The following is a 55,198-nucleotide window of genomic DNA, read 5'->3' on the forward strand; positions in this document are numbered from 1 at the left end:
CCACTATGTCTATTTCAACGTCGCGCGTATTTTCTATCTGCAGGCGGATGGTATTTTCCCGCTGCTGATCCTTATTCCCTCGATTGTCGCGGGCAAGCTGACGCTGGGTCTGATGAGCCAGATTTCCAACGTTTTCGAGCAGGTGCGGACCTCGTTCCAATATCTCGTCAATTCATGGACGACGATTATCGAGTTGCTCTCAATCTATAAGCGCTTGCGGGGCTTTGAGGCCGCTATTGATGGGCCGTTAGTGCCTGTACTGGATCAGGAAAATCTCGGGCTGTCGGCATAAGTCAGATCGCCAGCTACAGTCCTATGATCGGTTCTGAGCGGCATGGCCGCTCGAACCATCGGAGTGGGCGTCGGTGCTGTTAAGATAATCATTATAAGTCGTGCATTTGACATCGGGCTTGTTGCAGACTTCCGAGACCAGTCGTTCCATGGCGCGCCAATAGGCTCCGTCATTCATCAGAACGAAGTGAAAGCCGAGCTGCAGCGGAATGCGCTCGCCGTCATATTGCTTGTCGAATGCAGCGCGAAAAGCCTTGTAGGCACGGTCCTCGAACTCCGCTGATTGGGCAGGTAATTCCTTGCCCTTTGAATGACGAACATAGAGGTTGTAATCCATGCCGATGATAGCGCGTTGTGAAGGGCCCTCGGGAATAAGCGGCAGGCCAAATGATGCAAATGGCCCATTGAGCTGCTGCAATTCCGGTCCACGGGTGACAGACGACGCCTGATAGCGGAAGCCATTGGCTTTCAACGCATCCTGCACGGGCTTGGAGGCTGCGAGGTAAGGTGCGCGAAAACCGTTGATGCCATTGCGGGCCAGTTCCTGCCAGCCTTCCGGCTCCCCGTCGATGCCGTTGTTCTTGTAGGCGCCTGCGGTGATGCGACGGAATTCCTTGATTTCCTTGTCCCAGTCTGCGGTTGACCAATTGGTGCCATCAAAATGGCCGCAGCCGTGGCTGGCAATCTCGTTGCCTTCCAGATGTGCCTGCCAGACATTGTCGAGGCGGGTCACAACCTCGTCATGACTTAATGCAAAGCCGACATTGGATGCACCAGCACGCTTATGCGGCGGCTGGTAATCGCGCCGGTCTTTCTTGGTCATGAGAAAGACGCAAGACAAGAAATAGGTGAAATGTGCGTTGTTGTTTTTGGCCAGTTCCCGCGAACGCGTCCAGAGCTTGTTATCATGCGCACCATCGAACGAAATCAGCACATATTGCGGCTTCGTGGTCTGGGCGACGACGGGGCTTGCAGCGAGTGCGGAAGCGATGATGACAGCAGGTGTGATAAGACGCATGTGGGAATGAACGCTATCTGGCCGGAAAAGTTGCCTGTTAGTCACAAAATATGGCGAAGCTCGGACACAAATGCACAATGTTTCTTGCGCTTACAGCTTATTTCGTCGACAGGTCTTACATATGGCGCGAATTCCGACTAAAAGCGCCAGAATAGATAAATTAAGATCAACGGTTTTTAGAGCGTGGCTCCACCAGCGCCGCACTCCACTAAAGATGGCAGGTCCATGGCAGACGACAGTTTCATTCGCGAGGTAAACGAGGAACTCCGTTCGGAACGGGCAAAGCAGGTTTGGAAAAACTTTGGCCCCGTTGTGATCGGTGGTGCGGTTGCGGTTGTCATTGGTACAGCCGCCTGGGTTGGCTATCAGCATTGGACTGACAGCAAGGCCTCTGCTTCCGGCGACAAGTTTCTGGCGGCTCTTGATCTGGCCTCTTCCGGCAAGAACGATGAAGCTATCGCAGCGCTCGATGATCTGGAAAAGACCGGCTATGGCTCTTATCCGGTACTGGCACGTTTGCGTGCAGCATCGGTTCGGGCAGAAAAGGGCGATGTGACAGCGGCGGTTACAGCCTTTGATGCTGTTTCAGCCGACAATGCTGTTCCTGCGCCAATGCGTGACGTGGCGCGTCTGCGTGCCGCTTATCTGCTCGTTGATTCTGGTTCTTATGATGATGTCGCAAAGCGTGTTGAAACGCTTTCGGCAGATGGTAATCCAATGCGCTCCAGTGCGCGCGAGGCTCTTGGTCTTGCAGCATGGAAGGCAGAGCGTTTCGACGATGCTGCCAAGCTTTATCAGCAGATTGCCAATGACACTCTGGCTCCGGCGAATATCCGCCAGCGGGCCAATACAATGCTAGATCTCATGCGCGGCGCCGGTATCAACTTGCCGGAAGCCCAAGGCTAACCCGCGCTTACCTCCGGAGTAATACGAACCCATGGGTTTCACTCTCGCCATCGTCGGGCGTCCCAATGTCGGCAAGTCCACACTGTTCAATCGCCTCGTCGGCCGCAAGCTGGCGCTGGTCGATGACTTGCCGGGCGTTACGCGCGACCGGCGCATCCATGATGCCAGGCTTTACGATCTGAAGTTTCAGGTCATCGATACTGCTGGTCTTGAAGATGCAGCCAATGACAGTCTGGAAGCACGTATGCGCGCCCAGACTGAGGCTGCTATCTCTGAAGCTGATGCAATTTTGTTTGTGGTTGATGCCAAAGCGGGCCTGACGCCTGCCGACAGCACTTTTGCTGAACTCGTGCGTCGTTCGGGTCGTCCCGTTGTGCTGGTCGCCAACAAGGCTGAAGCCCGTGGCGCGCAAGCCGGCATGTACGATGCATTCCAGCTTGGATTGGGCGAGCCATGCGCGGTTTCGGCTGAACACGGTCAGGGTATGCCTGATCTGCGGGATGCTATCGTTGAGCTTTTGGGTGAAGATGTTGTCTTCGCTGATGAGCGTGCAGAAGAAGCTGCGGAAGAGTCTTTCACACCAACGGCGGTGGGTGAGCTGATCGGCGACGATATCGAAGACCCGGATGAAGAAATCATTCCGGAATACGATACGACCAAGCCATTGCGCATTGCGATTGTTGGACGCCCGAATGCAGGCAAGTCCACAATGATCAATACGATGCTCGGCGAAGACCGTCTGCTGACGGGCCCTGAAGCCGGTATCACGCGCGATTCGATTTCCGTTGACTGGGAATGGCGTGGCCGCAACATCAAGCTTTTTGACACCGCTGGTCTGCGCCGCAAATCGCGCGTACAGGAAAAGCTTGAAAAGCTTTCCGTGGCAGATGGTCTGCGTGCGATCCGCTTCGCTGAAGTGGTTATCATTGTTCTTGATGCGACGATTCCGTTTGAAAAACAGGATTTGCAGATTGCCGATCTGATTATTCGTGAGGGTCGTGCACCGGTTATCGCGTTTAACAAATGGGATCTGATCGAAGACCGCCAGATGGTTCTGGAAGATCTTTACGAAAAGACTGCGCGGCTTCTGCCGCAGGTGCGCGGCCTCCGCGCAGTACCGATTTCCGGCGAGCGTGGCCAGGGGCTGGACAAGCTCATGGAGAACGTAATCAAGACGCATGAAATCTGGAACCGTCGTATCTCGACAGGTCGTCTCAATCGTTGGCTGGAAGGTGTTATTGCGCATCAGCCGCCACCGGCAGTTTCCGGACGTCGTCTCAAAGTCAAGTATATGACGCAGATCAAGACCCGCCCACCGGGCTTCGTGGTCTCCTGCTCACGTCCTGATGCAATGCCGCAATCCTATGTGCGTTATCTTATCAACGGCCTGCGCGAGACCTTCGAGATGCCGGGCGTGCCGATCCGTCTGTCGCTCAAAACATCGGAAAACCCGTTCGCGGGTCGCGCAAAGAAAAAAAGATAAAGCATTACTGGCGAGAGCGGTTGCCGGTTTCGCGGGTTAAAAATGCTGTTGGATCAAGAAAAACCCGGGGTTGTATCCCGGGTTTTTCTATTGAGCTTTAGTCGCCACGCAACGCTTTTGCGCCGGCAGGCGCTCCGGTCATGCCGCCATCCACGGTGATTTCAATGCCGGTTACATTGGTGGATTCATCGGATGCGAGGTAGAGCGCTGCCCTGGCGATCTCATCCGCTTCGCTCATGCGGCCTGTAACGCTCCTGCCGCCAAGCTGAGCTTCCAGAACTGTCATCGCATCGGTAGTCGGTGCAGAAGAATGCCAGATAGGTGTTCTGGTTGCGCCGGGCGTCACTTGATTGACGCGAATGCCCTTTGGCGCAAGTTCAGCGGCGAAATTGCGCGTGAGAGCGCGTACGGCACTTTTAGATGCCGCATAAGCGCCCCAACCCGGAACACCAAGCACGGCATGGACCGATCCGTTGAGTATGACGGATGCATTGTTATTGAGATGGGGCAGGGCGGACTGCACAGTAAAGAAGACCGCCGTCAGATTGGTGCTGATGATCTGATTGAACTGCTCGAAGCTCGTCTGGCCGAGAGGTGTCGTCCCGCCAATACCGGCATTGGCAAAAACCACATCAAAGCGACCGAACTTTTGCGCGACTTCCGCAAAAGCGGCTTCGGTCGCCGCAACGTCGGTGACATCGAGCTTCAGCGTGAGAACGTTGTCACCCAGCTCCTTTTGGGCTGCGGCAAGTGTTTCTGGATTTCTGCCGGTGATGATGACCTTCGCACCCTCATCGAGAAACACCTTGGCAGTGGCAAATCCAATACCGCTATTGCCGCCGGTGATTACGGCAACCTTTTTGTTCAGACGCATTTCAGTCTCCTGGGCCTTATCCAATGTGGATTATAATTGACATCCACAAAGATTATGTATGTAATCCTCAACGTCAAATCACGAAATCGGGAGATTTTCCATGGGCCATTCCCAGCTCGACAAACAGAAGACCCATGACCGTATCGTGGAGGTTGCTTCGCGGCGGCTGCGCGAAAAAGGGCTGGAAGGCATTGGCGTGGCTGACCTTATGAAAGAGGCCGGGCTGACGGTTGGCGGCTTCTACAAGCACTTTGCCTCTCGCGAGGATATGGTTGTTGAAGCTATGGAGCTGGCATTCGATGCATGGGAAGCAAGTGCGAGGGCCAAAGGAAAAGATCCCGCGACAGTGCCCCTCAATGAATATGTGGAAGCCTATCTCAGCTCGGAGCATCGAGATGATGTAGCAGGCGGTTGCCCATTCGCAGCACTGACCGCAGATATGGCGCGCAGTGGCGATAAGTGCCGCGCGGCGGCAACGGATCGGATAAAAGCCAACCTTGATGTTATGATCGCCAGGCTTGATGATAAGCGCGACGCTGAGGCGCGCCGCAAAGCGATTATTCTTTCATGTCTGATGACAGGCGCGGTTGGGACCGCTCGTATCGTGGATGACGCAGAGCTTTCAGATGAAATCCTCAAGACGGTACGCGAATTCGTCGGGGAGTTTGTGCAAGACTGAATATCGGTCCGACTTTAGAAGAGGACCGATATTCACTGTTAAGCAAATACGCCACCTTCATCGGCATCGACCGTGATCGACAGCGATACGTGACGCGGACGCGTCAGAGCAAACAAAACGGATTCAACAATGTCGCGACTGGTGGCAGCTTCGCCCTTCTGGCGTTTGGACGAGGCGTCCCAGCTTTCATCAAAAGGCGAAGCATCTTCGAGATAGGGTGGGTGCACGACGATTGAGCGAACGGGCGTGCCGACAAGTTTTTGCCGCAGGCCATCTGCCAGCGCTGCCTGCGCGCGCTTTGCTGCATAGAATGGCACGGAGACTGTTTGAAGCGGTGCATTCGACAGGCCGCTAATCGATCCAATCGTCACGATATCCGGACCAGATGATTGATTGAGCAGGGGGAGTAGTCCCTGTGTGAACAGAAATGTTCCGGTCACGGCCGCATTGATAACGCCAGCAACTTCCGCAGCCGAATAGTCTTCTTGCCGGTCTGCGAGCCACATGGCCCCATTATTGATGAGGATGTCGATAGCTGCATGGTCCGCTTTGATGGTTTCGATTGCGGCTGCGACGCTTGTCATGTCGGCAAGGTCGACTTGAACCGTTTTCACCGGCCGCCCGCTTTTTTCTGCGATGCCTGTGGCTGTCACCTCAAGCGCTTGCAGGTTGCGTCCGCAAAGCACGACATTGCATCCGGCCTCAGCGAGAGAAAATGCCATTGCTGCACCAAGACCGCGGGCTGCGCCTGTGACAATAGCTGTTGTTCCTTCAAAGCGGGACATCGTTTTTCCTTTGCGGCATAGTTGCGTTCGTGTCTTATTCGTCTTTCTTGGCTTGAGAAACTCATATTCGTCTGCTAATCCGCCGCCTCCTGAAATTTCCCGCATATCAGAGGCAGATCATGACGAAAGCTGACCAGAGCCAATTTAACGGCGTGACCTTGGGCATCGACTTCGGCACCACAAATACGGTTCTGTCTCTGGCGTCACCTGATGGTACGACTGCGGTGATGAGTGTACCGAAAGATGGTGTCGACATCACCGGTTATCGTTCGATCCTGTGTTTGTGGCAGGACCGAGAAACCGGCGCGCGCGTATCGGAAAGTGGTCCATGGGCAATGGACGCATTCGTTAATGCGCCGCATTCGACACGGATGCTTCAATCCTTCAAAACCTTTGCGGCGGCGAAGTCCTTCACGGATACACCAGTTTTCGGCAAGCGCTTTAAGTTTGAGGACATTCTCGAAACATTCCTTGAATCGGTCGCGATCCGCCTTGGCGACAAGCTTCCACCCAAAGGCAATCGTGTCGTTGTTGGCCGCCCGGTGATCTTTGCCGGAGCGTCTCCTGATGAAGAACTGGCCATGCAGCGCTATGAAAAAGCGTTCCGCGCTTTTGGGTTCACGGACATCCATTATGTTTATGAGCCAGTTGCAGCAGCGTATTTTTATGCGCAGGAACTCAAGGCCGAATCGACGGTTCTTGTGGCCGATTTTGGCGGCGGTACGAGCGACTTTTCCATCGTGCGCTTTGAAGTAGGAGCGCAGGGCCTGAGCTTCACACCACTGAGCCAGACCGGTCTTGGCGTTGCTGGTGATACATTTGATTATCGCATCATCGACAATGCGGTTTCACCGCTGCTCGGAAAAAATGGTGAGTACAAATCTTTCGGCAAGCGTCTCCCGATACCCCGCCATTATTATGCGAACTTCGCGCGGTGGAACACGCTGTTCCTGATGAACTCGCCTTCAACCATTCGCGCACTGACCGATCTTGCCAAGAATGCTGTCGACCCTGAACCGCTCGAACATTTCATCAACCTGATCGAGAATGACTACGGCTATGAGATTTATCGTGCGGTCTCAAACCTCAAAGTGCGCCTGTCATCGGAAAGAATATCCGAACTTCACTTCAAAGCAGACGATTTCGAGATCAGATCCGATATCACCCGCAATGATTTTGATAACTGGATTGCCGATGATGTGGCGAATATCGAGCAATCGGTAGAGCAGGCTGTTGAAAAGGCTGGGCTTACCTTCGATGGCATTGATCGCGTTTTTCTCACAGGAGGCACATCCTTTGTGCCTGCCATCCGCGAAGCTTTTGAAAAGCGCTTCCCCGACGCGATGGTTACAAGCTCGAACCAGTTTGATTCGATTGCCAATGGTCTGGCACTCATTGGGCAGAGCGCAGATATTGAACGTTGGGCAGTTAAGCGACCGGTTTGATCTGGTCGCGCCTCAACTCAGGAACCGGCGACAGTTCTTGCAAAACATCTTGCGATCTTTTCGTTAGCGCCAATGCCCCTGGCCCATTTCACGATCTCAGGAATTTCACTTTCGTCAGCCATGCCGCCCCAAACATCTTTGAATTTTGGGACATTCGATGAAATATCGAAGAAGAAGTAACCGGGATCGGCAACTGGCACGTCTGCATAAACAATCGACCACTTGTCATATTGCATGAACGAATTGATTTTAACCGAGGCTGGCTTGACCTTCTTACCAAGGCTTTTGGCAATCAGCGCTGCATAATCCACTTTCTGCTGTGTGCTGATTGTTGTCGTCACGCCGTCGCAAGCCGATTTCGCTGATGCGGCATGGGCTGACGCAAGCATTGCACACAACATGAGTCCCAAAATGGGTGCCGTCTTAATCATCCCAGTCACCAATCCCCTCCATGACTATGTGTGGCTGTGAGCCTAACACATATTTCTTAGGGTAAGATATTGATTGGCGTACCATTCGGCACCTTCGACCAGATTTCCCGCATTTCCGCATTGGTCACGCCTATACAGCCGTCAGTCCAGTCCCAGAGATGGTGCACGGAAGCAAGCAAGCCCCAGCCATTTGGCAGGCCATGAATCATGATATTGCCGCCAGGCGAATAGCCAGCCACATCGGCAGCACTCTGGTCAGCCGCATTTGGATAGGAAACGTGGAGACTGAGATGCGCCATTGAGCGTGGATTACGCCAGTCGATCTTGTAGGTGCCTTCAGGCGTTTTCTGATCACCTTCGCGGGCTTTGTGCCCGCCGTCGCCATTGCCGCCTAACGCAATGCGATATGAGCCAATCTCCATACCATCGCGCAGCAGCGTCAAGCGCCGTTCGCCTTTATAGACCTTGATGGCGTCTGCCTGTTGTTCTGCGGGCAGAGGTTGTGGTGGCTCGCCTGATCCGATGCGTGCCATTACTTTGGTATAACCAAACAATGCAACAGCGATGAGCACTACAGCGAAAAGGATTCTCTTGATCATATTGGTCGCCTATTTTTGGTCTGTGGCACGTTCAAGGCAGTCTTTGATATTCGTCTCACAGACGGGCGTTTGTGCACGGCTTTCGGGATTGTCGCGCCAGATTTGATACGTGACCCAGAACTCGACATCCTTATACGCATATGTTCCAGCGCGTTTCTTGTTGCGGCTTTTGTCTAAAGCTTCGCTGGTGATCACCATATGATGAGCGAGCCGCCTGAACACCCAGGGCTTGGCGCCTTTCTTATGCTCGAACGCCTCCAAATGAAAATAGGGGTCGTTGTGGGCGGGATCCGGCGCCTGATGAATAACAGCCCAACGGGTCATTTTGGGTGTATCGGCAACGATTACCACGCGATCATTAGGGTCAGCTTGGGTCTCTGCTCGTAGAGATGAAGCCAGAATGGGGAGGGCGATCAGAGCCACTGCCAGCGCTTTCATCATCTTTTTGCCGTTCATTTTAAATTCCTTTTGCAGTCCAGATAACCCGGTCGCGCTTTAGCCTGCATGCATTTGTTATTGGCATTGCTAAAAAAGCAAATAAAAACAAACCTCCGCGAATAGTGTTAATTCAAAATTAATCAATCTTTTCAAAGGGTAAACAAAATACCGTTAACCATCCATCAAGGTTAATACTCCATTATTCGCTATAGTTAAGTAATCGTTGCGAGTGGAGTTTGCGGTGCGTTTTGGTTCCATACGAGCGCTGTTTGGCCGGTCAAAGGCCGTTGCCGAACCGGTATGGCATTATCCCGTGACGGGTTACTGCCCCGAGGATGGCCGCTATTACGCTGTTCGGGCAAAGCCACGTCAGCATGTGCGCAAGCCGCAACGCCTTGTGCCGCTTCTGCTGGCTGCAATGGCCTATTTGTTCAACTCCAATGCAATCGCCTTTCAGGATATGGCAAGCCTTGTACCGACAGCAGATGTCGGTGGCCATCGCTGGACAGCTTTTGTCGCCAAAGCTCCGGTTGGTTCATTGCATCAGGCAGAAATGCCTTTTGTCGATGCAACGACTGTCACCGGCAGCATCGCCACGACCGGCATTCAGGTTCCAGGCATTGGCCGCGTGGCTCTTTCCGGCGGGCAGAAAACTGCGAAACTCGGCGTCGATGATCCCAATCCGGACGAAAATCGTATCAATCGTTCAGACAAGACCGACCGCATCGTTTCGGTGAAGCCAAAGGCTCCGGCGCGGGCTTTTAATGCAGGTAGCATGTTTGAGAAAATCAGCATGATTACTACCCCCCGCGAAAAGATCGATGCACGGATGGCATTCTCCAAGTCTAGTATTGAGGGCAAGGAGGTCGAGATCGCGATGGCGTTCCATGCGGTCAAACCGCCCAGGCCCAGACAGGACATGCCAGTGCAGCTGGCAAAGCTAATCAACAACAATGAGCCCGACGTTCTCGCGTTGGGCTATGCGCCTTCTAAGCCTGACTATGGCAAGACTTCGCCCTTTGAAAGCATTCTGACGCCGGAAGCTGATGCAGGGCGGTTTGTGCCGCCGATCAGTGACCAGGATCATGCCTGGGCGGCAACGCCTTTGCCTGCAGAATCGTTTGGCTCCAAAGAGCAGAAGTGTCTGGCAGAAGCCGTCTATTACGAAGCACGTGGTGAAACTGTCAAAGGGCAGGTGGCCGTGGCGCAGGTCGTGCTTAACCGCGTTCGCAATCCGGCTTATCCGGGAACCATTTGCGATGTCGTTTATCAGAATCGCAACTGGCTCAATGCCTGCCAGTTCTCTTTTGCCTGCGACGGTCAAAAACACCGCGTAACAGAGATGCCACAATGGCGGATGGCGCAACAGGTTGCAAAGACCGTCACCGCAGGCCAGATTTGGCTACCTGAAGTCGGTTCTTCGACACATTATCATGCGACCTATGTCAGCCCGTTCTGGGCGCCGACCATGAAGAAGATGTCCAAGATCGGGCTTCATGTGTTTTACCGCACGTATGGCGGCGGCTGGAGCTGATAGTCGCAATCTGCGTAGATGACGGGCGATGAAATCACTTCGAGACACATTTATTTGTCTCGAAGGTCGCTTGAAACGGGAGCACAATGATGAATCTATGTGCTGAGCTTCGCCCAATTCGATTCCAATTTTGAAGCCGAATTGCTGCACGAACTCCGACTTTAAGCGGAAAATGAGTCGCACCATCAGCTAAATCATTGCATTTCCTAGATAAAAAACCTTTTGAAGCAACCGCTTGACTGCCTTGACTAGCGCGCGGTGTGTCAATATGTTGCGCGCAACTTGGAAATGGGCTTTTACGGCCTGCATTTCTTGCAAAAAGGAGCTGCCAATGACGAGCGGCACTGAGCCCGGAAAATCATCCGGTCTAGGCAAGGATGTGGAACGCAAAACTGTTTCTGGGGGGCTGGATCAGCGTTTGAACCGTCTCGAGGCCGAGTTGGCTAAAAAGGGTGTTTTCAAACAACCGGCTTCCGAGGATGAGCGATCGGAAACATCCGCTTCTGTCGCACAAGCCATGAAACTGTCCAGTGAGTTTATCGCTGGTATCGTGGTAGGTGCGGTGATCGGTTGGGCTCTTGATCGCTACGCAGGCACGTCGCCATGGGGGTTGATAATATTTCTCCTTCTGGGCTTCGGCGCTGGCACCCTCAACGTGCTCCGTTCTGCAGGTTATGTCGCCGATCAAGGCAACATTAAGTCTAGCGTGGAAAAGAGCGATAAGGAATAAGTCTTCGCGGACATCACGAAAATGTTCGCGTATAGACACATGAGACATGCGGGTTATTCGCCCGAGACTGAAACGCCCCAAGCGAACCTCTGGTTCGTGACTGAAACGCCCTAGGGCAGGAACGACAGACGAGGTTAAGTTGGCCAACGATCCGATCCATCAGTTCCAGGTTTCCCGGTTGATTCCGATCGACGTCGGTGGTTTGGACCTGTCGTTCACCAATGTTTCGGCCTTCATGGTCGCAACCGTGGTGCTTGCGTCAGGCTTTCTTTACTTCACGTCGTCAAGCCGTGGTCTGATTCCAAGCCGCCTTCAGTCGGTTTCGGAAATGGCTTATGAATTTGTGGCGTCCAGCCTGAGAGATTCGGCCGGGTCGAAGGGCATGAAGTTCTTCCCCTTCGTCTTCTCGCTGTTCATGTTCATTCTGGTCGCAAACTTTATCGGTCTGTTTCCGTATTTTTATACGATTACGAGCCAGATCATCGTAACGTTTGCGCTGTCGCTGCTCGTCATCGGCACTGTAATTATCTATGGTTTCTACAAGCATGGCATTGGCTTCCTCAAGCTGTTCGTGCCAAGCGGCGTTCCGGGCATCATCATCCCGCTGGTCGTTGCCATTGAAATCATTTCGTTCCTCTCGCGCCCAATCAGCCTCTCGGTTCGTCTTTTTGCGAACATGCTGGCCGGTCACATCACGCTCAAGGTTTTCGCAGGCTTCGTTGTCTCGCTGAGCTCGCTTGGTGCGCTGGGTGTTGGTGGCGCTATCCTGCCTCTCATCATGACGGTCGCGATCACCGCGCTTGAGTTCCTGGTTGCATTCCTCCAGGCCTACGTCTTCACCGTCCTTACCTGCATGTACATCAACGACGCAGTACATCCGGGTCACTAAGGTTCTAGCCGGCGGGTTTCCGCCAGAACAGAAATCCGCACTAATTTACAATCCAGAAGGAGCTTTAACATGGAAGCGGAAGCAGCAAAGTACATCGGCGCCGGTCTCGCGTGTTTCGGTATGGCCGGTACGGCTCTCGGCCTCGGCAACATTTTCGGTAGCTATCTCTCGGGCGCTCTGCGTAACCCATCCGCTGCAGACAGCCAGTTTGGCCGTCTGGTGTTCGGTTTCGCTGTGACGGAAGCTCTGGGCATCTTCTCGCTGCTCATCGCGCTTCTGCTCCTCTTCGCTGTTTAATAAACAGTCGCAAGAAACTGGCCTGCCGCGATCTGTATCTTGAAATGCAGCGCGGCTGGCCTTTGCATATGACGTCTAAGTGAGCATGTTTCTATAATCCGGAACTTTTTCCGGGAAAGAACGTGCTGGATTGAAGGGGAAATCTGGATGTTCGTGTCCACGGCGTTTGCCCAAACCGCCACCGAATCGCAACCGGCACCAGCTGCTGGTGAGCACGGCGCAGCCGATGCTGTGCACACCGAAACCGGGGTCGCGCACGATGCCGGACACGGCAGCGGCGTATTCCCGCCGTTCGATTCCACCCATTACGCATCACAGCTTCTGTGGCTGGCGATCACTTTCGGTCTTTTCTATCTGTTCCTGTCGCGCGTGGTTCTGCCGCGTATCGGCGGCGTGATTGAAAACCGTCGTGACCGTATTGCACAGGATCTGGAGCAGGCTGCCCGCCTCAAGCAGGATGCAGACAACGCCATTGCTGCTTACGAGCAGGAATTGGCCTCTGCCCGCACCAAGGCCGCTTCGATTGCCGAAGCTGCTCGCGAAAAGGGCAAGGGCGAAGCAGAGGCCGAACGCGCCACTGCGGAAGCTGCTCTTGAAAGCAAGCTTGCTGAAGCGGAAGAACGTATCGCCGCAATCAAGGCCAAGGCCATGAGCGATGTCGGTACTATCGCCGAAGAAACCACGTCTGCGATTGTTGAACAGCTTCTGGGAACCAAGACCGATAAGGCCGACGTGACCGCAGCAGTCAAATCCGCAAACGCCTGAGGAGACGAAAATGGATTCAACATTTTGGGCATTTATTGCTCTTCTTCTCTTCATTGCACTGATTGTTTACCTGAAGGTTCCGGGCATGATCGGACGCTCGCTCGATGAGCGCGCCGAGAATATCAAGAAGGAACTGGAAGAAGCCCGCACTCTGCGCGAAGAAGCCCAGCAGCTTCTTGCTGAATATCATCGCAAGCGCAAGGAAGCTGAGAAGGAAGCGGGCGACATCGTTGCTGCAGCTGAACGCGAAGCAAAGGCGCTGCTTGAAGACGCAAAGCGCTCGACCGAGGAATATGTTGTTCGTCGCAACAAGCTCGCAGAGCAGAAGATTGCAACCGCTGAAACCGATGCAATCAATGCAGTACGCGCTTCGGCCGTTGATTTGGCAGTCGCTGCTGCTGGAAAGATCGTCGCCGACAAGGTTGATGCCAAAGTTGCAGGCACCTTGTTCAAGGACGCTATCGGTCAGGTCAAAACGAACCTGAACTAAGTTCGGCGATTATAGAATTTAAGAACGCCGCCTCGAAAGGGCGGCGTTTTTTGTTTGTGGTGTTGGTAACTGCGCGTGTGCTCTAATGCCCCACTGATCTTGTTATACGTGTGCAAATCGTCATTTATCTTTCGCAGGCAACGTCATCGAGATGACGCCCAAGACCACGAACGCCAAGCCCAACCATGCGGTAGATGTGAGCCGTTCTCCGAGGAAGATCACACCGATGCCAACACCAATGGGAACGCGCAGATAGGCCTGTGCAGTTGTGCCGACCGAACCCAGTGTCTGGATAAGACGGAAATAGATTGTGAAAGCAGCTGCTGTTGAAAACACCGCAAGGCCAAGCAATGCGAATATTGAATTCGTGCTGGGTGTCAGGGTCCATGGCTGGTCGACGATGAGGCTCAGCGGGATAAGAATGATCGCGCCGCAGATGAGAGAGCCAGCCGCGGGAAGCATAGGATCAAGACCTTTGAAGTTTCGGCCAAAGATTGCAGCACCTGCGTAGCAGACAGTGGCAGCGACGATAGCAAGCTGCGCCCATAATTCACTTCCCAATCCGGAAAGCGCTTGCACACCGATAATGAGGCAAGTGCCGGCAAGTCCCGCTGCGACGCCAAACAGCCGGCGGCTGGTTACAGCTTCGTGGCGTGTGATCAAAAGCGTGATGAGGAACGTAAAAATGGGTGTTGTTGAGTTCAGGATCGCGGCGAGGCCTGCTTCGGTAGTCTGCTCTGCCCAGGCAATTGCGGTGAAGGGCACAACGCTGTTGAGGCAGGCCTGGAACAGGAAACGTTTCCAAGTGGCCACATCGGAAGGCAGCTTCAAACCGCGCAACCTGATGATGACGAGTAATATCAAACCAGCAATCAGCGTTCTTGCGGCGATCAGCGTGATCGGCGGGATCGTAGCCACACCGATCTTAATGAAACTGTAGGATGCGCCCCAAAGCGTTGCTAATAGCAACAGCAATCCGAGTTCGACAATTATATTGGTTTTGTTACTCATATTTTCCTGCATGTTTGAGCGGCACTGCTGCTCTTTAGCAGTTTGCCACACAAACACGTTTCGGTTCAGGCCGAAGTATTAGCAGGAAAAGTGTCCTTTGATCGGTGCGAAGGTATAGCGGTGAATGCCCGGCACAGGACCGTTTGTCTCAATGGCCATTCGATGCCTGGCTGTTCCGTAACCGGCATGCACTTCGAGGCCATAGGCGGGATGCGCGATGCCTGCCCTTATCATCATGCGATCGCGCGTGACCTTCGCCACGATGGAAGCGGCAGCAATGGAAATGGAGCGTTGATCACCTTTCACCAAAGCAGAGCCCGGGCAGGTCAAGCCGGGTGGTACATCGCGTCCATCAATCAAAGCATGGCAAGGGCTAAGGGTAAGGCCGAGGAAAGAGCGGCGCATTGCCTCGAGAGCAGCCTTTCGGATGTCGCTGGTGTCAATGTTGCGTGCGCTCAGACTTGCAACTGAAACCGTCAACGCCTTGGCCAGAATAATCTCGTAAAGGGTATCGCGCTTTGCAGCCTTAAGCCGTTTGGAGTCATCCAACCCTTCAGGCAAATCATTCGGATCAAGCACAACCGCAGCGGCGACAACAGGTCCGGCCAATGGCCCGCGCCCAGCCTCATCAATGCCCGCAATATGGAAAAGACCACGCGCCAGATGTTTCTTCTCTTCTGAGAAGTCTGGTGCGAGCGGGATGTCGAAAAGGAGCGGAGAATCAGAAGACAAGCGTTTCATGTGGCGGCGATGCTCGCATTGCTTCTGGTTCTCCGCAAGGTCCCTGCCGAGGATGGTGGCGTAAAAGCAGGAACCTTCCGTCTGAAATGGACATCAGACGGGGATTAAACGCAAAACTCGTAACTCATGCACACTCAAAACACGCTTTGGTGGATCGGACTTAATGTTTGAAGTCTGATCGGCACAAACGCTTTTTCAAACGTCGAATTCAGACCACTAGAAAAGCGAAAGTTGCTTGCCACCCTTTTCAACGGGCTCGAATAAATCCGTCCGAAGCTGAAGTCGCTTGGAGTTAAAGCCAAGCTTACGTGCAGCAATTTCAAACCGCCGACCTATCTGCCAGGCATAAGGTCCGGTGCCGCGCATGCGCTTGCCCCATTCAGCATCATAATCCTTGCCATCACGCATGGAACGCACGAGCGACATCACATGACGATAACGATCGGGGTAATTGCGCAAGAGCCAGTCTTTGAACAAAGGTGCTACTTCCAATGGCAGACGCAAGAGGACATATCCTGCTTCGCGAGCGCCTTGCGCATAGGCGGCATCCAAAATGCGCTCAATCTCGTGATCGTTGATACCGGGAATGACCGGCCCCATCATCACATTGGTCGGAATGCCTGCATCAGTGAGCTTGCGAATAGCCTGCAAGCGCAGCGTCGGCGTCGATGCGCGCGGCTCCATCGTGCGTGCAAGATTAGCGTCAATCGTCGTGACTGAAAGTGCGACCTTCACCAGACCTTTTTCCGCCATACGGCTCAATATATCGATGTCACGTACGACCAATGCCGATTTGGTGACGATGCCGACGGGATGATTGGCGGCTTCCAGTACTTCAAGAACCTCGCGCATGACGCGCCATTTTCTCTCGATGGGCTGATAAGGGTCGGTGTTGGTGCCGATGGCAATGGTTTTTGGTTGATAACCGGGCTTTGCCAACTCACGCTCAAGCAAACCCGGTGCATCGGGCTTGGCGAATAACCGTGCTTCGAAATCAAGCCCCGCCGACAGCCCCATATAGCTATGCGTTGGCCGCGCAAAACAATAGATGCAGCCATGTTCACAACCGCGATAGGGGTTGATGGAGCGATCGAAGCTGATATCCGGTGAATCATTACGGGTGATGATGGTGCGTGGCTTTTCAACCTGAACATCTGTCTTGAAGGGCGGAAGATCTTCAAGCGTTTCCCAACCATCGTCAAACTCATGTCTCGTGGTAGGTTCAAATCGTCCTGTGGGATTGATGCCTGCACCACGTCCGCGACGTCGTGAATGGTCAATGCGCAGGCCTGCCTCACTCACAAGCGCATTGGCATGTTCCGTGCGCCCGATTCCGAATGCTGCTTTATCTGCCTGCTGGATGATTTCCATAACCGACTCTCTTGTTGATGAATCTATTCCTATCTTAAAGAAAGGAACAAATCAAGAACATATAACGAGACAGCTTTTCGATCACAGGGTCTTGATATAGAACGGATCATGTTTTCCATTCTGGTTGTCACTCGAAATTCTGAAAAGCTTTTAGCGAACACGTTGTCGGCATTGGTGCCCGCAGTGATCGATGGGCTTTTGCGTCGCGTCGTTGTTGTGGATCAAGATTCGGACGATGAGACAAAGCTGGTGGCGGAAGGGGCAGGCTGCGCTCTTTGTAGCGAGGATCAGCTGACCGAGGCGCTTGCTGGATTGCGAACGGACTGGCTGTTGATGTTGCTGCCCGGTGCAATACTGGCAGATGGTTGGGAAGACGCCGTACGTCGTCATATGGATGAAAGTCGGGTTCCAGCCCGGTTTACTTTACCGCAAGAGGAGCGGTGGGGATTTATCGGCAAACTCTTTTCCAGCAAGCCATCTTTGGGCTCTGGTTTGCTCGTCAGGCTTGATGTCCTCAAACCTTTCCCATCGAGTGTGCGCGAGATGGAAGACTTACCGCACCGATTGAAGCCTGTACGGTTGCCACAAATTATTATACCCCCACAAACAACAAAAGGCGGAGCCTGAAGAGGCTTCGCCTTTTTGTATTCTACCAGCTTGCGCCGATGTTAGTTCTGGAAGCTCGAAGGTGATGCATCACCAAAGCGATGAGCAGAGCCGTCCTGATAAGTGGTCGTCTGACCGATGGAAGCGGTTGCAGTGTTATCAACCTGCTGGGTTGCAACTGGCGTACGGTCATTTGCATAAAGATCAGCTGGTTCGCCAACATGTGGGTTTTCAGCGAAAGCAGCACTGGCGCTAAGGGCAACGGCTACGGCAGCAAGAGCAAACTTCTTCATTTTTCTATTCCTTCTGATCGCCCCTTTGGATGGCATCAGCGCTTCCGGGGACACCGGGGTGACACCAATGCCATCCACCGGGGAGATAACTGGGATGCCGTTCGGATTATTCCGTCAGGCAGGATTGTTTAAGAATTGAGCTTAGTTTTGAAAGCTCGAAGGTGACGCATCACCGAAGCGATTAGCCGAACCATCCTGATAAGAGGTCGTCTGGCCGATGGAAGCGGTGGCAGTGCGATCAACCTGCTGTGTTGCGACTGGCGTGCGGTCATTTGCATAAAGATCAGCTGGTTCGCCAACACGTGGGTTTTCGGCGAAAGCAGCACCGGCACTAAGGGCAACAGCTACGGCAGCAAGAACAAACTTTTTCATTTTCTATCTCCTTGAATTTGGGAAGCGACGTTGTGTTCGTCGTTTCGATGATCCAGAGATATGCCTTTGAAGGGGCTGCGCCTAGACCGCAAATGGTTCACGCATTGTATTCATAATGGTAGACAATAGGCCATGAAAATGGCTAATTCACCCAATGTCGTGTTATTTATTCAAGTATATGTGAACAGTATGGGGCCGAAAAATGGCTATCAGGTGTCAGAATACTGATGCTGTCGTGTGGCTGGAAATCACAAACCATTCAGGATTTTGCGCCTGTATTCTGGAGGCCGCATCATCAGCGCTTTTCTGGTCTTTGAAAATAGCAAAGCAGGTAGCACCTGAGCCTGACATCTGCGCGAAAAGCGCACCATGCAAGCGCAAGAGATCAAGCTTATTGTCAATTTGTGGCGCAAGCATCAGGGCCGCAGGCAGCAGATCATTGCGGGTTAAACCAAGATAGCTGCAGGTTGCTTCGATGCCGCCTTCAACTGGGGTAGGGAGGCTCGGGTTGTCGCGCTTTGTCAATGCCCGGAAGACATCGGGTGTTGGAACGGTCGTCCCATCATTGACAAGCAGCAAGGGAAAGGCTGGCATTTGAGTGAGGGTAGTCAGGTGCTCACCAATGCCTCGCGCGATAAGCGGAGTGCCAATAGCTGCACCATGCAAGCACATGGGTAGATCGGCGCCGAGCTTCAGTCCGAGTTCTGCCAGTGTGCTTAGCTTGAGGCCGAGTTGCCAGATATCGTTGAGCGCGAGCAGCGTGGCTGCGGCGTCGCTCGAACCGCCCCCTATGCCCGAAGCAACGGGCAGGTTTTTATCGAGATGAATGGCAACTGGTGTGAGATCGCGACCCGCATATTGCTTTAAAGCGTCGCGTGCCTTGATGACAAGATTGCCACTATCAAGCGGTATGCCATCAGCAAAGCGCCCGTCGATACTGAAACTGTCGTGAGAAGCTTCTTCAACGCTGATGCGGTCGCCGTAATCGGCAAATACGACCAGCATGTCGAGCAGGTGATAGCCGTCATCCCTGCGCCCTGTTACATGCAACGCGAGATTAATCTTGGCTGGTGCCACACGATGAACAGGACGACGAACCAGAGTGGCAGCCTCAGCAGAATGATGCATTTAGAAAACGATCAGGGAAAAAGACATGCTTAATACACAACACATGCATGTCTCCCAAAAGGGCGAACCGCTTTAGTCCTTTTTGACGTAATATTCGCCAGTTTTCGGATCCTGAACGAGCGTGCCATGAGCGCGGTTCTGCGCTTCTTTTTCTGCCCGACGCACACGCTGGGTAACACGTACCGCTTCGCGTTTGAACGAACGATAGCCGTACCAGGCGGCAGCAAGGATCAACAGCAGAAAGATAAGCTGGGGCATGGCCTCTAGTCCTCAGGCTTGCACAAGATCCCGAAAATGCCATTTCGGGATCACGCAGGGAAAAGTCTTGGTGAACAGCATAACACTGATCCACCCGTTAATGCATCATATCATGGTGAAACGATGGAATTCAAAGCCCATATCGCGCCCAGAGTGCTTTTTCTTCGGCAACCGACAATAAACTCTCGCCAAGATTGGCAGCAATGCTGGCTGGATCAAGGCCCAGACCGAGGCTCATTTCGACGCCAGGTGCCTTGCGTCCAAGCAAGCCGCGCTTTGGCTCAATGAGTTTGAGTTTCACCTTGTCGCCATAGGTCTTGCGCAAAAAGCTGCGCATATCGCCAATCCCGTCGATAAGACCAATCTCCCTGGCCTTTATGCCGGTCCAGAACATGCCGGTGAAAAGATCGGGGTCATCTGCAAGCTTGCTTCCGCGACGCTCCTTGACCATGTCGATAAAGGTCTCATGGATTTCAAGCTGCAGCTTTTTCAGGCGATCAATATCTGTCTTTTTCTCCGGCTGGAATGGATCGAGCACGGCTTTATTCTGCCCGGCGGTATAAACGCGGCGCTCAACGCCGATCTTTTTGAGCAGTTCCGGGAAACCGAAAGATGCGGAAACGACACCGATAGAACCAACGATCGAAGAGGGGTCGGCAATGATCTCATCGCCTGCGAGAGCGATCATGTAACCACCTGATGCGGCAGCATCCTCGACGAAAATGAAAACGCGTTTCTGATGTTCGTCCGCCAGGTCGCGGATGCGGCGATAAATCAGACGCGACTGCACCGGTGAACCTCCGGGCGAGTTGACGGAAATAGCAACCGCTGGTGTTTCCTTGTCGGTAAAAGCCTTTTCCAGAACGCCTGCGGCTGTGGCAAGCGAGAGGGCAGGCCGGAAAGGTGAGCCACCGGTCATGATGGCGCCATGCAGGCGCACAACGGGGATCTCAATTTCCTTTTTGCGAAAACGACGCGGAATGAAACGGCTCAATATTCCGGACAAATCAAACTCCAGTTGAAAAAATTGCTTCAGTCAAATGTAGAAATCAATCGCGGAAATACAAAGAAAAATGCCCGGAAAAGTGTTCCGGGCATTAATCAGGTCTCACTTTTTCGGCTTTGCAACCATTCTGAGCATTACGTAGCCACATATTGCTGACAGCGCGGAACCTGTAAGCACCCCGATTTTCGTTTCCGCCTGCAATAGCTCTGACGGGAAAGATAGAAGGCCGATGAAGATACTCATTGTGAAGCCGATACCGCACAATACGGCAACGCCATAAAGCTGAGCCCAGCTCGCGCCCATTGGCTTTTGTGCCAGCCCGGATTTGATCGCCAGCCATGCCGCGCCGAATACGCCGATCTGCTTACCGATAAACAGCCCAAGCATGATGCCGAGGGGTAGTGTATCGAATATGATGGAAGGCGACATTCCGCTGAATGAGATACCAGCATTCGCAAAACCGAACACGGGCACAATGACAAAGGCGACGGGCTTTACCAGCGCGTGTTCAAGTGTGTGCAGTGGGGAGCTCATATCGTCCGGCTTTGCCTTGCCGGGCTTAAGCGGGATCATCAGAGCCGCCACAACACCTGCGACCGTCGCGTGAACGCCGGAATTAAACACAAAAAACCACAGCACTGCCGCGCCAATGAGGTAAGGCAGCAATTTGGCTACACCCAGACGGTTCATGGCGAACAAGACCGCAGCGGTTGCAAATGCTGCACCGAGATAAGGCATGGAAATTTCAGCAGTGTAGAAAATCGCGATAATGACAACGGCCGCCAGATCGTCGAGGATCGCAAGCGTTGCCAGAAATACCTTGAGGCTCGAAGGCACACGCGATCCCAGCAGCGATAATACGCCGAGCGCAAACGCAATGTCGGTTGCAGACGGTACAGCCCATCCGCGCGCCTTTTCCGGGTCGCCATAGTTGAATGCAACGAAGATCAAAGCAGGCAGTACAACGCCACCAGCCGCAGCGATCCCCGGCAGCATGCGATTGGGCCAGCTTGCAAGCTGGCCGTCGAGAAACTCTCGCTTGATCTCAAGCCCGACCAGAAAGAAAAAGATGGCCATCAGTGCATCATTGATCCAATGCGCAATGCTGAGTGGTCCAATGTAGAAATGCAAAGCGTCAAAATAAGCCTTCGAGAAAGGCGAATTGGCAACGATGAGTGCAAGGGCTGCGGAGAGCATAAGGACTATGCCACCGGCCGATTCACTATCAAGAAAGCGGCGCATGATGGACACGGGGCGGACAGGCTTCGGATTGGACGTCATTGTTTTCTTTTTAAGTTGTTTCCGGGTTTTCTTTTCAGGTTATTGCCGGAGCATCTACTTCGTAGAGCATGAGATTGCGATCCGTTATGCCCAGCCTGGACCACTGGGAACGCCAGTCTGCTATGTGGCCAGAAGTGAAATGTTTGTCCAGTGAAACCCGATCCTGCCAAAGTTCTTTTACATGGATTAGGCTGGGATCAAGAATATCCTGAGCATAAGAATACTCGACGCAGCCGCTTTCCCCGCGACTTGCTTCGATCATGCGCTGCATCACAGGACGTGCCTCATCTAATTTTTCGGCCAGTATTCGCACGGTTCCAACGATCAGCAGCATGTCATCAATTTCCCAGTGTATAGTGTTTGCAGATACGTCCCGGCGAGGTTCGGTAGGTGCGGAATCCTATCGCTTCGTAATAGGCGAGGCCCATATCGTTGTCGTCGCCAATACTCGCATCGATATCTGTGATTTCTGCCGCACGTGCAGCTTCGCGTGTTGCAGCAAACAAGGCCGAGCCCACGCCTTTGCGGGCAGCACGTGGGCTGACATGGGTTCCTATAATGCCCCATCCGACGGCAACGCCATAGGGATTTCCGTCGGTGGCATGCTTTAGCGACTGGAACCCCAATATCTCGCCATCAACCACCGCCACATGACATTCTATACGGTTGGGATCGGCAATGTAGCGTTCGATGACATGATCGCGGTCATATTCCCGCTGACGTCCGGTCGCGTCGATGATTTCTTTCAACACCTTGCTCATGCCAACAGCATCATCGATTCTGACTGGTCTGATTTCCATAAGGCCTCGCCTCTGTGTGTTTCTTTTAGAACAGCGAAGTCTGCCCGTTATTGATGGCGGTTGCGCGCTCCGTGAAATCATTGCCCGCATCACCATGCAGAATGAGGGCAGGCATGAGAGAAAGTGCTGCGCGGCTGCCGCGAACTCCCATAATCACGATGCGGATGGCTGCACTGTCGGGGCGCGGCAGTATTGGTATGATTTTCACCGCACCAAAGCGCCCCGTAAGGGCTTCCAGTATTGGGGCGAGGGAACCCGGCCGGGCAATTATAGAAACGCTACCGCCGGGACGAAGGATTGCTGATGCTGTGCGCAGCCATTGGTCAAACATGCCCTCGGGCATGACATGGGCTTCAGCCTTAACAGGATCAGGTGTGGAGCGGTCGCTTGCCTCGTTGAAAGGCGGGTTCATGACAACAAAGTCAAAACTATTATCGATGAGGCCGGCAGCAGCACGTGCTTTGCCCGTAAGAGAAACATCGGCTTCCAGAATATCAACACGATCCCGCAGCGCCGCATTGAGCGGATGGCTGACGCTTTTATGGGCAAAGTTCAGCATGAAGCCGGAACGTTCGATAAGTGTGACTCGCGCTTTTTGGCAACGAGCGGCCACAGCCAATCCCGCCGCACCTGCACCACTACCAAGATCCGCGAGTTGACCTGAAAAACTTTGCGGGACACTGCTTGCGAGAATCATCGCATCCACACCAGAGCGATGCCCCTTCATTGCAGGCTGTACGAGATGAAATGCACCACGATGGAACACATCGAGCGTTTCATCTGCTGTGTCAGGCTGATGCTCGGAAATGTTATTTGCCATGGTCTTTTAATTCGTGTTCCAAGCCAGCATCGATAAGATAACTCCGGGCTTCGTCCAGCCTGTCTTCTTCGACCAGAAACCGCCTCGGTATAATGCCAAGCGAACCTTCGAGAATGCTCATATTCGTGTCGGCGATGAAATATATGATGCCTGCCTCCTTCATAAGCGCTTCGGCGACGGACAGCAGTACGGAATCATTTGTGCGCATAAGTTCGATCATTTGGACAATGTGTAATCAATAGACCGCATTGACAACTGCTTCCTTCAATGGTGAACAGGCTCTGAATAAAAAAGCTTGGGCGTTGCAGGGGCTGTTAAGCGTCTTGAGCATTCTGATCCGCACACATAGTGTGGTCAGCAGCTAGGAGTAACGACATTGGGTGTGGTTTTGAATCTCGACGGGAAAAAGAAACAGGAAGGATCGGTTCAGCCTCTGGTCGATCTCACGAAGGCTGACATGGGCCGCGTGAACGAAATGATCCTGTCCCGTGCAGGTTCCGACGTTGAGATGATCCCGGAAGTGGCCAATCATCTCATTTCATCTGGTGGCAAGCGCCTGCGCCCTATGATGACACTCGCGGCAGCCCGCATGTTTGGCTATGAAGGCGACGGACATGTCCGTCTGGCGACCTCGGTCGAATTCATGCATACGGCAACACTTCTGCATGATGATGTGGTCGACGAAAGTGATCTGCGTCGCGGCAAGAGCACAGCACGCATGATCTGGGGCAATCAGGCCAGTGTTCTGGTTGGAGATTTCCTTCTCGGCCAGGCTTTCAAGATGATGGTCGATGTCGGCTCACTCGATGCACTCGATGTTCTCGCAACTTCGGCCTCGGTTATTGCCGAAGGCGAAGTGATGCAGCTTGCTGCAGCCAAGAATATGGAAACCACTGAAGACGAATACCTGGCTGTGATCAAAGCCAAGACTGCCGCTCTTTTCTCAGCGGCCGCTGAAGTTGGTCCGATCATTGCGGAAGCACAGCGTTCTGATCGTGCGGCTCTGCGCGATTACGGTCTTAATCTCGGTTTGGCGTTTCAGCTCGTTGACGATGCTTTGGATTACGGCGGTTCAGCCGCCGATCTTGGCAAAAACACGGGCGACGATTTCCGTGAAGGCAAGATCACCTTGCCGGTTATCCTCAGCTATCGTCGGGGTAGCGATGACGAGCGCGCTTTCTGGAAACACGCGATTGAAGAAGGTGCCAGCGACGACGCTTCACTGGAAAAGGCCATTGGCCTGATGACGAAGCACGGCGCGATTGCTGATACAGTGCAACGCGCTCGGCATTTTGGTGAAATTGCCCGTGATGCCTTGGCACCGCTCAAAGCGACACCTGAGAAAGATGCGCTGATCGAAGTGATCGATTTCTGCATCAGCCGCGTGAACTAAGATCGGGATTATACAAAAGATAAAGTATCCGACATGGGTGCTTTTTGTGCATGTCGCCCGAAAGTGGAAATCGGTTTCGGGAGGACAACATGTTGAAAATAAATAAAGAGAAAAGCATCCATCACGGATGCTTTTCTTGCGCATGGACCCCAAAAAGGCCATGCTTGAGGTGCCTCTGAATAGGGGATCTTATACGGAATTGGAAAGAGGACTGGGCTTTATGCGGCAGGGATTGAAACGTCGTCCGCTTTACGGATTGCTTCTCTTGGCTCTAGCGGGGGTAGCGCTGCCAGCAAATGCGGCAATGGCTAAAACCAATCCCGATCCTGTGTCACAAGTGCGTGCTGGTTCGTTTGCAGGTGCCTATCTTGCCGCCCGCACGGCAGAGGCCGACAATAATATTGGCGCTGCGGTAGACTTCTATCGTCAGGCTATGGCGTTTGATCCTGGCAACGATATTATCAAGCAGAACCTGCTTCTTGCTCTTTTGACCGAAGGCCGCTTCAAGGATGCGCTGCCGCTTGCAGAAGAGCTGAAAGATCAGCCGGAAATCGAACGATTTTCGCGCGTGGCTTTGGCAATTGATGCAATATCCCAGAAGCAATACCGCAAGACGGGTCCTCTTCTGATGCTGTCGGTCCAGTCCGATATGGATCAGCTTGCGACCAGTCTCATGAGCGCATGGGTTAAGGTTGGACAAGGTAATCCGAAACGCGCGCTTGCAGATGTCCTGAAGATCAATGGCCCCGAATGGTACGGCCTGTTCCGCATTTATAATGCTGCACTTATTGCTGACATCTCGGGACAGAAGCAGGATGCACGCAATTATTATCAGCAGGCGGTCGATGATCGTCCGGGTGGTAGTGCTGCACCTGATACCTATGAACGCATTGTGATGGCTTACGCCTCCTTCAAGTTGCGTGAGGGTGATAAAGACGGTGCGATCAAAGTTCTGAAAGATGCTGAAGAGCTTTTGAATGGGCGCATGACCATTACCGAGATGCGCGAAAAAATTGAGGCGGGTCAGAAATATCCTCGCCTGATCGACACGCCGCAGCAGGGTGTGGGCGAAGTGCTGTACACCTTGGGTACGGCGATCAATCGCGGCGGGGCGGAAGCCTTTGCCAAGCTTTACTTGCAAATGTCGCTGCCATTGCGTCCTGATAATGATGCTACCCTTTATCAACTTGGCGATATTTCGGCCAAGCTGCGCCAGCCGGAAAGGGCTGTTGAGTATTACGCCCGTGTTCCTGAAAAGTCGCCTTACAGGCGCGATGCAGAAATGCAGCGCGCGCTTAATCTCGCAGAAAACGAGAAAACGGGTGAAGCAATCGAGCAGTTGAAAACCTTGCTCAACCGCGACAAGACCGATCTGCGCACCTATCTGGCGCTGGGTGGTGTTTATGCGCAGGACAAGAACTTTGCCGATGCAGCAAAAATCTATGATGCAGCCGCCGGGCAGATCAAATCGCCTGAACGCAAAGACTGGCCGGTTTTCTATCAGCGCGGTATCGCACATGAACGCCTGAAGGAATGGGATCAGGCAGAGCCGAATTTCAAGAAGGCACTGGAGCTGTATCCTGATCAGCCGCAAGTACTCAACTATCTTGGTTATTCATGGGTTGATCGTGGTGAAAACCTCGACGAAGCTCTGCTTATGATCAAGAAAGCTGTCGAGTTGCGCCCACAGGATGGCTATATCGTCGATTCGCTCGGCTGGGCTTACTACAAGCTGGGACGTTATTCGGAAGCCGTGGTTGAACTTGAAAAGGCCGTGAAGCTGCGTCCGGAAGATCCAACCATCAACGACCATCTTGGTGACGCTTACTGGCGTTCTGGCCGCCAGCTTGAGGCGACATTCCAGTGGAACCACGCCATTGCGGGCAAACCGGAGCCTGAAGAACTTGCCAAGATCGAAGAGAAGCTGAAGTCGGGCCTCGCTGATCCTGCCAATCCTTCGCAAGCTGATGCAACAAAGCCAGATGACGCTAAGCCAGCTGATCCAAAGCCGGTTGAACAAGCGCCAAAAACCGAACCAGCACAGCCGGAACCGGAAAAACCTGCTGCAAACTAACGCAGATAGGCTTCAAACCATCCATTGCGCGTTGATTTTACCACGCGCAATGGCGCGCAAGCTTGACCCTGCGTGACGGACAAATTAGACCGGGCCATCATTTCAATAACGAGGCCCAACCCGGTGTCCAGTTTGTCCAGTACGTTGCCCGCACATATGCATCCCACCCGTTCCTTTCAGGGCTTGATCCTGACGCTCCATAATTATTGGGCGGAATACGGTTGCGCTATTTTGCAGCCATACGACATGGAAGTGGGGGCGGGTACGTTCCACCCGGCAACGACACTGCGCTCGCTTGGGCCGAAGCCCTGGAAGGCTGCCTATGTTCAGCCATCGCGTCGCCCAAAGGATGGCCGTTATGGTGAAAATCCAAACCGCCTGCAGCATTATTACCAGTATCAGGTGATCATCAAGCCATCGCCGCCGAACCTTCAGGATCTCTATCTTGGTTCGCTGCGCGCCATTGGGCTTGATCCAACGCTGCATGACGTGCGCTTCGTGGAAGATGACTGGGAAAGCCCGACGCTCGGCGCATGGGGTCTTGGCTGGGAATGCTGGTGTGACGGCATGGAAGTGTCGCAGTTCACCTATTTCCAGCAGGTATGCGGCATCGAATGTTCGCCGGTTGCTGGTGAATTGACCTATGGTCTTGAACGCCTCGCCATGTATGTACAGGGCGTAGACAATGTCTACGACCTGAACTTCAATGGTCTGGACGGCGACGAGAAAGTCACCTATGGCGACGTTTTCCTTCAGGCCGAACAGGAATATTCCCGCTACAATTTCGAAATGGCCGATACAGAAATTCTGCATCAGCACTTCATCGATGCTGAGCGCGAATGTGAAGCTATTTTGAAGGCAGGTAGCACCGGTGCAAATTCGCTGCATAAAAGCGTGTTCCCGGCCTATGACCAGTGCATCAAGGCGTCCCACGTCTTCAACCTGATGGATGCGCGCGGCGTGATTTCGGTTACTGAGCGTCAGAGCTATATCCTGCGCGTGCGCAATCTCGCGCGTCAGTGCGGCGAAGCATTTTTGCTCACCGATGCCGGCGGCTTCAACCTTAAGAACGAGGCTCTGCCGTCCGCCCGCAGCGAAGCGAGGACGGACAATGATAAAAATGCGGAAGCCGGAGGCGTACGCTAATGCCTGATTTACTGCTCGAACTTTTTTCCGAGGAAATCCCGGCCCGTATGCAGCGCAAGGCCGCTGGTGATCTCAAGAAGATGATCACCGATGGTCTGGTGGAAGCCGGTCTGACCTATGAGGCGACGACAGCCTATTGGACACCGCGTCGTCTGACGCTCGATATTCGCGGTTTGACCGTGCGCTCGAAAGACGTACATGAAGACGTGAAAGGCCCATCCGTCACGGCTCCTGAACAGGCTATTGCTGGCTTTTTGCGCAAGGCTGGTTTGAGCGATGTTTCTCAGGCGCATGTGCATACCGATCCGAAGAAGGGTGATTTCTATGTTGCCCATCTGACCAAAGCGGGCCGTGCTGCGGAAGAAATCATTGCCGAACTCGTGCCTCAGACCGTCCGTAACTTCCCATGGCCGAAGTCCATGCGTTGGGGTGCTGCTTCGTCGAAGCCAGGCGCTTTGCGCTGGGTGCGTCCGCTGCAATCGATCCTGTGTACCTTCGGCCCTGAAACTGAAGAAACAAAGGTTGTCGAGTTTGACGTCGATGGCATCAAGTCGGGCAATGTCACCTATGGTCATCGCTTCCTGAGCGATGGTCAGGCGATCAAGGTGCGCCGGTTTGAGGACTACGTCGACAAGCTTGAGAAGGCTTTCGTGGTGCTTGATGCCGAGCGTCGCAAGGAAATCATTTCACAGGATGCGCATAATCTCGCTTTCGCATCTGGTCTTGAGCTGGTCGAAGACAACGGTCTTCTCGAAGAAGTTTCCGGTCTGGTTGAGTGGCCTGTTGTGCTGATGGGCGAGTTTGAGGAAGAATTCCTCGCGATCCCGCCTGAAGTCATTCAGCTGACTATTCGCGTGAACCAGAAGTGCTTTGTCACTCGCAAGCAGGGTGGAGCGGAAGCATTGTCGAACAAGTTCATTCTTGTATCGAACATCGCAGCCCGAGATGACGGCAAGGAAATCGCTTACGGCAATGGCAAAGTCGTGCGTGCGCGTCTCTCCGATGCGCTCTATTTCTGGCACACCGATCAGCACGATCTGCCTGACCTCGACAAGTTGAAGGCAGCGGGCGAGAAATTCGGCCTTGATCTGAAAAAACCGCTTGATCAGCGCATGGCGCGTTTGGATAGCCTCACTGTCACCTTCCATGCCAAGCTTGGCACGCAGGGCGCGCGCGTTGAACGCATCCGCGAACTGGCAAGCCAGATTGCACCACTCGTGGGTGCCGATCCTAAGCTCGCAGCACGTGCAGCGGTTCTCGCCAAGGCCGATCTGACGACTGAAGTTGTCGGCGAGTTTCCTGAACTTCAGGGCGCAATGGGCCGCAAATACGCGCTTCTTCAGGGCGAAGACGAAGCTGTGGCTGCCGCCCTTGAAGAGCATTACAAGCCGCAAGGTCCGTCTGATTTTGTGCCGAAGAACCCGGTTGCCGTTGCTGTCGCCTTGGCCGATAAGCTCGACACGCTGGTTGGCTTCTGGGCGATTGACGAAAAGCCAACCGGCTCGAAGGACCCGTTTGCTCTGCGCCGTGCAGCACTGGGCGTGATCCGTCTGGTTCTATCGCAGGACTGGAAGTTCCCGCTCTTGCCACTTTTGCGTTCGGCCTATGCCGCGCTGCAAGAAGGACAGGTTCAGCGCAAGCTGCGTGAGTTTGAAACCAAGCTTGCTACCGAAAAGTCTGGTGATGTGGATGGCGAGCAGGACATCGACAACGCATTGCGTAATCTTGAAACGGCGACACGTGCGGAAATCGAAAGCAATGCAGAGCCGTTGCTGGCCGACCTTCTGTCCTTCCTGCATGACCGGTTCAAGGTTCACTTGAAAGAAGAAGGCGCGCGTTACGACGCGATTGATGCGGTTCTGACACCGGATGCCGACAATCTTCTGCTGGTTGCACGTCGCCTTGAAGCGCTGATCGTCTTCGTCAACGAAGAAGACGGCAAAAACCTCCTGGCCGGCACCAAGCGCGCTGCCAATATTCTGGCTGCGGAAGAAAAGAAGGGCACCAAGGTAGCTAGCAGCGTCGATGCGGCTCTCTTGAAGCTTAATGAGGAAAAGGCGCTTCATGCGGCTGTGAACCTCGCTGCAACCGAAGCCGAAGAAGCTATCGCTCGCGAAGATTTTTCGGGTGCGATGCTGGCGCTGGCCAAGCTGCGTGGCCCGGTTGATACGTTCTTTGAGAGCGTATTGGTCAATGATGAGGACGAAAACGTCCGTGCCAATCGCCTCGCACTGCTTGAACAAATCCGCACCGCCACCAGTAAAGTGGCCGATTTCTCGAAAATCGCCGGGTAAAGAACAAAAGGGCGCTTTCAAGCGCCCTTTTTTATAACTCATTCCGATCTTGCATGAAGTGCCTGTTGGAGTCTCTTGCTCAAAAGCGACGCTTTGTGTAGCTACGACATGCGCGAAACCGCGCAGTAACAATGAATAAGGGCTGAAGCCTTTGGCCGAGATCGTGACATTTGATGACGAAGCTGTTTCGCGCGCAGTCGAAGTGCTTGCGCGTGGCGGTCTGGTCGCGATCCCGACGGAAACGGTCTATGGCCTTGCCGCGGATGCCGCACACGGTGAAGGCGTGGCTGGTATTTTTGCCGCCAAGGGACGCCCACAGTTCAATCCGCTCATCGCCCATGTTGACAGCATTGCTATGGCAGAGCGCTATGTGACCTTCGATCCCATTTCGCGCAAGCTCGCTGAAAGCTTCTGGCCGGGGCCGCTGACGATTGTTTTGCCACTTAAGACCAAGCAGGATACGCGACGTCCGATCCATCCGCTGGTGACGGCGGGGCTTGATACGCTTGCCATTCGTATGCCGACAGGCCGGGTGCACGATGTTATCAACCTGCTCGATAGCCCCGTTGCAGCACCAAGCGCTAATACATCAGGTCGTATCAGCCCGACCTCAGCGAAGGCCGTGGCCGATGATCTCGGTGACAAGGTCGACATGATCCTCGATGCCGGCCCTTGTGGCGTGGGTGTTGAGTCGACCATCATCAAGGTTGAAGGCGAGCGCGTGCGTCTGCTGCGGCCCGGCGGTCTGGCTGCCGAGGAAATTGAAGCGCTGATCGGTGTGAAGCTTGAACGCGCCGAGCATAAGGCCGCAATTCAGGCGCCGGGAATGATGGAATCCCATTACGCGCCTGATGCTGCCGTGCGACTGAATGCTGAAAATGTTGAGCAGGGCGAGGCACTGCTGGCTTTTGGACCATTGCGCATAGCCAATGCTGATAATGCCGTTGCCGTCTTGAACCTCAGCCCGTCGGGTGATTTGCGTGAAGCGGCCAGCAATCTGTTTGATTTCATGCGCAGGCTTGATGCGAGCGCCGCCCGCATCATCGCCGTTGAACCTATTCCTTTTGATGGGCTCGGTGAGGCCATCAATGATCGTCTTAAACGCGCGGCTGCTCCGCGCTAATTCCCCCAAGACTTAAGAGAAGCACATGCTCGACACCGCCCTGATCGAACGTTTTGCAGCCATCGTTGGCGAAAAGAATGCGCTGACCGCGCCGGAAGATATTGCGCCATTCATGATCGAACAACGCGATCTCTATCAGGGCCGTTCGCCACTGGTTCTGCGTCCGGGTTCGACGGAAGAAGTTTCCGCAATCCTGAAACTCGCCAGCGAGACAAAAACGCCTGTCGTGCCGCAGGGTGGCAATACTGGGCTTGTCGGTGGTCAGACGCCTGATGAAAGCAACACCACTGTTGTTCTGTCGCTTGGCCGTATGAACAAGGTGCGCTCGGTTGATCCGATCGGTAATCTCGTGACGTTGGAAGCCGGTGTTATTCTGAAAAACCTGCAGGACGAAGCACAGAAAGTCGGTCGCCTGTTCCCGCTGTCGCTTGGTGCGGAAGGCTCGTGCCAGATTGGTGGCAATCTTGGTTCCAATGCCGGTGGCACTGCCGTTCTGGCCTATGGCAATATGCGTGAGCTCTGCCTTGGCCTCGAAGTGGTGCTGCCAGGTGGCGAGATTCTCAATGATCTGCGCTATGTCAAGAAAGACAATACCGGCTACGACCTGAAGGATCTGTTTGTCGGTTCTGAAGGCACGCTTGGTGTTATCACCGCAGCCGTATTGAAGATTTTCCCGCAGCCAAAGGGCAAAGGCGTGGCCTATGCGGGTTTGCGCAGCCCGGAGGACGTGCTGCGCCTGTTCCAGCTTGCGACTGAACATGCAGGTCCGTCGCTCACCGGCTTTGAACTGATGCCGCGCGTGGGGGTGGAGTTTACCGTGGCTCACGTGGACGGCGTGCGCGATCCACTGGAAAGCCCGCATGACTGGTATGTGCTGGTTGATATTTCCTCGACCCGTTCAGAAGACGATGCACGGACGACACTCGAAACCATCCTGACGGAAGCTTTTGAGAACGACATCATTCAGGATGCGGCTATTGCTGAAAGCGTGGCACAGGCACAGATGTTCTGGAAAATGCGTGAGGAAATGTCGTGGGCGCAGAAGCCGGAAGGCGGTTCGATCAAGCACGATATTTCGGTGCCAGTCTCTTCGATCCCGGCTTTCATCCACGAAGCCAATGCCGCAACGCTTGAAATGATTCCCGGTTCGCGCATCGTGTGCTTTGGCCATATTGGCGATGGTAATCTGCATTATAACGTGTCGCAGCCAGTTGGTGCAGACAAGCAGGCTTTCCTTGATCGCTGGCACGACCTCAATCACCGCATTCACACAATTGTTGCATCTTATACGGGATCGATCTCTGCCGAGCATGGCATTGGCCAGTTGAAGCGCGAGGAACTCGCTTTCTTCAAGCAGGACATAGCACTTGATCTGATGCGTCGTATTAAGAAATCATTCGATCCGCTTGGCATCATGAACCCGGGTAAAGTGCTGTAATTTCAGCAAATATGACGAAATCGAGGCGGACAGGAAACTGTCCGCCTTTTCATTTATGTAAACAAAAATTAGCAAGAATTACTGACTTCTTACACCTGGTGGTAAACCGGTAACCAAATGAAAAAGCAGGGAAAAGTTAACCTAACACGTTAAGCGCATCGGTAATAAACGCAGTCTATTCTCTAAATCAACAAGAGCGAAACATCGCTCAAAAAGAGAAGCCGGAATAACCAGCTCTCAAAGAACAGACAGAGAGACAGAGGCGTTGAATATGATGAGCAACGGATTGAAGAAGCCTGAATGGGCGGGACAGGAACTGCGGCTCGATCCGTTTCACCTTCCACAGGTTGTGACCTACGCGGCAGAGGATTGCGACGCCGATGTAACCTTCACGATCAGTGAGCGTGGTGCAGTCATCCGGCAGATCCTGCCTTCGAGCGGCCTGCCAATGTCGATCGCGCTTCCAATCAATGCGTTTATTGGCGTAGCTGCCCGTGCTGTGGAAGACGAATTCGGTGAAATTACTGTAACACTCGAACTGATGCACGAAGATACACAATTGTCTGTGCCGCTGCTCGTTGCTCACGACTTGACCGATGTTGCTGCCGACTGGCGTGCATGGGCTGCTACGTTCAGCCTGCCAATGATGCTCGTGGAAGAAGATGGCGTTGCTCGCCCGCTTTATGAAAGCACTGGCCCTGTACGCACTTCTGAACCGCAGGCCCGTCGTCAGGGGCAGGAACCGCGCCGCCGCCGCCCACGCTTCCTTGCTCGTCGCAAGACCGGCTCGTTGGGTGTACGCATGGTGATTGAAGGTCGTGAAATTATCGCCCGCGACTAAGATTTCATCACATTCTCGTGTGAACACGTTCTCGTCGGATTTCTACACTATCTAAATAATAACGCTTCACCCGGTGGTCGTTTGGAAAGATGAAGGACCTTTCCAGACATCTAAGGTCCCCGGACCGGAGCAACCAACTTGGCTGACCTCCAGCAAGCCACCCGGATGGTAACCCCATCCGGGTAATTTTTTGCTTTGATTATTTCTTACGGCTTAGAAATGCCATGACCGCTTCGCGCGCCTCATTTGAGGTCAGTCGCTCGGCAAAGTGCTGGGCTTCACGCGCAATGCGATCAGCAACAGGTTCCGCAGGCATTCGCATCAGGGCGCGCGCAATCTGCATGGCCTGCGGAGGTTTGGCGGCAATCTCCTCAGCAGCTTTCAGCACTTCCGTTTCCAGATCATTGCTTTCAACGATTTTGTAGACAAGACCTGCTTCAAGTGCGGCTTGTGCGTCGAAGCCGTGCCCAAGTGCCAGAAGTGCAAAAGCCTTCTGGTGTCCCATAAGTGGTGGCGCAAGCAGGCTTGAGGCCGCTTCCGGCACCAGCCCAAGATCGACGAAGGGGGTACGGAACAATGCATGGCTGGTTGCGAATGTCAGATCGCAATGCAGATGGATTGTTGTGCCTATACCGATCGCCAACCCATCGACACCGGATACAATGGGTTTCTTCGCGCACGATAGGGCGGCGAGAAAATCCAGAATATCATTGCCGAGGCTGCCGCCGGAAGCAGCAGCCATGAAATCCTGCATATCATTGCCGGAAGAAAAAGCACCCGGCACGCCCAGAAAGACGTGCACGCGCACCGCATCGTCAGCGTCACCATCCACGAGCGCCTTAGCCATTTCGGCATACATGGCACGGGTGATGGCATTCTTCTTGTCGGCGCGGTTAAGCCGGATGATTTGCACCGCACCTTTACGTTCGATCAGAACATGCTCGCTCATCATCAAGCCTCCAGCGCGGATTTTGCAGCCGCCAAGCTGGATGCGCCAGTAATGACAGTGTCTTTGAGCGAAGCAACTTCAGCCAGCATGTTTTCAGCGAAGAAGCGGCACAGAGCTGCTCGGCTCGCATCATCACTGGTGAGTGCCGCACGTGCCAGATAAGCGCCGCCAGCGGTCAGCGACAACAAACGCTGGTAAGGTGTGGCACCTGCAAGCGCTTCCTCGGTGCGGCCTTCGCTTGCTGCTATTTGCAGCCAGTCTGTTGCCTCGCGGGCTTCGTCAATGGCAGTGGACAGTCGCGCGCCTGTTTCGCCAAGCTCAGGACGGTTCGAGGCTTTTGCCTTGTCAGCCTCGTCCTGCAATTCGGCAAAGAAACTCCTGATATGTTCACCATTCCCGAGCGGCAGCTTGCGCAATACAAGGTCAATGGCCTGGATGCCGTTGGTTCCTTCATAAATCGGCGTGATGCGAGCATCGCGCAGCAATTGTGCGGCACCTGTTTCTTCGATGAAACCCATACCGCCATGGATCTGCACGCCGAGCGACGCCACATCTACACCCACATCGGTTGCGAAGCTCTTGGCCAAAGGCGTGAGAAGGCCGGCGCGATCCGACCAGAATTGCGCGTCAGCACCTTCAACTGCATGGCTCATGTCGATTGCATGTGCACAAGAATAGGTGATGGAGCGAGCAACCTGCGTCAGTGCTTTCATTGTGAGCAGCATACGCTGCACATCCGGGTGCTGGATAATCGGGCTCATGCCTTGCTTGGGATCGGCGCCAACGGCGCGCCCTTGCTTGCGTTCCCTGGCATAGTGAAGGGCTTGCTGATAGGCAGCTTCCGCTACGCCAACGCCCTGGATACCAACCAGCAGACGCGCATTGTTCATCATGGTGAACATGCAGGCGAGGCCGCGATTTTCTTCGCCGATCAGATAACCAATCGCTCCCGTTTCTTCCCCCTTCGCAAAGCCATCACCATAGATCATGGTGCAGGTAGGGGAGGCGTGAATACCCATCTTGTGCTCAAGACCAGAACAGAACAGATCGTTGCGGCGACCGAGCGATCCGTCATCATTGACGAGAAACTTAGGCACGAGGAATAGCGAAATACCCTTGGTCCCAGCGGGTGCGTCTGGCAGGCGCGCGAGCACCAGATGCACGATATTGTCTGTTAGGTCATGTTCGCCATAGGTGATAAAAATCTTCTGACCGAAAATACGGTAGGTGCCATCGTCGCGACGCTCCGCTCTGGTGCGCAAAGCGCCAACATCAGAACCAGCTTGTGGCTCGGTCAGGTTCATCGTGCCCATCCACTCGCCGGTGATGAGCTTCTCGAGATAGATATCTTTGAGTTGCTTGGATGCGTGCTTTTCCAGCGCCTCAACCGCGCCCATGGTGAGGGTCGGTGCAATTGCGAACGCGAGAGTGCCGGAGTTCCACATTTCGCTGACGGCCACCGACATCATGGTCGGCAGACCCTGACCGCCATATTCCGGTGTTCCGGTTAGCGAGTTCCAGCCGCCCTCAATCCAGTCGCGGTAAAGTTCTTTCCAGCCCGGAGCGGTTGTAACAACGCCGTCATTCAGCGTGGCGCCATGTTTGTCGCCGGGAATACGAAGCGGCTCGACGCGCTCGGCGGCAAACTTGCCTGCCTCTTCCAGAATAGCTTCCGCCAGATCGGCGGAAAATTCAGGAAAGCGATTATCCTCAATTGCTTTTTCGAGGCCTGCGACCTTCATCAGCGTATGGGAAATTTCAGAAACCGGCGCGCGATACATCTTTCCTCCTAAAAACCTTTTCCTCAAAAGGCTCTGAATTGCCGATAAAATTCTGGCAATCCGTTCAGCCTGATGGCTGGTCATGAGTAAGAGCTATCGGCTTATTACGTAAACGTCAATATTCACACGACGAAGTTATCATTAGTTTCAGGAGTGGCTGTGATGTTATTCAGTTTGGTCGCGGTTGAGACGCGCTGCACGCAGCCGCGCTGTCTTTGCATCTACGGCATCGCGTTCGCCTTGTAGAATGGCTTTGGCAGCTTTGTCGGTCGTCGCGTTCTTCGCTTCCATTCTCGAAGGATTGGACTTGAAGAGCGTATCTTTGGTCAGGTTTTCTTTGTCGATCTCTGACATGGACGGTTCTCCAATAGTTGCCGTATTCCAGCTTCGCTATATTCGATTGCGCCATTCCCCTGCATAATTCCTTACACCATATTGGATTGAAGGTAATGCTATGCGGCACATTTAATGTTTTAGGGTTCGTTGAGATTTGGTTTCGGAGCGCGTTCGGATCAGGCTGTTGGCTTTGACGCGCATCTTGTCCGAATGCTTCGCACTTTTTTGGACGTGTCCCTGAGAGACATCCGGGCGTTTACAAAAGCGTCGATAAAAATAAAAAAGGCCGGGTGAAACCCGACCTTCATATTGTCTCAACGATCAATGCCAGTACATCCGTGGTCAAAGGTCGGAGACAAATCTCTTGGCTCAATTATCTGGGCGAAGTGGTTTAGAACCTCGCCCAAAAAATTATTAGAGAGCCTGCAGGTTTTCAGCTGCATTCTTGCCCGAACGACGGTCTGCAACCACGTCGAAGCTGACCTTCTGGCCTTCGTTCAACGAGTGCATGCCCGAACGCTCAACAGCAGAGATGTGAACGAACACGTCTACGCCGCCGTCATCTGGCTGAATGAAGCCGAAGCCCTTAGTTGAATTAAAGAATTTTACTGTTCCGTTTGCCATGTTGAATTCCTTTCAAATCGCACGGTTAAAATATAATGGATCGAAATCCATCGCCGAATTCCACGAGTTTGAAAGAAATACCGGGTGGCGAAATCGCGCCGCAACATTCGAAAACAAAATCGATGACCGATATATATGAGGCATTCGCGGCTTTTACAAGTCACTTTTCCAAAAATCATAAAAATACTATTATCAATATAAAACAGCGCGATTTGAATATTACGCAAGAACGTTGCAACTATATAATTTTTCGGGCCTGAGGCAGGACGATTTGCCAGTCAGAACCGGAATAATGGCATATGGGAATGCCAGCGTTTACGAAATTTTCTTGGTCTTCATTTAGAATATAAACATGTTCAAAGAGGCCGCTATATGACGCTCGTTCCGTATTTTCTGACTGTTAATCTGACGGTTTCGTGCGTTTTTATCCTGACATTCGCTTTCGTTGCCATTCAGGAGCGGAATTATTCTGCCCCACGCTGGTTTACGCTCGCGTCTACCTCTGCTGCGCTTGTTGCAATCTTTGGGTACTGGATTCCGCTTGCCGATAACCCGCGAGTGCTCGTACCTGTTTCATTTTCTCTGCTGATAGCAACCTTTCTCGCGATCATTATTGGCTTACAAAGCATCTACCGGCAGACAATCGATTGGAAGCTCATAGGCGGGTTCTTCCTTGCCGCCGTTGTTTGTAATGTCCTGATATACGATCTGCCGCGCACATCGTTCCTGCATCGTATTCTCTATCAGTTGCCGCTCTGCCTTGCTCAGCTTCTGATGATTCGGGTGATCTACCGCTCTGGAATGCCGCGCCTAGTTGATAAACTGATGATGGCTCTCGCGGTATTCAGTTGCCTTCATTATCTGTCGAAAGCTTTTCTCATCACCTGGCCGGGATCTGATATGCGGCCTGAGGATGAAGCCAACACGCTACATGTGCTTTTCTCGCTTTCTATAGGCGTTTTCGTGCAGGTCGCGCGTGGACTATTGCTGCTTCTGAGCACGGTTTCACACATGGTGGGGGAGGCCAGCGAGCAATCAGAAGTCGATGAGCTTTCTCAAATCTATAATAGGCGCGGCTTTGATCGTCATGTTTCCCGCGTGTTGGTGCGTAAGGGTGCGCGTATTCGCTACTCGGTGATCATGAGTGATTTGGATTTCTTCAAACGCGTCAATGACACCTACGGACATGATGGCGGTGACCGAGTGATCGCAGCCTTCGGCAAATTGCTCAAAACACAATTGCCACGATCAGCCGTGGCTGCGCGCATGGGTGGAGAAGAATTTGTCGTCTTCATTCCCGATAGCGATATGGCTGCCGCCGAAGCGCTGGCGCAAAGCTTGCGCCAGGCATTGTCTGCGCTTCGTGTTGAAGGAAAGGCGCCGGATTGGGGCCCAACGGCAAGCTTTGGTGTGGCCGAGCAAGTTGAAGACGAAGGCTTCTATGAGACGATGCGTCGTGCAGATGCCGCTCTATATCAGGCCAAAAAAGCGGGCCGCAACCGTGTCCATATCGCTTAAATTACTTGCCTGAACGTTCTCGCTCAACAGCTCTCCAGCCGATATCCGAGCGATAGAAACCTTCCGGCCAGTCAATATTTCTGACTGCGTCATAGGCATTGGTTTGTGCCTCTGCGACGGTTTCGGCAATAGCGGTCACGTTCAGTACACGACCTCCACTCGCAATAAGCTGGCCGTCTTTTTCTGCCGTGCCAGCGTGGAAAACCTTCAGGCCCTCTATGCCTTCGAGCTTATCGAGGCCGCGAATGGCGCTGCCTTTTTTAACGTTGGTTGGATAGCCTTCTGCAGCCATGACGATCGTCAGCGCAGGCTGGTCCTTCCATTCAAGCGAAACTTCATCAAGCTTGCCGTCAACGGCTGCATTGATGAGATCGAGCAGGTCCGTTTCAAGGCGCATCATCAGCACCTGACATTCCGGGTCACCGAAGCGGGTGTTGTATTCAATGAGCTTGGGTCCGTCCTTGCCGATCATCAGTCCCAGGAAGAGAACGCCTGAGAAAGGTGCGCCGATTTCTGCCATGCCGCGCATGGTCGGCTCGATCAGCTCGCGCATCGTACGGTCAACGATTTCTGGCGTCATCACTGGGGCAGGGGCATAGGCTCCCATGCCGCCGGTGTTTACGCCTGTATCGCCATCGCCGACGCGCTTATGATCCTGTGCCGAGCCAAGCTGCAGCGCAGTCTTTCCGTCGCAAATACAGAAGAAGCTTGCTTCTTCACCGTCAAGAAACTCTTCCACGACGACTTCCGCACCAGCCGATCCGAAAGCGCCTTCAAAGCATGCATCAACGGCGTCGAGGGCCTCATCAAGGGTCATGGCAACGACCACGCCTTTGCCTGCGGCAAGGCCATCGGCTTTGACAACGATGGGTGCACCCATTTCACGAATATAGGCTTTGGCTTTTGGCGCATTGTTGAAGCGGCCATAAGCACCGGTCGGAATATCAAAGCGAGCGCAGAGGTCTTTGGTGAAGCCCTTGGAGCCTTCAAGCTGGGCTGCAAGCTTCGATGGTCCGAAGACGCGAATGCCGGCTTCGTTAAGATCATCGGCAAGCCCCGCTACGAGCGGTGCTTCCGGCCCCACGACAACCAGATCAATGGCTTTTTCCTTGGCAAAAGCGATGACCGCTGCATGGTCTGTCACATCAAGCGCGACGAGTTCTGCATATTCGGCAATACCGGGGTTGCCAGGAGCGCAATAGAGCTTTTCGAGCTTTGCAGAGGCAGCAAGTTTCCATGCCAGTGCGTGCTCGCGGCCCCCAGAACCGATCAACAGAACTTTCATGCCTTGCTCCCTGCGCGTGAGATAAGTAAATAACCAGCTAGTTACTTCGGGTCTCTATTGCCCATCGCGCGTGCGAGCAAGGGCAGTGCCGCAATTTTTCGATAAAAAGCGGGTAAGGCTGTCGCAGTTTCAGGAAAGCAGGCAATCATGCAGCACTTAGAAGCAAAGTCGGATGTCCAGTCGCGGGAAAACCGCGGACGGGTAAAGGACGCGCCATCCGGCCATTGGGTCTATCGTATTTTGCCGCCGTGGCTCTGGCCTTATGCACAGCTTGCGCGTTGGGACCGGCCAATCGGCTGGCAGCTTCTGCTCTGGCCGTGCTGGTGGTCGGCGGCACTTGTTGCAGGTGCGGGTGCACAGCCGGGCGATGGTGCATGGGCGGTTATGCCGTCGCCGTGGCATCTGGTTCTGTTTTTTATTGGGGCTGTCGCCATGCGTGGCGCTGGATGCACCTATAACGACCTGGCCGATCAGGATATCGACGACAAAGTCGACCGTACCCGGTCGCGACCACTGCCATCAGGGCAAGTGACGCGTAAACAGGCCAAGCTGTTTCTGGTCCTGCAGGCGCTGGTTGGTCTGGTCGTTGTGTTGCAGTTCAACTGGTTCTCGGTCGGCCTTGGAATTGGCTCTCTGCTGATCGTCGCGGCTTATCCTTTCATGAAGCGTTTTACCAACTGGCCGCAACTGGTGCTTGGTCTTGCCTTCTCGTGGGGCGCATTGATGGGCTGGGCGGCAGTCGAAGGTTCGCTCGCGCTCCCACCGGTGCTGCTTTATATCGGCGCGATCCTGTGGGTGATCGGTTATGACACGATCTATGCGCATCAGGACAAGGAAGATGATGCGCTGGTCGGTGTGGGTTCAACCGCACGCCTCTTCGGAAAGCACACCAAGACAGCGCTTATGGTGCTTTATGGTGGTGCGATCGGGTTTTTCGCGGCAGCCTTTGCTGTGGCTCAGGTGCCAATGCCTGCACTGGCAGGCTTGCTTGCCGCAGGTGCACATCTTTATCGCCAGATCATCGTGCTTGATATTGATAACCCGGATCAGTGTTTGAGATTGTTCAAATCGAACAACATTGTCGGACTGATTATCTTTTTAGGTCTTGTGTTCGGAAGCTTGTGGGTTGCCGTCAAACCGCTGGTCTAAGTGGCATCTCCAGTGCTGGAAATGCTCTCAGAAAAAAGGCCACCGAAACGGTGGCCTTTTTGTTGTTCGTTTATGGATAGAGCCTGTCCTTGCTCCAGTCACCCTCCGGTGTGGGCCGTGTAAACAACACGCGGTCATGCAGGCGGAAGGGACGATCATGCCAGAACTCGATGGAAGTTGGGCGAATGCGGAAGCCAGACCAGTGGGCAGGGCGAGGAATTTCGCCAATGGCATAGCGAGCCGTATATTCGGCAACAGCCTTTTCCAGTGCGAAGCGGCTTTCGAGCGCGCGCGACTGTTTGGACGCCCAGGCACCAATACGGCTGCCACGTGGACGTGAGGCATAATAAGCGTCGGCTTCTGCGTCGCTCACCTTTTCAACAGGACCGCGCACACGCACCTGACGACGCAATGACTTCCAATGAAAACACATGGCAGCCTTTTCGGCAGACAGGATTTCCTGTCCCTTTGTGCTTTCGTAATTGGTGTAGAAGACGAAGCCTTGCTCATCGAAGTCCTTGAGCAACACCATCCGCACATTTGGCAGGCCGTCCGGATCGACGGTGGCCAGAGCCAGTGCATTCGGATCGTTCATTTCGCTCTTGGTGGCATCGTTGAGCCACTCTGCGAAGAGGTTGAATGGTTCTGAGCTTTGTGTGAAATCTTCAGTGGCGCTGGTCATATCTTCTATTTCGCAGTTCGAATGGAAAGCATGTTCGCTTGTTTGCGGTTAGGAACCTCGTCCAATTCGTAAGCTTTGTCCATGCCTGGTTGTTGCGGCAGATTACACAAGCATATTTTGCGCGCGGAGCCATTTTTCAAACCAGCCCGGCCATTCTGTCGTTGGGGTTTCAGGACGGCCCATGCCAAAGCCGTGGCCTCCCGATGCGATCGGATGAAATTCCACCGCCACATGTGCCTGTTCACAAGCTTGCTGCATGATGCGGCTGTTGGCCGGGTTTGAAATCTGATCGTCATCGGCCTGGGTGAGAAATATCGGAGGGCAGTTCTTACTTACATGGCTCTCAACCGACCATTGCCGAACGGCTTCGTCAGTGGGGTGTTGGCCCACGAGCGAACGCCGTGTTGAGGTGTGGTCATAGGGCGCTTCAAGTGTGATGACGGGATAAATCAGTGCTCCAACAGTGGGCCGTGCGGATTGATCATCGACATAATCGACCGGCTCATAGGATGCAAAAGCTGAACGCGTTGCGGTAAGACCCATAAGATGTCCCCCTGCTGAAAAGCCCAGCGCGCCTATTTTATTTGGATCGATATTCCAGTTTGAAGCTTGTGCACGCACAATGCGAAAAGCACGTTGTGCGTCCTGAAGCGGTGCCAGCGGTCCGTCTGCCCAGCCCTCAATGGGCAAGCGATAGGTCAGCACGAAGGCATAGATGCCTCTTTCGGCAAGCCAGCGAGCTGCGGGATATGACTCTTTGCCTTCCTCAATACGCTTATATCCGCCGCCGCCTGCAATGATTATCGCAGCGCCGTTCGGATGTTCTGGGGTGAAAATCTCAAGCCCTGGTACCGCAATGTTGGTGACGGCACCTTTTTTACTGATATTTGTTGCGCCGCTGGGACCACCGCCTCCAGGCGGTAAACCGGGCCAGAGCGAAATCCGGGTGCTATCCCCGGTGTTCTGCGCCTTTGCGATAAAAGCGGGCATATTGATTGCCGTTGCAAAGACTGCGCCACCAAGAAGCAGGTCACGACGGGAAATCACATGTTCCTCCCTGGTTCGATATTCTCGAAATCTGAAAGTCAATGATGGCGGATTTTTAGCTCTTCGCAAACGAGGGATAATGCTGCACCGCCAGTGGATCGAACCTGACGTATGAATCCGGGCTGAAATACAGGCTGTTTCATATGTCAGATTCTAAACATCCATTGGATGCTGTGCCAGCCAATTTTATACCGTTGTCCTTTGGTATCGATTTGTTTACCTTGCCCGCGAACCGCTTGTTAACTCCATATCCCCCATAGTTCCTGCATCTTTAGGATGTATTTAAAGGAAGACCGTTGGCTGCTCTCTCCGCTCGCCGCGAAAAATATGACGACTCTTCAATTTCAGGCACGGCGCTTATGCGTCATGCAGCTCTTGCTATGGTTGTTATGTCGTTGGCTGGATGTGCCATGGGTGGGGTCAGTATCGAAAAAGCGGTTCCTGATTCTTCGATGATCACAGGCTCAATCAAGCCTGCGCAAAAAGCTGAGACGGATACAGGCAAACTTTCCGATCAGTCGACCATCAAAGGCATTGTATCAGCGCTTGATTTTACCCAATGGGGCAAGAAACCGGTGCCTTGGGCAAACCCGGACACTGGTAGCCAGGGCACAATCACGACGGTCGCCGAAACAAAATCTGACGATGGCCTGTGCCGTCAGTTTGAAACTTCACGCGAAGCCTTTGACGGTGTTTCCATTTATCGCGGTGAGACCTGCATGCAGCGCGGCGGACAGTGGACCTTAACCTCATTTGCGCCAATTTAAGCTTTTTGGGAAACAGTCCTCTGTAACTCTGGAAGTTTTTGAGCTTCGTGCGCATATTATGGCAAACTGAGTCTAAAGACTGAGATTGCAGTCATTTTCCAGAATGAGGACTTTTATGCGCGATCCCTATAGCGTGCTGGGCGTCGCCAAAACGGCGAAGCCCGAAGAAATAAAATCGGCTTTTCGCAAGTTGGCCAAGAAGCACCATCCGGATCAGAATCAGGATGACCCAAAGGCGCAGGAGCGCTTTTCCGAGATCAACCAAGCCTATGAGATCGTTGGCGACAAAGACAAGCGTGGCCAATTTGATCGCGGCGAGATCGACGCCGAAGGCAAGCCAGCTTTTCAGGGTTTTGGCGGCCAAGGTGGTTTTGGTGGTGCCGGCGGCGATCCGTTTGGTGGCTTCCGTCAGCGTGGCGGTAACGGCAATTTTGACTTTCGTGGTGCCGGTGGCGGGCAACAAGGTGGCTTCGGCGGTGCGGAAGACATATTGAACGATCTGTTCGGCGGTGCTTTTGGCGGCGCTGCGCGTGGCGGTGCACGTCAGCAGCGCGGGCCTGTGAAGGGCAGTGACCTTGCTGCATCGATCAACATCACGCTTGAACAGGCAGCGGGCGCCGACAAGGTCGAAGCCGTGTTTCCCAACGGTAAGCATCTGAAGATCAAGCTGCCTCAGTTTGTCGAGGATGGTCAGACCATACGTCTTAAAGGGCAAGGCGAACATATCGTCGGTGGTACGCCCGGTGATGCTTTGGTGACAATCCACTTCAAGCCGAGCGCTCGTTTCAAGCTGGAAGGCCGCGATGTGCATGTTGACCTGCCGGTTGATCTTGCGGATGCGGTTCTTGGCGGCAAGGCAGAAGTTGATACGCTCAACGGGCGTATCGCGGTCAAGGTTCCGGCATGGTCGAGTTCCGACAAGGTCCTGCGTCTCAAAGGTAAAGGATTGCCAATCAAGGCTGGTGGTCATGGCGATCTCTACGTCCATGTCCGCATTATGCTGCCTGAAGGTGGGGACGCAGAACTGGAAGAGTTTTTGCGCAATCGCAAAGCCGACTAAGCCAAACGGGTCATATTTAACCGTGTCGGGGCCGGATGCAGATGCTGCATCCGGCCCCGGAATCGGCTTGTGCTACCACATTCCTCAGCGATAACCCCAGCTATAGCCGATGCGCGAGCACAACTGTGCTGTGCGATAAAATGACAATACCCGGCTTTTTACGCGCAATTGCTTGAAGCCTGTGCAAGCCTGTGCGATAGGGCATCTAGTTGATTATAGTTCAATGAGGACCCTTAATGACCGCAAAGTCTGGTTTGTTGCAGGGCAAGCGCGGATTGATTCTGGGCGTAGCCAACAACCGTTCCATCGCCTGGGGTATTGCCAAGGCTGCTCGTGAAGCTGGCGCGGAACTTGCATTCACCTATCAGGGTGATGCGTTGAAGAAGCGTGTCGAGCCACTGGCTGAAGAATTGGATGCGTTCGTCGCAGGGCATTGCGATGTCGCTGACGGTGCAAGCATTGATGCTGTTTTTGAAGCACTTGAAAAGAAGTGGGGCAAGCTCGACTTCGTCGTGCATGCGATTGGTTTCTCCGACAAGGATGAACTGACCGGCCGTTACGTCGATACATCGGAAGCCAATTTCCAGAACACGATGCTGATTTCAGTCTATTCGCTTACGGCAATTTCACGCCGTGCAGAAAAGCTGATGGCTGATGGCGGTTCTATTCTGACGCTGACCTATTACGGTGCTGAAAAAGTTATGCCGAACTACAACGTCATGGGCGTTGCAAAGGCAGCACTTGAAGCAAGCGTAAAGTATCTCGCAGTCGATCTTGGACCACAGAACATTCGCGTTAACGCGATTTCTGCTGGCCCGATCAAGACGCTTGCCGCATCCGGCATTGGCGACTTCCGTTATATTCTCAAGTGGAACGAATATAACGCACCGCTGCGCCGCACTGTGACCATCGAGGAAGTGGGCGACGTAGGTCTCTATTTCCTCTCCGACCTGTCTCGCTCGGTTACGGGCGAGGTACACCATGCCGACAGTGGCTATCACGTCATCGGTATGAAGGCGGTTGATGCGCCCGATATCTCTGTCGTCAAGGACTGAGCAAGGTAATACCAAATCCCGAAAAGTTGACCGACTTTTCGGGATTTTTCTTATGTCTTTCCGTTTGCGGGAAGGCTATCCAGAAAGGGCGCATGCGCAAAAATCTGAAACGGCTTTCGGATAATGTGCGCGTCAGGAAAAGAAACCAAGCGGCAGATTGAGGTAGGGTTTTGGCTCGGGAGATCATCTATTTTTCGCGTCACGGCGAAACGGACTGGAATATTTCGCAGCGCATTCAGGGGCAACTCGATATTGATATCAATGCTCATGGCCGCACGCAGGCCGATCGCAATGGTGATATGCTCAAATCGCTGATCGGCAACGGCGCGGGCTACGATTTTGTTGCAAGTCCACTGCGCCGTACGCGCGAGACGATGGAACGTATTCGTCTGCGCATGGGTCTCGATCCTTATGACTTCCGTACTGATCCGCAGCTTATGGAAGTAAATTTCGGCGACTGGCAGGGCTTCATGATGGAAGACATTGCCAAAGAGCGCGAAGACCTCGTGGAAGCCCGTGCCCGCGACAAGTGGAACTTCATTCCGCCGGGTGAAACCGCTGAAAGCTACATGCGGCTCTCGCAGCGTATCGGTCGATGGGTGGAAGCGGTCGAATGGCCGACCGTTTGTGTGACACATGGCGGTTGCATTCGTACGTTGTTCTATCTTTATGGTGATATAGACGGCCATGATGCGGCAAATATCTCCATTCCACAGGACAAGATCCTGAAGTTTGAAAACGATAAGCTTGAGTGGGTTTAAAAACCCGAATGGCCCTCTCGTGGATTGAAGTTGACGTTTGAATCCCGACCACAATAAATGCTCTTTCAAATGTCAAATTCGATAATCTACTAGATTCATATAGCTGCTAGGGCTCTTTTTGATTCCAAGCTTTGCTCTGCCCTGAGAGAATTATGCACTTCAAGCGCTTTGCGGTTATTGCGGATATTCATGGCAACAGCGATGCGTTGGCGGCCGTGCTGGCTGACATCGATGCCTTGTGTATTGAGACTGTCATTAATCTTGGTGACCATCTGAGCGGGCCGCTTGCAGCCCGCGAGACGTTGGATATGCTGATGGCGCGCGAGATGATCTCCATTCGTGGCAATCATGACCGCTGGTTGGTGGAAAAGCCTGTTGCCGAGATGGGTCCTTCGGATCGCGTTGCCTTTGAGCAGCTTGAAGCGCAGCACCTTGCATGGCTGTGCGATTTACCTGCCAGCTTGTCGCTAGCGGACGGAAAGATATTCATCTGCCATGGTACGCCGACGAGTGACACAACTTACTGGTTGGAAACCGTCACAGCAACGGGCGATGTCGTTCTGCGTGGCCGTGATGAAATTGAAGCGGAGGCAGAAGATATTGCCGCCTCGCTTATCCTGTGCGGTCATACACATACCCCGCGCGTGGTGCGTTTGAGTGATGGTCGCCAGATCATCAATCCCGGAAGCGTTGGTTGCCCGGGCTATGATGATGATCAGCCGGTGCCACATAGTGTCCAGACCGGAACGCCGAATGCCTCCTATGCCGTGATCGAAGACAGTTCGTTGGGTTGGCAGGTCACATTCCGTAGCATTCCCTATGATACGACGCGTATGGCTTCGTTGGCCGGGCAAGCGGGCAGGGCAGAATGGGCGCATGCCATCCGTAGCGGATGGCTTCGTTTAACGCCGGATTGCAAATCCTAAATCACTTTGATTGCCATTTGGCAAAAACATGCTATCTTTCTGCCATAAGGAAGGTGGGCCATGGAACTACAGCCAATCAACATAACGCCGGCAGGCGCCCTGACGAGTGTGATCACCGATGCGGAAGCGGGTGCACTTGCACGGACTACGGTTAATCTGCTCAAGGCCTGGAAGCTGTCTGACATGGAGGCCTGTACGCTTTTGGGTGATATGTCACCGCGCACGTGGGCGCGCTGGAAGGAAGGCACTATCGGGCGCATCGATCGCGATCTGCGGATGCGGATGGCGCATCTCATGGGCATTCACAAAGGCCTGCGTTATCTGTTTCGCGATGCCGCACGCGGTTATGCCTGGATCAGAAAGCCTAACGCTGCGTTTGGGGGGCTCTCGGCGCTGGACCTCATGCTGCGCGGCGAGATATCCGATCTTGCTGCCCTTCGCGACTGGCTTAATGCGGAGCGCGGCGCATGGTAAGTGGCCTGGCTGTAAAGCGCCAAGTTCACTGGCCACAGACGTTTCGCATTATCCGCTCCATTCATCCGCCCATTGATCTGTTTGAGGATATTGCCGATCCCCGCGATTGGGAGGCGTTGGCTTCTGTTGAAGAAAAAACCAATCCGCGTATCCGCTTCGAGATTGGCGATCTCGGCAAAGTGCCTGCTGACCGACGTGTGTCGGGGCATGGTGCATCTTATGTGATGGCACCGTTCGTGCATTGCTCCACGCAGCGCCCCGGCCGTTTTAGCGACGGAAGCTACGGTATCTATTACGCTGCAGACCGTGAGAATGTGGCGGTGGCTGAAACTATCCATCACCATGAAAAATTCATGCGTGCGACCAAAGAAGAACCCGGCTGGACGTCAGATTTTCGGGTGCTGATCGGTAGTGTCGAGCGGGCACTGGACGATGTCAGCACGGTGCCGGGCGTGCTTGATCCGGTCGATTACACCGCTTCACATATTGAGGGGCGAGAACTGCGCGCTCAGGGAAGTCATGGGCTTCTATGGCCGAGTGTTCGGATGCGCAGCGGGTTCTGTATCGGGATTTTCTGGCCGAATGTAATCGCTATTCCCGTTCAGGGGCGGCATTACAGCTATCACTGGAACGGGACCCGTGTCGATTTTGTTCGCCAATACGACACAGGCACGGTGCTTGAGGTGAAGTGATCATTGGGCCTGAATGGTTAGCACGGCTCCAATTCTCTATCCTGCTCATTAGCGGACGCAAAACCGGGTGCTGTTTTTGCGCGGAATGCTCTAAGGCGCTTCCTGAATGTCAGTAATGAAGCGGGTATTGTCGGCTTCATCATAGAGAATGATGACCTTCATGCCTTTGGAAATGGCGGAATAGTCAAACTCGCCTGGCAATTTGTAGGTCTTGCCATCATCCAGCGTGATGGTTTCTTTGTCCTTGTTGATGCCAGTGATTTTGCCTTCGACATCATCCGCCATGGCGACGGTCGAGAAGAGCGAGGCAATGATGAAGATTAGTCCCACCACATACTGCATGGCTGTCATCCTCCTTTTATGTGCCACTCTGTCCCTTGACTGATTCGACACGAATTGCATTTTGCGCAATCACTTTCCCTCTGGTTGTATAACCCAACTGTACGAATAGAGAATGAGCGGCGCAATGTGATTGTTGGGGCTATTTTAGTCGGTGGAATGTGTCAAAAAGAATGCGGTATGTGGATGATCCGAAGGAAATTTTGCGATCTTGATGAACCTATTCCGAGCTATAATTTGACCGTTGCCTAAAAGGCCAATAAAACCAGCCCGTATCCTGCCTGAAAAGGCGCATTCCTTAATCGGGCTTAGCAATGTCTCATAACAGTTTTGGTCATCTCTTCCGCGTAACAACCTGGGGCGAAAGCCATGGTCTGGCGCTTGGTTGTGTGGTCGATGGCTGCCCTCCCGGCATCACTTTTACTGAAGCCGAAATTCAGTCCTATCTCGACAAGCGCAAGCCGGGTCAGTCGAAATACACAACGCAGCGCCGCGAGCCGGATCAGGTGCGCGTGCTGTCTGGCGTGCTGCTTGGCGATGACGGTGTGACCATGACGACCACTGGTACGCCAATTTCGATGATGATCGAAAACACCGATCAGCGCTCCAAGGACTACGGCGAAATCGCCCGCCAGTATCGTCCGGGCCATGCCGATTACGCTTACGACGTCAAATATGGCATTCGCGATTTTCGTGGCGGCGGACGTTCATCTGCGCGTGAAACTGCGGCGCGTGTTGCGGCCGGTGCGATCGCGCGTAAAATCGTCCCGGGTCTTGAGGTGCGTGGTGCGCTCGTTTCCATGGGCGTACATGACATTGATCGTACGCGCTGGAACTGGGATGAAGTCGATAACAATCCGTTCTTCACGCCTGATGCGGGTTCGGTCGAGATTTTTGCGGAATATCTGGACGGTATCCGCAAGAACGGTTCTTCTATTGGTGCGATCATCGAGATCGTGGCCGAAGGTGTACCAGCAGGCATCGGCGCGCCGATTTATGGCAAGCTTGATCAGGATATTGCGAGCCTGCTCATGTCGATCAATGCTGTCAAAGGTGTTGAAATCGGCAATGGTTTTGAAGCAGCGCGTCTGACCGGCGAAGAAAATGCTGATGAAATGCGTATCGGTACTGACGGACAGCCAATGTTCCTGTCGAACCATGCGGGTGGCGTTCTTGGCGGTATTGCAACGGGCGCGCCCGTTGTTGCGCGTTTTGCAGTCAAGCCGACATCGTCGATCCTGACGCCGCGCAAGTCTATTGATAAGGACGGCAAAGAAGTTGATGTGATGACCAAGGGTCGCCATGATCCTTGCGTGGGAATCCGCGCAGTGCCGATTGGTGAAGCGATGGTCGCCTGTGCAATTGCTGATCATTATCTGCGTCATCGCGGCCAAACGGGGCGCGTGTAACGTTTAAAGAGAATAGTTTCAGGAACCAGGGGCCGGTTCTGAGCATATCGCGGAAAAGTAGGAACCGGTTTTCCGATCACGGCATGCATGAAAGCAAGATACTGAAGCTGTGGTACAACCATTGAGGCTGAAATGAGCTATAATCAGAAACAGGTCGTTGATGCGCTGCGGGCTTTCGAGCGCGGCGAAATCGTGGTGGTCATGGATGATGACGGACGCGAGAACGAAGGCGATCTGATCGTTGCGGCAGTGCATTGCACACCGGAAAAGATGGCATTTATCGTGCGCTATACGTCTGGCATCGTATGTACACCGATGCCGCGCGAAGAGGCCAAGCGCCTTAACCTTGCGCCAATGGTTGCTGAAAACGAATCCGCTCATACCACTGCTTTCACAGTCACGGTGGATTATCGCCACGGCACGACAACGGGCATTTCGGCTGAGGACCGTACACTCACCGTGCGCAATCTGGCTAACCCCAATGCTGGTGCTGCCGACTTTGTGCGTCCTGGCCATATTTTTCCGCTCATAGCGCGTGAAGGCGGTGTGCTGATGCGCTCCGGTCATACCGAAGCGGCAGTTGATCTCTGCAAGCTTGCAAATTTGCCACCCATCGGCGTCATCTGTGAGTTGATTAATGATGACGGCACGGTCATGCGCGGGCCTGATGTGAAGGCTTTTGCTGAACAGCATAAGCTGCATCGCGTCACGGTGGCTGATCTTATCGCTTATCGTCAGCGCAAGGAAACGCTGGTCAAGCGTATCGTAGATGCCAAAATTGACACCTGTGCTGGTCCTGCCCACGCTTATACATACGAGCTTCCATGGGAGCCGATGCAGCATGTGGCGGTCGTCTTTGGCGATATTCGTGACGGCGAAAATGTGCCTGTACGTCTCCATCGCGAAGATATGCTGAGCGATGTTTTCGGAAAAGGCGGCAATAATCTTGATGAAATCATGAAGCGCATGGGCAAAGAAGGCCGCGGCGTTCTGGTTTACCTGCGTGAAGGTTCAGTCGGTGTGCGCCCTGATCACCGTGATGCACGTGCGCGCGAAGCTCTGCTCGGTGAGCATGAAGCCCATGCTGAGGCCGTTGCACGCGAGGAAGAGTGGCGTCAGATTGGTCTTGGTGCACAGATTTTGAAGGACCTTGGCATAACATCGATTGTGCTTCTGGCATCGCGTGAACGCCATTATGTCGGTCTTGAAGGCTTCGGCATCAATATTGCGCGCACTGAGATTATCTAAGCGGTTTCATAGGCACATGACTGTCATGGTCATGTGCTTCGCCGATGCTACAGGAGCGCAATGACAACCCGTCTTTACTGGCATCCAATCTATCTCGAACATTGTGTGCCGTCCGGACATCCCGAGCGGCCTGATCGCATTCGTGCGCTGATGAGCGAGCTCGAGGGGCCGGATTTTTACCGCCTTGATCGGGTGGAAGCACGCGCGGCTTCTGAAGATGCTATTCTGCTGGCCCATCCTGAAAGTTATGTCGAGACGATCCGTAGTCAGATCCCGGACGCTATTGACGATGAAGAAGCGCCGCAGCCGCTCAATAAGCTTGGCGTCGATACTTATGTGAGTCCGAAAAGCTGGGAAGCAGCACTGACAGCAATTGGTGCAGCCAATGCTGCTGTGGATGACGTATTCTCGGGGCAGGCGGACAATGTTTTCGTTGCTTCGCGCCCGCCGGGCCATCATGCCGAGCTTTCGACGGCGATGGGTTTCTGCCTTTTCAACAATGTGGCCATCGCTGCACGCCACGCGCAGCGTGAGCATGGTGCCGAGCGTGTAGCAATCGTCGATTGGGACGTGCATCACGGCAATGGTACGCAGGATATTTTCAAAGAAGATCCGAGCGTTCTCTACTGCTCGACACATCAATTTCCGCTCTTTCCGGGCACGGGCAGGAAAGATGAGGTGGGTGTGGGCAATATCGTCAATGCGCCACTTTCGCCGAATACCGGCAGCCGCGAATTTCGTGAGGCATTTAATAGTCGTGTATTGCCCGCTTTGGACAACTTCCGGCCCGATTTGATCCTTATTTCAGCTGGCTTCGACGCGCATTTCCGCGATCCTCTCGCCGAGATCAATCTCGATGAAGCGGATTTCGATTGGGCGACGGGCAAGCTCATGGAACGTGCAGAACGGTTCTGCAATCACCGATTGGTGAGCGTGCTTGAAGGTGGATATGATCTTGAGGGCTTGTCGCAGTCCGCGTCTTCTCATATTACGCGGCTGTTGAAAGGATAAACCATGGTAACCGAACCGTCCAACACCGACATTGCAGTTATGAGCTTCGAGGACGCCTTGAAGCAGCTTGAGAAAATCGTCGATGATCTGGAGCGGGGCGACGTGCCGCTGGAAGAATCCATCCGCATCTATGAACGCGGCGAAGCGCTTAAGAAGCATTGCGACACGCTGCTCAAATCTGCCGAAGACAAGGTTGAGAAAATCCGCATCGGCCGCGATGGTCAGCCTGCTGGCACCGAGCCACTCGACGCCGAGTAATTAAAACATTGCCTTGAGTTGAGCGGCGTAAGGCGCAAGCACGCCGCTCAGGAGATAGGGGCCAAGACCCCAGACAAGCGTCCATCCGGCAGCTCCCACCACATTGGCACATAAAAAATGCAGAGGGTTCATTTTCATGGAGCCTGCAACGATGCCGTTCAATTGTCTGAGCAGCACGACGAAGCGCGCTGTTGCGACCACATAAATGCCTTTGCTTTTAAACATCTTCTCGAACTTATCGAGCCGTTCCGGCGTAAGCTTCACATAATTTCCATAGCGAAGGATCAGCGCTCTTCCGCCAAAGCGACCAATTGCATAACCGGTGCAGTCGCCCAGAACCGCTCCGATAAACACGGCAAGAAGAATAGTTTCGATATTCAGCGTGCCATGCAGCGCCAGAAGCGAACTTGCTATAAGAGCGCTTTCGCCGGGAAGTGGTGCGCCGAAAGATTCAAAATAGACAATAATGAAAAGTGCCAGCGCGCCGTATGCGGTGATGTAGGGCTCAATGAAGCTCATCATTAAAAAGCGGCACTTTCTGAACGGCTAAAGCATTTCCTGCAAAAGTGCGAAGCGGTTTTGCGCAGGATAACGCCTGAGTAGATAGTTAGAGCGGTTCCAACGATTCAATATCAAGTGGAGCCGATTTATCAAGTGGAGCCGTTCCAGATATGAAAAGACTCCGGCGCAAACCGGAGCCTAGATACATAATTGGTTTTTTCAGCCGATGGAACGCTTGCCGGTGATCTTGTGGTAAGCCCACAAAACTATGATTGAACCGATAATGGCGATGATCAAGCTGATTGGATCGAAGGCGCCAGTGACGCCACGACCGAAAAGCGATGAAGAAAGTACGCCGCCAACGATTGCCCCGACAATGCCTAGCGCAATGTCGAAGAACAGTCCCTGACCGCTTTTATTGACGATCTTGCTGCCGATGAAGCCGGCAATCAGACCTAGAATAATCCAGCTTATAACAGACATCTAATATCTCCTATCGCGCAAATAAGTTTTTGCATCAGGCAGTTAGAAAATTTTCACAATAGTTTCGATTTGGCAAGGTATAATGCTTGTCAAAAGAAGAAACTTATTTCACCTTAACTTATCGCATGTGAGAAAATCACGGCGTCCAACAGGGAGTATCGCGTGATGGGAAGCTATGACGACAATTCCAAGAACTCGCCGATCCCCGGCGGCAGTCTTGCCAAGCCGGTTCTGATCGCACTGGGTGCGCTTCTGGTCGGCAAGATGCTGAAAGGGCACAGCGAGGAGCCTGCACAGCCTGCCTCCATTCCAGATCAGTCTGCACCTCAGCAGGCAGATAGCGGTGGCGGTTTGCTTGGCGGTATTCTGGGCGGCCTTGGTGGCCTGCTTGGTGGAACGCTTGCAAGTGGCGGGGCATCTTCTGCTCCGGCAGCCCCTGGACCGCTTAGCGGTGGCCTTGGTGGCTTGCTCGACCAGCTCAAGCAGTCAGGCCTTGGTGACAAGGTTGATTCCTGGGTTGGGCAAGGTAGCAATCACCAGATCGAGCCCGGCCAGCTTGGCGACGCACTTGGTCAGAAGACATTGAGCGAAATCGCCGCTCATGCCGGTATTGACCAGCAGGAGTTACTCAATCAGCTCTCGCAGGTTCTGCCTGGACTGGTGGACAAGCTGACGACCAATGGTCAGGTGCCTGATACGAACGAATTGTCGCGACTGTTGCACAATCGTTAAGAGGCTATCATATTAAACACCACGGCAGCACCGGCGCTCTCCGCCGGTGCCTTTTTATTTGGTGGCGGCCTCATGAGTTTCTTTCCATGTCCTGATCCTGTTCTTGGCGACAAGACCACTGTGGATTCCATTGAAACGCTGGTGATTCCACGAACAAGCGATATTGGTGGTCTGGAGGTGCGGCGTGCGCTTCCAACGGTTCGCCGTCGTCTTGTCGGACCGTTCATCTTTTTTGACCGAATGGGACCAGCAGTTCTGCGTGATGGCGACGCGCTTGATGTTCGCCCGCATCCACATATCGGCCTTTCGACCGTGACCTATCTATTTGATGGTCATATCCGGCATCGTGATAGCCTTGGCACGGAAATGGTGATCCAACCCGGTGATGTAAACCTGATGACGGCGGGCAGGGGGATTGTCCATTCCGAACGCTCACCTGAAGAAGAGCGCAGTGGTCCGCT

At 53.6% G+C, this 55,198-nt stretch carries 62 protein-coding genes and 1 pseudogene (2 of these 63 cut by a window edge); 34 read left to right on the forward strand and 29 right to left on the reverse strand.

Annotated elements, in window-relative coordinates; genetic code table 11:
- Positions 1-292 carry the 3' portion of a peptide antibiotic transporter SbmA gene (sbmA, locus tag CEV32_RS20595; RefSeq protein ID WP_094578944.1) on the forward strand. 953 nt of this gene lie to the left of the window's left edge, so the window shows 292 of its 1,245 coding nt (coding positions 954-1,245); the start codon falls outside the window, past its left edge; its stop codon occupies positions 290-292.
- A 21-nt stretch (positions 293-313) separates the two neighbouring features.
- On the opposite strand, the gene CEV32_RS20600 is transcribed toward sbmA, so the two are convergent.
- Positions 314-1,309, reverse strand: a complete 996-nt coding sequence (locus CEV32_RS20600) for a polysaccharide deacetylase family protein (RefSeq protein ID WP_094578945.1) — start codon at positions 1,307-1,309, stop codon at positions 314-316.
- A gap of 225 nt (positions 1,310-1,534) precedes the next feature.
- Between CEV32_RS20600 and CEV32_RS20605 the strand changes: the two genes are divergently transcribed.
- Positions 1,535-2,215 (forward strand): tetratricopeptide repeat protein, encoded by a 681-nt coding sequence (locus tag CEV32_RS20605; protein ID WP_094578946.1) that lies wholly within the window; start codon positions 1,535-1,537, stop codon positions 2,213-2,215.
- Between the two features lie 31 nt (positions 2,216-2,246).
- On the forward strand, positions 2,247-3,698 hold the full coding sequence (gene der, locus CEV32_RS20610) for a ribosome biogenesis GTPase Der (RefSeq protein WP_094578947.1): 1,452 nt from the start codon (positions 2,247-2,249) through the stop codon (positions 3,696-3,698).
- 97 nt (positions 3,699-3,795) lie between these two features.
- Here der and CEV32_RS20615 read toward each other — a convergent pair whose 3' ends face one another.
- Positions 3,796-4,572 (reverse strand): SDR family NAD(P)-dependent oxidoreductase, encoded by a 777-nt coding sequence (locus CEV32_RS20615; RefSeq protein ID WP_094578948.1) that lies wholly within the window; start codon positions 4,570-4,572, stop codon positions 3,796-3,798.
- 100 nt (positions 4,573-4,672) lie between these two features.
- On the opposite strand from CEV32_RS20615, the gene CEV32_RS20620 reads away from it, so the two are divergent.
- A complete protein-coding gene (locus CEV32_RS20620; protein WP_094578949.1) occupies positions 4,673-5,251 on the forward strand; it encodes a TetR/AcrR family transcriptional regulator in 579 nt (192 codons plus the stop codon).
- 38 nt (positions 5,252-5,289) lie between these two features.
- Here CEV32_RS20620 and CEV32_RS20625 read toward each other — a convergent pair whose 3' ends face one another.
- Positions 5,290-6,036, reverse strand: coding sequence for an SDR family oxidoreductase (locus CEV32_RS20625; RefSeq protein WP_094578950.1), 747 nt, complete (start codon positions 6,034-6,036; stop codon positions 5,290-5,292).
- A gap of 119 nt (positions 6,037-6,155) precedes the next feature.
- Between CEV32_RS20625 and CEV32_RS20630 the strand changes: the two genes are divergently transcribed.
- Positions 6,156-7,481 (forward strand): Hsp70 family protein, encoded by a 1,326-nt coding sequence (locus CEV32_RS20630; RefSeq protein WP_094578951.1) that lies wholly within the window; start codon positions 6,156-6,158, stop codon positions 7,479-7,481.
- Between the two features lie 17 nt (positions 7,482-7,498).
- On the opposite strand, the gene CEV32_RS20635 is transcribed toward CEV32_RS20630, so the two are convergent.
- From CEV32_RS20635 to CEV32_RS20645, 3 genes are read right to left on the reverse strand one after another with little or no spacing between them, the layout of a single operon-like run.
- Complete coding sequence (locus tag CEV32_RS20635) at positions 7,499-7,912, reverse strand: hypothetical protein (RefSeq protein WP_094578952.1); 414 nt, start codon at positions 7,910-7,912, stop codon at positions 7,499-7,501.
- Between the two features lie 56 nt (positions 7,913-7,968).
- Positions 7,969-8,511 carry a L,D-transpeptidase family protein gene (locus tag CEV32_RS20640; RefSeq protein ID WP_094578953.1) on the reverse strand — a complete coding sequence of 181 codons (543 nt, stop codon included), beginning with the start codon at positions 8,509-8,511 and terminating at the stop codon, positions 7,969-7,971.
- 9 nt (positions 8,512-8,520) lie between these two features.
- Positions 8,521-8,967, reverse strand: coding sequence for a DUF5086 family protein (locus CEV32_RS20645; protein ID WP_094578954.1), 447 nt, complete (start codon positions 8,965-8,967; stop codon positions 8,521-8,523).
- A 223-nt stretch (positions 8,968-9,190) separates the two neighbouring features.
- On the opposite strand from CEV32_RS20645, the gene CEV32_RS20650 reads away from it, so the two are divergent.
- The 6 genes from CEV32_RS20650 (at position 9,191) to CEV32_RS20675 (ending at position 13,654) form a co-directional block, all read left to right on the forward strand.
- Complete coding sequence (locus tag CEV32_RS20650) at positions 9,191-10,483, forward strand: cell wall hydrolase (protein ID WP_094578955.1); 1,293 nt, start codon at positions 9,191-9,193, stop codon at positions 10,481-10,483.
- Between the two features lie 331 nt (positions 10,484-10,814).
- Entirely contained in the window at positions 10,815-11,213 is a 399-nt protein-coding gene (locus CEV32_RS20655; RefSeq protein WP_094578956.1) for an AtpZ/AtpI family protein, read from the forward strand.
- 139 nt (positions 11,214-11,352) lie between these two features.
- Positions 11,353-12,102 carry a F0F1 ATP synthase subunit A gene (locus CEV32_RS20660; protein WP_024896113.1) on the forward strand — a complete coding sequence of 250 codons (750 nt, stop codon included), beginning with the start codon at positions 11,353-11,355 and terminating at the stop codon, positions 12,100-12,102.
- Positions 12,103-12,171: 69 nt separating this feature from the next.
- Entirely contained in the window at positions 12,172-12,399 is a 228-nt protein-coding gene (locus CEV32_RS20665) for a F0F1 ATP synthase subunit C (RefSeq protein ID WP_007632966.1), read from the forward strand.
- A 147-nt stretch (positions 12,400-12,546) separates the two neighbouring features.
- Positions 12,547-13,164 (forward strand): F0F1 ATP synthase subunit B, encoded by a 618-nt coding sequence (locus CEV32_RS20670; protein WP_094578957.1) that lies wholly within the window; start codon positions 12,547-12,549, stop codon positions 13,162-13,164.
- A 10-nt stretch (positions 13,165-13,174) separates the two neighbouring features.
- Positions 13,175-13,654, forward strand: a complete 480-nt coding sequence (locus tag CEV32_RS20675; RefSeq protein WP_094578958.1) for a F0F1 ATP synthase subunit B — start codon at positions 13,175-13,177, stop codon at positions 13,652-13,654.
- Positions 13,655-13,774: 120 nt separating this feature from the next.
- On the opposite strand, the gene CEV32_RS20680 is transcribed toward CEV32_RS20675, so the two are convergent.
- From CEV32_RS20680 to CEV32_RS20690, 3 genes are all read right to left on the reverse strand, one after another.
- Entirely contained in the window at positions 13,775-14,665 is an 891-nt protein-coding gene (locus tag CEV32_RS20680; protein WP_094579202.1) for a DMT family transporter, read from the reverse strand.
- A gap of 78 nt (positions 14,666-14,743) precedes the next feature.
- Positions 14,744-15,406: a ribonuclease HII gene (locus CEV32_RS20685; protein WP_094578959.1), complete on the reverse strand. Its 663-nt coding sequence runs from the start codon at positions 15,404-15,406 to the stop codon at positions 14,744-14,746.
- 216 nt (positions 15,407-15,622) lie between these two features.
- Positions 15,623-16,777: a PA0069 family radical SAM protein gene (locus tag CEV32_RS20690; RefSeq protein ID WP_094578960.1), complete on the reverse strand. Its 1,155-nt coding sequence runs from the start codon at positions 16,775-16,777 to the stop codon at positions 15,623-15,625.
- 108 nt (positions 16,778-16,885) lie between these two features.
- Between CEV32_RS20690 and CEV32_RS20695 the strand changes: the two genes are divergently transcribed.
- Complete coding sequence (locus tag CEV32_RS20695) at positions 16,886-17,404, forward strand: glycosyl transferase (RefSeq protein ID WP_094578961.1); 519 nt, start codon at positions 16,886-16,888, stop codon at positions 17,402-17,404.
- Between the two features lie 41 nt (positions 17,405-17,445).
- Here CEV32_RS20695 and CEV32_RS20700 read toward each other — a convergent pair whose 3' ends face one another.
- The 10 genes from CEV32_RS20700 to CEV32_RS20740 all read right to left on the reverse strand — a co-directional run bounded on the left by CEV32_RS20700 (position 17,446) and on the right by CEV32_RS20740 (position 23,561).
- Positions 17,446-17,676: a hypothetical protein gene (locus CEV32_RS20700; protein WP_094578962.1), complete on the reverse strand. Its 231-nt coding sequence runs from the start codon at positions 17,674-17,676 to the stop codon at positions 17,446-17,448.
- A 141-nt stretch (positions 17,677-17,817) separates the two neighbouring features.
- Positions 17,818-18,048 (reverse strand): hypothetical protein, encoded by a 231-nt coding sequence (locus CEV32_RS20705; protein WP_094575201.1) that lies wholly within the window; start codon positions 18,046-18,048, stop codon positions 17,818-17,820.
- A 216-nt stretch (positions 18,049-18,264) separates the two neighbouring features.
- A complete protein-coding gene (locus CEV32_RS20710) occupies positions 18,265-19,176 on the reverse strand; it encodes a 4-(cytidine 5'-diphospho)-2-C-methyl-D-erythritol kinase (RefSeq protein WP_094578963.1) in 912 nt (303 codons plus the stop codon).
- Positions 19,177-19,248: 72 nt separating this feature from the next.
- The gene (locus tag CEV32_RS20715) at positions 19,249-19,434 is read right to left on the reverse strand and encodes a hypothetical protein (RefSeq protein WP_007873680.1); all 186 of its coding nucleotides are present in this window, start codon (positions 19,432-19,434) and stop codon (positions 19,249-19,251) included.
- A 130-nt stretch (positions 19,435-19,564) separates the two neighbouring features.
- Entirely contained in the window at positions 19,565-20,440 is an 876-nt protein-coding gene (locus CEV32_RS23945) for a S49 family peptidase (RefSeq protein WP_235818851.1), read from the reverse strand.
- 102 nt (positions 20,441-20,542) lie between these two features.
- Positions 20,543-21,721, reverse strand: a complete 1,179-nt coding sequence (gene nhaA / locus CEV32_RS23950) for a Na+/H+ antiporter NhaA (protein WP_235818852.1) — start codon at positions 21,719-21,721, stop codon at positions 20,543-20,545.
- A 34-nt stretch (positions 21,722-21,755) separates the two neighbouring features.
- Positions 21,756-22,055, reverse strand: coding sequence for a putative quinol monooxygenase (locus CEV32_RS20725; protein ID WP_094578964.1), 300 nt, complete (start codon positions 22,053-22,055; stop codon positions 21,756-21,758).
- 4 nt (positions 22,056-22,059) lie between these two features.
- Positions 22,060-22,521, reverse strand: a complete 462-nt coding sequence (locus CEV32_RS20730) for a GNAT family N-acetyltransferase (protein WP_094578965.1) — start codon at positions 22,519-22,521, stop codon at positions 22,060-22,062.
- 25 nt (positions 22,522-22,546) lie between these two features.
- A complete protein-coding gene (locus CEV32_RS20735) occupies positions 22,547-23,341 on the reverse strand; it encodes a tRNA1(Val) (adenine(37)-N6)-methyltransferase (protein WP_094578966.1) in 795 nt (264 codons plus the stop codon).
- Complete coding sequence (locus CEV32_RS20740; protein ID WP_094578967.1) at positions 23,331-23,561, reverse strand: putative signal transducing protein; 231 nt, start codon at positions 23,559-23,561, stop codon at positions 23,331-23,333. The genes CEV32_RS20735 and CEV32_RS20740 overlap by 11 nt, the downstream gene beginning before the upstream one ends.
- Positions 23,562-23,717: 156 nt before the next feature.
- Between CEV32_RS20740 and CEV32_RS20745 the strand changes: the two genes are divergently transcribed.
- The 7 genes and pseudogenes from CEV32_RS20745 (at position 23,718) to CEV32_RS20775 (ending at position 33,650) form a co-directional block, all read left to right on the forward strand.
- Positions 23,718-24,734 (forward strand): polyprenyl synthetase family protein, encoded by a 1,017-nt coding sequence (locus tag CEV32_RS20745; RefSeq protein ID WP_094578968.1) that lies wholly within the window; start codon positions 23,718-23,720, stop codon positions 24,732-24,734.
- Positions 24,735-24,954: 220 nt separating this feature from the next.
- A complete protein-coding gene (locus CEV32_RS20750) occupies positions 24,955-26,808 on the forward strand; it encodes a tetratricopeptide repeat protein (RefSeq protein WP_094579203.1) in 1,854 nt (617 codons plus the stop codon).
- 156 nt (positions 26,809-26,964) lie between these two features.
- Positions 26,965-27,882: pseudogene (locus tag CEV32_RS20755) on the forward strand (glycine--tRNA ligase subunit alpha); the annotation flags it as partial.
- A gap of 71 nt (positions 27,883-27,953) precedes the next feature.
- Positions 27,954-30,248: a glycine--tRNA ligase subunit beta gene (gene glyS, locus CEV32_RS20760; protein WP_094578969.1), complete on the forward strand. Its 2,295-nt coding sequence runs from the start codon at positions 27,954-27,956 to the stop codon at positions 30,246-30,248.
- A 151-nt stretch (positions 30,249-30,399) separates the two neighbouring features.
- On the forward strand, positions 30,400-31,371 hold the full coding sequence (locus CEV32_RS20765; RefSeq protein ID WP_094578970.1) for an L-threonylcarbamoyladenylate synthase: 972 nt from the start codon (positions 30,400-30,402) through the stop codon (positions 31,369-31,371).
- Positions 31,372-31,396: 25 nt separating this feature from the next.
- A complete protein-coding gene (locus CEV32_RS20770; RefSeq protein ID WP_094578971.1) occupies positions 31,397-32,809 on the forward strand; it encodes an FAD-binding oxidoreductase in 1,413 nt (470 codons plus the stop codon).
- A gap of 271 nt (positions 32,810-33,080) precedes the next feature.
- Complete coding sequence (locus CEV32_RS20775) at positions 33,081-33,650, forward strand: DUF6101 family protein (protein ID WP_094578972.1); 570 nt, start codon at positions 33,081-33,083, stop codon at positions 33,648-33,650.
- A gap of 199 nt (positions 33,651-33,849) precedes the next feature.
- Here the strand turns inward: CEV32_RS20775 and CEV32_RS20780 are convergent, their stop codons facing one another.
- The 4 genes from CEV32_RS20780 to CEV32_RS20795 all read right to left on the reverse strand — a co-directional run bounded on the left by CEV32_RS20780 (position 33,850) and on the right by CEV32_RS20795 (position 37,340).
- Positions 33,850-34,599 carry a crotonase/enoyl-CoA hydratase family protein gene (locus CEV32_RS20780; RefSeq protein ID WP_094579204.1) on the reverse strand — a complete coding sequence of 250 codons (750 nt, stop codon included), beginning with the start codon at positions 34,597-34,599 and terminating at the stop codon, positions 33,850-33,852.
- A 2-nt stretch (positions 34,600-34,601) separates the two neighbouring features.
- Positions 34,602-36,380, reverse strand: a complete 1,779-nt coding sequence (locus CEV32_RS20785; RefSeq protein ID WP_094578973.1) for an acyl-CoA dehydrogenase — start codon at positions 36,378-36,380, stop codon at positions 34,602-34,604.
- A gap of 165 nt (positions 36,381-36,545) precedes the next feature.
- Entirely contained in the window at positions 36,546-36,734 is a 189-nt protein-coding gene (locus tag CEV32_RS20790; RefSeq protein WP_094578974.1) for a hypothetical protein, read from the reverse strand.
- Between the two features lie 396 nt (positions 36,735-37,130).
- Entirely contained in the window at positions 37,131-37,340 is a 210-nt protein-coding gene (locus CEV32_RS20795; protein ID WP_024896137.1) for a cold-shock protein, read from the reverse strand.
- Between the two features lie 372 nt (positions 37,341-37,712).
- Here CEV32_RS20795 and CEV32_RS20800 point away from each other — a divergent pair, with 372 nt between their 5' ends.
- Entirely contained in the window at positions 37,713-38,858 is a 1,146-nt protein-coding gene (locus CEV32_RS20800; RefSeq protein WP_094578975.1) for a GGDEF domain-containing protein, read from the forward strand.
- 1 nt (position 38,859) lies between these two features.
- Here the strand turns inward: CEV32_RS20800 and purD are convergent, their stop codons facing one another.
- Complete coding sequence (gene purD, locus CEV32_RS20805) at positions 38,860-40,143, reverse strand: phosphoribosylamine--glycine ligase (protein ID WP_094578976.1); 1,284 nt, start codon at positions 40,141-40,143, stop codon at positions 38,860-38,862.
- 147 nt (positions 40,144-40,290) lie between these two features.
- Here purD and ubiA point away from each other — a divergent pair, with 147 nt between their 5' ends.
- On the forward strand, positions 40,291-41,292 hold the full coding sequence (gene ubiA / locus CEV32_RS20810) for a 4-hydroxybenzoate octaprenyltransferase (RefSeq protein WP_094578977.1): 1,002 nt from the start codon (positions 40,291-40,293) through the stop codon (positions 41,290-41,292).
- Between the two features lie 70 nt (positions 41,293-41,362).
- On the opposite strand, the gene pdxH is transcribed toward ubiA, so the two are convergent.
- Both pdxH and CEV32_RS20820 read right to left on the reverse strand, forming a co-directional pair.
- Complete coding sequence (gene pdxH / locus CEV32_RS20815; protein ID WP_094578978.1) at positions 41,363-41,974, reverse strand: pyridoxamine 5'-phosphate oxidase; 612 nt, start codon at positions 41,972-41,974, stop codon at positions 41,363-41,365.
- A gap of 102 nt (positions 41,975-42,076) precedes the next feature.
- The gene (locus CEV32_RS20820) at positions 42,077-43,021 is read right to left on the reverse strand and encodes an alpha/beta hydrolase (RefSeq protein ID WP_094578979.1); all 945 of its coding nucleotides are present in this window, start codon (positions 43,019-43,021) and stop codon (positions 42,077-42,079) included.
- 296 nt (positions 43,022-43,317) lie between these two features.
- Between CEV32_RS20820 and CEV32_RS20825 the strand changes: the two genes are divergently transcribed.
- The 7 genes from CEV32_RS20825 to CEV32_RS20855 all read left to right on the forward strand — a co-directional run bounded on the left by CEV32_RS20825 (position 43,318) and on the right by CEV32_RS20855 (position 48,756).
- Entirely contained in the window at positions 43,318-43,788 is a 471-nt protein-coding gene (locus tag CEV32_RS20825) for an RT0821/Lpp0805 family surface protein (RefSeq protein ID WP_235818853.1), read from the forward strand.
- 115 nt (positions 43,789-43,903) lie between these two features.
- The gene (locus tag CEV32_RS20830; protein ID WP_094578980.1) at positions 43,904-44,848 is read left to right on the forward strand and encodes a DnaJ C-terminal domain-containing protein; all 945 of its coding nucleotides are present in this window, start codon (positions 43,904-43,906) and stop codon (positions 44,846-44,848) included.
- Positions 44,849-45,084: 236 nt separating this feature from the next.
- A complete protein-coding gene (gene fabI, locus CEV32_RS20835) occupies positions 45,085-45,903 on the forward strand; it encodes an enoyl-ACP reductase FabI (protein WP_094578981.1) in 819 nt (272 codons plus the stop codon).
- Positions 45,904-46,073: 170 nt separating this feature from the next.
- The gene (locus CEV32_RS20840; protein ID WP_094578982.1) at positions 46,074-46,664 is read left to right on the forward strand and encodes a histidine phosphatase family protein; all 591 of its coding nucleotides are present in this window, start codon (positions 46,074-46,076) and stop codon (positions 46,662-46,664) included.
- Between the two features lie 152 nt (positions 46,665-46,816).
- A complete protein-coding gene (locus tag CEV32_RS20845; RefSeq protein ID WP_094578983.1) occupies positions 46,817-47,590 on the forward strand; it encodes a metallophosphoesterase family protein in 774 nt (257 codons plus the stop codon).
- Positions 47,591-47,650: 60 nt separating this feature from the next.
- The gene (locus CEV32_RS20850; protein WP_094578984.1) at positions 47,651-48,064 is read left to right on the forward strand and encodes an MbcA/ParS/Xre antitoxin family protein; all 414 of its coding nucleotides are present in this window, start codon (positions 47,651-47,653) and stop codon (positions 48,062-48,064) included.
- The gene (locus tag CEV32_RS20855) at positions 48,058-48,756 is read left to right on the forward strand and encodes an RES family NAD+ phosphorylase (protein ID WP_094578985.1); all 699 of its coding nucleotides are present in this window, start codon (positions 48,058-48,060) and stop codon (positions 48,754-48,756) included. The genes CEV32_RS20850 and CEV32_RS20855 overlap by 7 nt, the downstream gene beginning before the upstream one ends.
- 90 nt (positions 48,757-48,846) lie before the next feature.
- Here CEV32_RS20855 and CEV32_RS20860 read toward each other — a convergent pair whose 3' ends face one another.
- Positions 48,847-49,098: a DUF1344 domain-containing protein gene (locus CEV32_RS20860; RefSeq protein WP_094578986.1), complete on the reverse strand. Its 252-nt coding sequence runs from the start codon at positions 49,096-49,098 to the stop codon at positions 48,847-48,849.
- Between the two features lie 311 nt (positions 49,099-49,409).
- Here CEV32_RS20860 and aroC point away from each other — a divergent pair, with 311 nt between their 5' ends.
- The 4 genes from aroC (at position 49,410) to CEV32_RS20880 (ending at position 53,021) form a co-directional block, all read left to right on the forward strand.
- Entirely contained in the window at positions 49,410-50,504 is a 1,095-nt protein-coding gene (aroC, locus tag CEV32_RS20865; RefSeq protein ID WP_094578987.1) for a chorismate synthase, read from the forward strand.
- 132 nt (positions 50,505-50,636) lie between these two features.
- The gene (gene ribB, locus CEV32_RS20870) at positions 50,637-51,752 is read left to right on the forward strand and encodes a 3,4-dihydroxy-2-butanone-4-phosphate synthase (protein ID WP_094578988.1); all 1,116 of its coding nucleotides are present in this window, start codon (positions 50,637-50,639) and stop codon (positions 51,750-51,752) included.
- Between the two features lie 60 nt (positions 51,753-51,812).
- Complete coding sequence (locus CEV32_RS20875) at positions 51,813-52,763, forward strand: histone deacetylase family protein (protein ID WP_094578989.1); 951 nt, start codon at positions 51,813-51,815, stop codon at positions 52,761-52,763.
- Positions 52,764-52,766: 3 nt separating this feature from the next.
- On the forward strand, positions 52,767-53,021 hold the full coding sequence (locus CEV32_RS20880) for an exodeoxyribonuclease VII small subunit (protein WP_007873761.1): 255 nt from the start codon (positions 52,767-52,769) through the stop codon (positions 53,019-53,021).
- Here CEV32_RS20880 and CEV32_RS20885 read toward each other — a convergent pair whose 3' ends face one another.
- A complete protein-coding gene (locus CEV32_RS20885; RefSeq protein ID WP_094579206.1) occupies positions 53,022-53,540 on the reverse strand; it encodes a DedA family protein in 519 nt (172 codons plus the stop codon). It lies immediately after the preceding gene.
- A gap of 201 nt (positions 53,541-53,741) precedes the next feature.
- Positions 53,742-54,005, reverse strand: a complete 264-nt coding sequence (locus CEV32_RS20890; RefSeq protein WP_024896155.1) for a GlsB/YeaQ/YmgE family stress response membrane protein — start codon at positions 54,003-54,005, stop codon at positions 53,742-53,744.
- A 165-nt stretch (positions 54,006-54,170) separates the two neighbouring features.
- Here CEV32_RS20890 and CEV32_RS20895 point away from each other — a divergent pair, with 165 nt between their 5' ends.
- Entirely contained in the window at positions 54,171-54,737 is a 567-nt protein-coding gene (locus CEV32_RS20895) for a YidB family protein (RefSeq protein WP_094578990.1), read from the forward strand.
- A gap of 72 nt (positions 54,738-54,809) precedes the next feature.
- A protein-coding gene (locus CEV32_RS20900) for a pirin family protein (protein ID WP_094578991.1) crosses the window boundary here: on the forward strand, positions 54,810-55,198 show its beginning. Its footprint extends 532 nt past the window's final position; 389 of the gene's 921 nt are visible here — the first part of the coding sequence; the start codon lies at positions 54,810-54,812; the stop codon falls past the right edge of the window.

The organism is Brucella rhizosphaerae (assembly GCF_002252475.1).
GTDB classification, from domain to species: Bacteria; Pseudomonadota; Alphaproteobacteria; order Rhizobiales; family Rhizobiaceae; genus Brucella; species Brucella rhizosphaerae.

Coding starts and splice junctions, on each gene's coding strand:
- CEV32_RS20600 (WP_094578945.1), bottom strand. CDS start 1,309: ATGCGTCTTATCACACCTGCTGTCATCATCGCTTCCGCACTCGCTGCA.
- CEV32_RS20605 (WP_094578946.1), top strand. CDS start 1,535: ATGGCAGACGACAGTTTCATTCGCGAGGTAAACGAGGAACTCCGTTCG.
- der (WP_094578947.1), top strand. CDS start 2,247: ATGGGTTTCACTCTCGCCATCGTCGGGCGTCCCAATGTCGGCAAGTCC.
- CEV32_RS20615 (WP_094578948.1), bottom strand. CDS start 4,572: ATGCGTCTGAACAAAAAGGTTGCCGTAATCACCGGCGGCAATAGCGGT.
- CEV32_RS20620 (WP_094578949.1), top strand. CDS start 4,673: ATGGGCCATTCCCAGCTCGACAAACAGAAGACCCATGACCGTATCGTG.
- CEV32_RS20625 (WP_094578950.1), bottom strand. CDS start 6,036: ATGTCCCGCTTTGAAGGAACAACAGCTATTGTCACAGGCGCAGCCCGC.
- CEV32_RS20630 (WP_094578951.1), top strand. CDS start 6,156: ATGACGAAAGCTGACCAGAGCCAATTTAACGGCGTGACCTTGGGCATC.
- CEV32_RS20635 (WP_094578952.1), bottom strand. CDS start 7,912: ATGATTAAGACGGCACCCATTTTGGGACTCATGTTGTGTGCAATGCTT.
- CEV32_RS20640 (WP_094578953.1), bottom strand. CDS start 8,511: ATGATCAAGAGAATCCTTTTCGCTGTAGTGCTCATCGCTGTTGCATTG.
- CEV32_RS20645 (WP_094578954.1), bottom strand. CDS start 8,967: ATGAACGGCAAAAAGATGATGAAAGCGCTGGCAGTGGCTCTGATCGCC.
- CEV32_RS20655 (WP_094578956.1), top strand. CDS start 10,815: ATGACGAGCGGCACTGAGCCCGGAAAATCATCCGGTCTAGGCAAGGAT.
- CEV32_RS20665 (WP_007632966.1), top strand. CDS start 12,172: ATGGAAGCGGAAGCAGCAAAGTACATCGGCGCCGGTCTCGCGTGTTTC.
- CEV32_RS20670 (WP_094578957.1), top strand. CDS start 12,547: ATGTTCGTGTCCACGGCGTTTGCCCAAACCGCCACCGAATCGCAACCG.
- CEV32_RS20675 (WP_094578958.1), top strand. CDS start 13,175: ATGGATTCAACATTTTGGGCATTTATTGCTCTTCTTCTCTTCATTGCA.
- CEV32_RS20680 (WP_094579202.1), bottom strand. CDS start 14,665: ATGAGTAACAAAACCAATATAATTGTCGAACTCGGATTGCTGTTGCTA.
- CEV32_RS20685 (WP_094578959.1), bottom strand. CDS start 15,406: ATGAAACGCTTGTCTTCTGATTCTCCGCTCCTTTTCGACATCCCGCTC.
- CEV32_RS20690 (WP_094578960.1), bottom strand. CDS start 16,777: ATGGAAATCATCCAGCAGGCAGATAAAGCAGCATTCGGAATCGGGCGC.
- CEV32_RS20695 (WP_094578961.1), top strand. CDS start 16,886: ATGTTTTCCATTCTGGTTGTCACTCGAAATTCTGAAAAGCTTTTAGCG.
- CEV32_RS20700 (WP_094578962.1), bottom strand. CDS start 17,676: ATGAAGAAGTTTGCTCTTGCTGCCGTAGCCGTTGCCCTTAGCGCCAGT.
- CEV32_RS20705 (WP_094575201.1), bottom strand. CDS start 18,048: ATGAAAAAGTTTGTTCTTGCTGCCGTAGCTGTTGCCCTTAGTGCCGGT.
- CEV32_RS20710 (WP_094578963.1), bottom strand. CDS start 19,176: ATGCATCATTCTGCTGAGGCTGCCACTCTGGTTCGTCGTCCTGTTCAT.
- CEV32_RS20715 (WP_007873680.1), bottom strand. CDS start 19,434: ATGCCCCAGCTTATCTTTCTGCTGTTGATCCTTGCTGCCGCCTGGTAC.
- nhaA (WP_235818852.1), bottom strand. CDS start 21,721: ATGACGTCCAATCCGAAGCCTGTCCGCCCCGTGTCCATCATGCGCCGC.
- CEV32_RS20725 (WP_094578964.1), bottom strand. CDS start 22,055: ATGCTGCTGATCGTTGGAACCGTGCGAATACTGGCCGAAAAATTAGAT.
- CEV32_RS20730 (WP_094578965.1), bottom strand. CDS start 22,521: ATGGAAATCAGACCAGTCAGAATCGATGATGCTGTTGGCATGAGCAAG.
- CEV32_RS20735 (WP_094578966.1), bottom strand. CDS start 23,341: ATGGCAAATAACATTTCCGAGCATCAGCCTGACACAGCAGATGAAACG.
- CEV32_RS20740 (WP_094578967.1), bottom strand. CDS start 23,561: ATGATCGAACTTATGCGCACAAATGATTCCGTACTGCTGTCCGTCGCC.
- CEV32_RS20750 (WP_094579203.1), top strand. CDS start 24,955: ATGCGGCAGGGATTGAAACGTCGTCCGCTTTACGGATTGCTTCTCTTG.
- glyS (WP_094578969.1), top strand. CDS start 27,954: ATGCCTGATTTACTGCTCGAACTTTTTTCCGAGGAAATCCCGGCCCGT.
- CEV32_RS20770 (WP_094578971.1), top strand. CDS start 31,397: ATGCTCGACACCGCCCTGATCGAACGTTTTGCAGCCATCGTTGGCGAA.
- CEV32_RS20775 (WP_094578972.1), top strand. CDS start 33,081: ATGATGAGCAACGGATTGAAGAAGCCTGAATGGGCGGGACAGGAACTG.
- CEV32_RS20780 (WP_094579204.1), bottom strand. CDS start 34,599: ATGAGCGAGCATGTTCTGATCGAACGTAAAGGTGCGGTGCAAATCATC.
- CEV32_RS20785 (WP_094578973.1), bottom strand. CDS start 36,380: ATGTATCGCGCGCCGGTTTCTGAAATTTCCCATACGCTGATGAAGGTC.
- CEV32_RS20790 (WP_094578974.1), bottom strand. CDS start 36,734: ATGTCAGAGATCGACAAAGAAAACCTGACCAAAGATACGCTCTTCAAG.
- CEV32_RS20795 (WP_024896137.1), bottom strand. CDS start 37,340: ATGGCAAACGGAACAGTAAAATTCTTTAATTCAACTAAGGGCTTCGGC.
- CEV32_RS20800 (WP_094578975.1), top strand. CDS start 37,713: ATGACGCTCGTTCCGTATTTTCTGACTGTTAATCTGACGGTTTCGTGC.
- purD (WP_094578976.1), bottom strand. CDS start 40,143: ATGAAAGTTCTGTTGATCGGTTCTGGGGGCCGCGAGCACGCACTGGCA.
- ubiA (WP_094578977.1), top strand. CDS start 40,291: ATGCAGCACTTAGAAGCAAAGTCGGATGTCCAGTCGCGGGAAAACCGC.
- pdxH (WP_094578978.1), bottom strand. CDS start 41,974: ATGACCAGCGCCACTGAAGATTTCACACAAAGCTCAGAACCATTCAAC.
- CEV32_RS20830 (WP_094578980.1), top strand. CDS start 43,904: ATGCGCGATCCCTATAGCGTGCTGGGCGTCGCCAAAACGGCGAAGCCC.
- fabI (WP_094578981.1), top strand. CDS start 45,085: ATGACCGCAAAGTCTGGTTTGTTGCAGGGCAAGCGCGGATTGATTCTG.
- CEV32_RS20845 (WP_094578983.1), top strand. CDS start 46,817: ATGCACTTCAAGCGCTTTGCGGTTATTGCGGATATTCATGGCAACAGC.
- CEV32_RS20850 (WP_094578984.1), top strand. CDS start 47,651: ATGGAACTACAGCCAATCAACATAACGCCGGCAGGCGCCCTGACGAGT.
- CEV32_RS20855 (WP_094578985.1), top strand. CDS start 48,058: ATGGTAAGTGGCCTGGCTGTAAAGCGCCAAGTTCACTGGCCACAGACG.
- CEV32_RS20860 (WP_094578986.1), bottom strand. CDS start 49,098: ATGCAGTATGTGGTGGGACTAATCTTCATCATTGCCTCGCTCTTCTCG.
- aroC (WP_094578987.1), top strand. CDS start 49,410: ATGTCTCATAACAGTTTTGGTCATCTCTTCCGCGTAACAACCTGGGGC.
- ribB (WP_094578988.1), top strand. CDS start 50,637: ATGAGCTATAATCAGAAACAGGTCGTTGATGCGCTGCGGGCTTTCGAG.
- CEV32_RS20875 (WP_094578989.1), top strand. CDS start 51,813: ATGACAACCCGTCTTTACTGGCATCCAATCTATCTCGAACATTGTGTG.
- CEV32_RS20880 (WP_007873761.1), top strand. CDS start 52,767: ATGGTAACCGAACCGTCCAACACCGACATTGCAGTTATGAGCTTCGAG.
- CEV32_RS20885 (WP_094579206.1), bottom strand. CDS start 53,540: ATGAGCTTCATTGAGCCCTACATCACCGCATACGGCGCGCTGGCACTT.
- CEV32_RS20890 (WP_024896155.1), bottom strand. CDS start 54,005: ATGTCTGTTATAAGCTGGATTATTCTAGGTCTGATTGCCGGCTTCATC.
- CEV32_RS20895 (WP_094578990.1), top strand. CDS start 54,171: ATGGGAAGCTATGACGACAATTCCAAGAACTCGCCGATCCCCGGCGGC.